Annotated in this window: 41 protein-coding genes (1 of these 41 only partly in view); 16 read left to right on the top strand and 25 right to left on the bottom strand. The window is 69.0% G+C overall.

Features of this window, described 5'->3' with window-relative positions; genetic code table 11:
* Nucleotides 1-243: HNH endonuclease (locus ACIOU8_RS17805; protein ID WP_400792424.1), on the top strand; the 243-nt coding region annotated here is incomplete at its 5' end.
* Between the two features lie 100 nt (nucleotides 244-343).
* Here the strand turns inward: ACIOU8_RS17805 and ACIOU8_RS17800 are convergent.
* Nucleotides 344-934: a hypothetical protein gene (locus tag ACIOU8_RS17800; RefSeq protein ID WP_400792421.1), complete on the bottom strand. Its 591-nt coding sequence runs from the start codon at nucleotides 932-934 to the stop codon at nucleotides 344-346.
* 120 nt (nucleotides 935-1,054) lie between these two features.
* On the opposite strand from ACIOU8_RS17800, the gene ACIOU8_RS17795 reads away from it, so the two are divergent.
* Nucleotides 1,055-2,281: a glycosyltransferase gene (locus ACIOU8_RS17795; RefSeq protein ID WP_400792418.1), complete on the top strand. Its 1,227-nt coding sequence runs from the start codon at nucleotides 1,055-1,057 to the stop codon at nucleotides 2,279-2,281.
* Nucleotides 2,278-3,498, top strand: coding sequence for a glycosyltransferase family 4 protein (locus tag ACIOU8_RS17790; RefSeq protein WP_400792415.1), 1,221 nt, complete (start codon nucleotides 2,278-2,280; stop codon nucleotides 3,496-3,498). Before ACIOU8_RS17795 ends, ACIOU8_RS17790 begins: the two co-directional genes overlap by 4 nt.
* A gap of 41 nt (nucleotides 3,499-3,539) precedes the next feature.
* Here the strand turns inward: ACIOU8_RS17790 and ACIOU8_RS17785 are convergent, their stop codons facing one another.
* The 3 genes from ACIOU8_RS17785 to ACIOU8_RS17775 all read right to left on the bottom strand — a co-directional run bounded on the left by ACIOU8_RS17785 (nucleotide 3,540) and on the right by ACIOU8_RS17775 (nucleotide 4,899).
* Entirely contained in the window at nucleotides 3,540-4,079 is a 540-nt protein-coding gene (locus ACIOU8_RS17785; RefSeq protein WP_400792412.1) for a hypothetical protein, read from the bottom strand.
* 15 nt (nucleotides 4,080-4,094) lie between these two features.
* Nucleotides 4,095-4,598 carry a hypothetical protein gene (locus ACIOU8_RS17780; protein WP_400792409.1) on the bottom strand — a complete coding sequence of 168 codons (504 nt, stop codon included), beginning with the start codon at nucleotides 4,596-4,598 and terminating at the stop codon, nucleotides 4,095-4,097.
* A 139-nt stretch (nucleotides 4,599-4,737) separates the two neighbouring features.
* A complete protein-coding gene (locus ACIOU8_RS17775; RefSeq protein WP_400792406.1) occupies nucleotides 4,738-4,899 on the bottom strand; it encodes a hypothetical protein in 162 nt (53 codons plus the stop codon).
* A 90-nt stretch (nucleotides 4,900-4,989) separates the two neighbouring features.
* Between ACIOU8_RS17775 and ACIOU8_RS17770 the strand changes: the two genes are divergently transcribed.
* Entirely contained in the window at nucleotides 4,990-5,964 is a 975-nt protein-coding gene (locus tag ACIOU8_RS17770) for a GlxA family transcriptional regulator (RefSeq protein WP_400792433.1), read from the top strand.
* Between the two features lie 81 nt (nucleotides 5,965-6,045).
* Here ACIOU8_RS17770 and ACIOU8_RS17765 read toward each other — a convergent pair whose 3' ends face one another.
* Nucleotides 6,046-6,747: an NRDE family protein gene (locus ACIOU8_RS17765; RefSeq protein ID WP_400792403.1), complete on the bottom strand. Its 702-nt coding sequence runs from the start codon at nucleotides 6,745-6,747 to the stop codon at nucleotides 6,046-6,048.
* A gap of 69 nt (nucleotides 6,748-6,816) precedes the next feature.
* On the opposite strand from ACIOU8_RS17765, the gene coaBC reads away from it, so the two are divergent.
* A complete protein-coding gene (gene coaBC, locus ACIOU8_RS17760) occupies nucleotides 6,817-8,031 on the top strand; it encodes a bifunctional phosphopantothenoylcysteine decarboxylase/phosphopantothenate--cysteine ligase CoaBC (RefSeq protein WP_400792400.1) in 1,215 nt (404 codons plus the stop codon).
* A 78-nt stretch (nucleotides 8,032-8,109) separates the two neighbouring features.
* Nucleotides 8,110-10,332 (top strand): ATP-dependent Clp protease ATP-binding subunit, encoded by a 2,223-nt coding sequence (locus ACIOU8_RS17755; protein ID WP_400792397.1) that lies wholly within the window; start codon nucleotides 8,110-8,112, stop codon nucleotides 10,330-10,332.
* An 83-nt stretch (nucleotides 10,333-10,415) separates the two neighbouring features.
* Here the strand turns inward: ACIOU8_RS17755 and ACIOU8_RS17750 are convergent, their stop codons facing one another.
* Together ACIOU8_RS17750 and ACIOU8_RS17745 are read right to left on the bottom strand one after the other, a co-directional pair.
* A complete protein-coding gene (locus ACIOU8_RS17750) occupies nucleotides 10,416-11,003 on the bottom strand; it encodes a nitroreductase family protein (RefSeq protein ID WP_400792394.1) in 588 nt (195 codons plus the stop codon).
* A 138-nt stretch (nucleotides 11,004-11,141) separates the two neighbouring features.
* Nucleotides 11,142-12,110, bottom strand: a complete 969-nt coding sequence (locus ACIOU8_RS17745; RefSeq protein WP_400792391.1) for a LysR family transcriptional regulator — start codon at nucleotides 12,108-12,110, stop codon at nucleotides 11,142-11,144.
* A gap of 148 nt (nucleotides 12,111-12,258) precedes the next feature.
* On the opposite strand from ACIOU8_RS17745, the gene ACIOU8_RS17740 reads away from it, so the two are divergent.
* A complete protein-coding gene (locus ACIOU8_RS17740) occupies nucleotides 12,259-15,783 on the top strand; it encodes a proline dehydrogenase family protein (protein WP_400792388.1) in 3,525 nt (1,174 codons plus the stop codon).
* A gap of 98 nt (nucleotides 15,784-15,881) precedes the next feature.
* Here the strand turns inward: ACIOU8_RS17740 and ACIOU8_RS17735 are convergent, their stop codons facing one another.
* From ACIOU8_RS17735 to ACIOU8_RS17710, 6 genes are all read right to left on the bottom strand, one after another.
* The gene (locus tag ACIOU8_RS17735) at nucleotides 15,882-16,979 is read right to left on the bottom strand and encodes an ABC transporter permease (RefSeq protein ID WP_400792385.1); all 1,098 of its coding nucleotides are present in this window, start codon (nucleotides 16,977-16,979) and stop codon (nucleotides 15,882-15,884) included.
* The gene (locus ACIOU8_RS17730) at nucleotides 16,976-17,872 is read right to left on the bottom strand and encodes an ABC transporter ATP-binding protein (protein ID WP_400792382.1); all 897 of its coding nucleotides are present in this window, start codon (nucleotides 17,870-17,872) and stop codon (nucleotides 16,976-16,978) included. The genes ACIOU8_RS17735 and ACIOU8_RS17730 overlap by 4 nt, the downstream gene beginning before the upstream one ends.
* 168 nt (nucleotides 17,873-18,040) lie before the next feature.
* A complete protein-coding gene (locus ACIOU8_RS17725) occupies nucleotides 18,041-19,237 on the bottom strand; it encodes a hypothetical protein (protein ID WP_400792379.1) in 1,197 nt (398 codons plus the stop codon).
* A 73-nt stretch (nucleotides 19,238-19,310) separates the two neighbouring features.
* Complete coding sequence (locus ACIOU8_RS17720; protein WP_400792377.1) at nucleotides 19,311-20,483, bottom strand: benzoate/H(+) symporter BenE family transporter; 1,173 nt, start codon at nucleotides 20,481-20,483, stop codon at nucleotides 19,311-19,313.
* Nucleotides 20,484-20,508: 25 nt separating this feature from the next.
* On the bottom strand, nucleotides 20,509-21,222 hold the full coding sequence (locus ACIOU8_RS17715) for a response regulator (RefSeq protein ID WP_400792374.1): 714 nt from the start codon (nucleotides 21,220-21,222) through the stop codon (nucleotides 20,509-20,511).
* The gene (locus ACIOU8_RS17710) at nucleotides 21,219-22,526 is read right to left on the bottom strand and encodes a sensor histidine kinase (protein ID WP_400792371.1); all 1,308 of its coding nucleotides are present in this window, start codon (nucleotides 22,524-22,526) and stop codon (nucleotides 21,219-21,221) included. Before ACIOU8_RS17710 ends, ACIOU8_RS17715 begins: the two co-directional genes overlap by 4 nt.
* 194 nt (nucleotides 22,527-22,720) lie before the next feature.
* Here ACIOU8_RS17710 and ACIOU8_RS17705 point away from each other — a divergent pair, with 194 nt between their 5' ends.
* A complete protein-coding gene (locus ACIOU8_RS17705; RefSeq protein ID WP_400792368.1) occupies nucleotides 22,721-23,347 on the top strand; it encodes a dihydrofolate reductase family protein in 627 nt (208 codons plus the stop codon).
* A gap of 26 nt (nucleotides 23,348-23,373) precedes the next feature.
* Here the strand turns inward: ACIOU8_RS17705 and ACIOU8_RS17700 are convergent, their stop codons facing one another.
* Together ACIOU8_RS17700 and ACIOU8_RS17695 are read right to left on the bottom strand one after the other, a co-directional pair.
* Entirely contained in the window at nucleotides 23,374-24,183 is an 810-nt protein-coding gene (locus ACIOU8_RS17700) for a Cof-type HAD-IIB family hydrolase (protein ID WP_400792365.1), read from the bottom strand.
* 29 nt (nucleotides 24,184-24,212) lie between these two features.
* Nucleotides 24,213-25,061, bottom strand: a complete 849-nt coding sequence (locus tag ACIOU8_RS17695; protein WP_400792363.1) for an exodeoxyribonuclease III — start codon at nucleotides 25,059-25,061, stop codon at nucleotides 24,213-24,215.
* A gap of 37 nt (nucleotides 25,062-25,098) precedes the next feature.
* Between ACIOU8_RS17695 and pyrE the strand changes: the two genes are divergently transcribed.
* Both pyrE and ACIOU8_RS17685 read left to right on the top strand, forming a co-directional pair.
* On the top strand, nucleotides 25,099-25,659 hold the full coding sequence (gene pyrE / locus ACIOU8_RS17690) for an orotate phosphoribosyltransferase (protein ID WP_042541265.1): 561 nt from the start codon (nucleotides 25,099-25,101) through the stop codon (nucleotides 25,657-25,659).
* Nucleotides 25,656-26,558 (top strand): ROK family protein, encoded by a 903-nt coding sequence (locus tag ACIOU8_RS17685; protein WP_400792360.1) that lies wholly within the window; start codon nucleotides 25,656-25,658, stop codon nucleotides 26,556-26,558. Before pyrE ends, ACIOU8_RS17685 begins: the two co-directional genes overlap by 4 nt.
* Before the next feature lie 33 nt (nucleotides 26,559-26,591).
* Here ACIOU8_RS17685 and ACIOU8_RS17680 read toward each other — a convergent pair whose 3' ends face one another.
* A complete protein-coding gene (locus tag ACIOU8_RS17680; protein ID WP_290163902.1) occupies nucleotides 26,592-26,942 on the bottom strand; it encodes a hypothetical protein in 351 nt (116 codons plus the stop codon).
* Nucleotides 26,943-27,141: 199 nt separating this feature from the next.
* On the opposite strand from ACIOU8_RS17680, the gene ACIOU8_RS17675 reads away from it, so the two are divergent.
* Nucleotides 27,142-28,299, top strand: coding sequence for an anhydro-N-acetylmuramic acid kinase (locus ACIOU8_RS17675; RefSeq protein ID WP_400792356.1), 1,158 nt, complete (start codon nucleotides 27,142-27,144; stop codon nucleotides 28,297-28,299).
* 18 nt (nucleotides 28,300-28,317) lie between these two features.
* Here the strand turns inward: ACIOU8_RS17675 and ACIOU8_RS17670 are convergent, their stop codons facing one another.
* The 4 genes from ACIOU8_RS17670 to ACIOU8_RS17655 are packed head-to-tail and all read right to left on the bottom strand — an operon-like array spanning nucleotide 28,318 to nucleotide 30,565.
* Nucleotides 28,318-28,485: a hypothetical protein gene (locus ACIOU8_RS17670; protein WP_181164251.1), complete on the bottom strand. Its 168-nt coding sequence runs from the start codon at nucleotides 28,483-28,485 to the stop codon at nucleotides 28,318-28,320.
* Complete coding sequence (locus ACIOU8_RS17665; RefSeq protein ID WP_400792352.1) at nucleotides 28,482-29,051, bottom strand: YdeI family protein; 570 nt, start codon at nucleotides 29,049-29,051, stop codon at nucleotides 28,482-28,484. The genes ACIOU8_RS17670 and ACIOU8_RS17665 overlap by 4 nt, the downstream gene beginning before the upstream one ends.
* Nucleotide 29,052: 1 nt before the next feature.
* Nucleotides 29,053-29,862 carry an HAD-IIA family hydrolase gene (locus tag ACIOU8_RS17660; protein WP_042541273.1) on the bottom strand — a complete coding sequence of 270 codons (810 nt, stop codon included), beginning with the start codon at nucleotides 29,860-29,862 and terminating at the stop codon, nucleotides 29,053-29,055.
* Between the two features lie 55 nt (nucleotides 29,863-29,917).
* Nucleotides 29,918-30,565, bottom strand: a complete 648-nt coding sequence (locus ACIOU8_RS17655) for a TetR/AcrR family transcriptional regulator (RefSeq protein WP_400792350.1) — start codon at nucleotides 30,563-30,565, stop codon at nucleotides 29,918-29,920.
* A 64-nt stretch (nucleotides 30,566-30,629) separates the two neighbouring features.
* Between ACIOU8_RS17655 and ACIOU8_RS17650 the strand changes: the two genes are divergently transcribed.
* Both ACIOU8_RS17650 and ACIOU8_RS17645 read left to right on the top strand, forming a co-directional pair.
* On the top strand, nucleotides 30,630-32,243 hold the full coding sequence (locus tag ACIOU8_RS17650; RefSeq protein WP_400792347.1) for an amidohydrolase: 1,614 nt from the start codon (nucleotides 30,630-30,632) through the stop codon (nucleotides 32,241-32,243).
* A gap of 79 nt (nucleotides 32,244-32,322) precedes the next feature.
* On the top strand, nucleotides 32,323-33,822 hold the full coding sequence (locus ACIOU8_RS17645) for a Na+/H+ antiporter NhaC family protein (protein ID WP_400792344.1): 1,500 nt from the start codon (nucleotides 32,323-32,325) through the stop codon (nucleotides 33,820-33,822).
* Between the two features lie 21 nt (nucleotides 33,823-33,843).
* Here the strand turns inward: ACIOU8_RS17645 and ACIOU8_RS17640 are convergent, their stop codons facing one another.
* The gene (locus ACIOU8_RS17640; RefSeq protein WP_400792341.1) at nucleotides 33,844-34,476 is read right to left on the bottom strand and encodes a metal-dependent transcriptional regulator; all 633 of its coding nucleotides are present in this window, start codon (nucleotides 34,474-34,476) and stop codon (nucleotides 33,844-33,846) included.
* 65 nt (nucleotides 34,477-34,541) lie between these two features.
* The gene (locus ACIOU8_RS17635; RefSeq protein ID WP_400792339.1) at nucleotides 34,542-34,844 is read right to left on the bottom strand and encodes a hypothetical protein; all 303 of its coding nucleotides are present in this window, start codon (nucleotides 34,842-34,844) and stop codon (nucleotides 34,542-34,544) included.
* Between the two features lie 158 nt (nucleotides 34,845-35,002).
* Here ACIOU8_RS17635 and ACIOU8_RS17630 point away from each other — a divergent pair, with 158 nt between their 5' ends.
* Nucleotides 35,003-37,564: a rhamnogalacturonan lyase gene (locus ACIOU8_RS17630; RefSeq protein WP_400792336.1), complete on the top strand. Its 2,562-nt coding sequence runs from the start codon at nucleotides 35,003-35,005 to the stop codon at nucleotides 37,562-37,564.
* 97 nt (nucleotides 37,565-37,661) lie between these two features.
* On the opposite strand, the gene ACIOU8_RS17625 is transcribed toward ACIOU8_RS17630, so the two are convergent.
* Complete coding sequence (locus tag ACIOU8_RS17625; RefSeq protein ID WP_400792333.1) at nucleotides 37,662-38,951, bottom strand: Nramp family divalent metal transporter; 1,290 nt, start codon at nucleotides 38,949-38,951, stop codon at nucleotides 37,662-37,664.
* A 70-nt stretch (nucleotides 38,952-39,021) separates the two neighbouring features.
* On the opposite strand from ACIOU8_RS17625, the gene ACIOU8_RS17620 reads away from it, so the two are divergent.
* Nucleotides 39,022-39,681: a TrmH family RNA methyltransferase gene (locus ACIOU8_RS17620; protein ID WP_400792331.1), complete on the top strand. Its 660-nt coding sequence runs from the start codon at nucleotides 39,022-39,024 to the stop codon at nucleotides 39,679-39,681.
* A gap of 26 nt (nucleotides 39,682-39,707) precedes the next feature.
* Here ACIOU8_RS17620 and ACIOU8_RS17615 read toward each other — a convergent pair whose 3' ends face one another.
* Together ACIOU8_RS17615 and ACIOU8_RS17610 are read right to left on the bottom strand one after the other, a co-directional pair.
* Nucleotides 39,708-40,574 carry a hypothetical protein gene (locus ACIOU8_RS17615; RefSeq protein WP_400792328.1) on the bottom strand — a complete coding sequence of 289 codons (867 nt, stop codon included), beginning with the start codon at nucleotides 40,572-40,574 and terminating at the stop codon, nucleotides 39,708-39,710.
* A gap of 23 nt (nucleotides 40,575-40,597) precedes the next feature.
* Nucleotides 40,598-41,917, bottom strand: a complete 1,320-nt coding sequence (locus ACIOU8_RS17610) for an MATE family efflux transporter (protein ID WP_400792325.1) — start codon at nucleotides 41,915-41,917, stop codon at nucleotides 40,598-40,600.
* Nucleotides 41,918-42,004: 87 nt separating this feature from the next.
* Between ACIOU8_RS17610 and ACIOU8_RS17605 the strand changes: the two genes are divergently transcribed.
* Nucleotides 42,005-42,037: the start of a DUF1992 domain-containing protein gene (locus ACIOU8_RS17605; protein ID WP_400792322.1), read on the top strand. Its footprint extends 525 nt past the window's final position; the window shows 33 of its 558 coding nt (coding positions 1-33); the start codon lies at nucleotides 42,005-42,007; the stop codon falls past the right edge of the window.

The raw sequence follows: 42,037 nt of genomic DNA, 5'->3' as shown, positions 1-42,037 counted from the left end.
TGGTGCGAGATCCACCACGTCACCGAACACTCCCGCGGCGGGCCGACGCATACGGACAACGGTGTGCCGTTGTGCTGGTGGCACCACCGCTCCCTTGGCACCTCCGGGTGGGAGATCCGCATGAACGACGGCCTCCCGCAAGTCCGCGGACCGGCATGGTGGGACCCCGACCAGCGATGGCGTACCCCACGACTCAGCCTGCCGTCACCCTCTCGGGTTCCCCGCACCCCGCTTCGCGTCTGAGCGCGCCTGGGCCGAAGCGACGCGCGCCTGGGTCGAAACGACGCGCGCCTGGGTCGAAACGACGAGCACCCGAGCGGAGACCGCGCGATGCCAGACGGGATCAGGCCGGGTCGAGTCTCAGCACCTCGGGCGACTCGCCTCCCGCGACATCGTCGACGACGCGGATGCTGCGCGCCAGGTCGTCGAGAGCGCCGTCGAGCGTGCCGAAGCGTTCACGGTCACTGCACATCGCGGTCAACGTCACCAGATGCGTGTCGGTGTCCCAGGTGTAGGTGGCGAAAGGCGGTGACGCGGGTGACGGCGGCATCGCCACCATGAGCTTCTCTCCCGTGCCCAGCCAGCGGCTCGAGAACGACTGGGTGTCGTCATAGTCCATCGGCATAGACGCCCGAGCGACCCGCACCTGCGGTGTCAACTCCTGCACGGTGGCCATCGCGACGACCAGCTCCGGATCCGCCTTCCAGGTCCATACGAGCACGCGACCGTCCGCCCGGCGCATCAGCATCGGCGCTGCCTGGCTCATCGCCCACGCACCGATGCGCGAACCAGGGCGCTCGGTGACACCGATCGCCGAGTTCACCTGCCCCAGCAGCATCCTTATCGCTGCCTTGCGGTGCCGGCGCCCCTTCCAGCCGAGCGAATCGGTGACGGGGATCCACAGTCGGGAGTCGGCGTCGGCAGTCAGTCGCATGGCTCCACGCTAGAGGGTCAGGCTGAGGGATGCCGGTATGCCTCGGCGGCCGGATCAGGCCCCTCGGGTAGAGTGGCCAGCGCCCGATCGGGCTCTTTGACCGCCGTACCGTAAGGCAGAATGTCCTCCTCTACCTCCGATCCGACGAGTGCTCCCGACGTCGCCCCCGACTCCGGGCAGCGTCCGCTTCGCATCCTGATCGGATGCGACACCTTCTGGCCAGACATCAACGGCGCCGCCCGCTTCGCTGAGCGCCTCGCCGCCGGCCTGGTGCAGCGCGGTCATGACGTGCACGTCGTCGCACCGAACCAGGCCTACCGGCGCGCCGTGCCCCGCACCGAGGTGATCGAGGGCGAGCCAATGACGCTGCACCGGCTGCCGTCGGTGCGCTGGGCGCCCCATGACTGGCTGCGCTTCGTCTGGCCGTGGCGCGTGAAGCACTACGCCCGCAAGGTCTTCGACACCGTGCAGCCCGACGTCGTGCACATCCAGTCGCACATCGTGATCGGTCGTGGGCTCTCCCGCATCGCGCACGAGCGCGGCATCCCGGTGATCGCCACCAACCACGTGATGGCCGAGAACATCCTCGACCACACGACCATGCCCAAGTTCGTCGATGACCTCGTGCTGCGCTGGGCATGGGGAGACGCGAAGCGCACCTTCGCCCTGACGCGCGCGATCACCACACCGACGCGTCGCGCCGCCGACTTCCTCGAGCGCACGGTCGAGGTCCACGGCGTCGTCCCGGTCAGCTGCGGCATCGACCGCACGCAGTACACCCCGGTGATCGCTCCTCGCGACAAGAACCGCATCATTTTCGTCGGACGCCTGACCGCCGAGAAGCAGGTCGAGGTGATCCTCGAGGCGATGACGAAGCTCGACCCGGCTCTCGATGCGACCTTCGACATCGTCGGCGGGGGAGACCAGCGCAAGCAGCTCGAGAGCCTCACGACCCAGCTGGGCCTCGCCGACCGGGTGACCTTCCACGGCCGCACGACGGATGAGCAGCTGCGTGCACTGCTGTCGCGCGCCTCGGTGTTCACGATCGCCTCGATCGCCGAGCTGCAGTCGATCGCGACCATGGAGGCCATGGCCTCGGCGCTGCCGATCGTCGCAGCGGATGCGGTCGCCCTGCCGCACCTCGTGCACGACGGCGAGAACGGCTACCTGTTCGAGCCCGGCAACGCGGATGCTCTCGCCGCGCGACTCGCCGATGTGCTCACCGCATCGCCAGGCGAGTACGCGCGGATGCAGCAGGCATCGCTCGACGGAGTCGCGATCCACGACATCAACCGCACGCTCGACACGTTCGAGGCGCTGTACCGCGACGAGCCTCTTCCCGAGTGACGACGCGCGTCATGCACATCGTCTTCTTCGGGGATCAGCACCTGGATTCGCTCGGCGGCGCCCAGGTGTCGATGCGGTTGCAGCGGGAGTTCCTCGAGCGCGCCGGCCACACGGTGACCGTCGTCGCGCCGAAGATGCACGGGTCGCGGGCCCCGCGCATCGCCGACTCGTCGAGCGTCGATCTGCCGTCCGTGCCGATCACCGTCGACCGCGAGTATTCGATGAGCTGGCCCGGCCGCGCCACCGACCGTGCGCTCGACCGCGCGATGACGCACCGCCCGCCGGTCGACCTGGTGCACGTGCAGGCCGACTTCTGGGGCGCCTTCATCGGTCACCGCTACGCGGCTCGCCACGGCCTCCCCGTCGTCCACACCATGCACAACCGCGTGGATGTGGGGATAGCCGCGGTCACCCCGCTGCACGGTCCGGTGCTCCGAGCGCTCAACGTCTGGCGGCGCCGCGCGCTGCGGGGCGCGGCGGAGCAGGTGCGCGGGAGCGACGGATGGGCCTTTCTCCGTGGCATCGCGAGCGGGTCATCGGCTGTGACCGCACCCTCCACTCATTTCGCGCGTCGCCTCGAAGAGCACGGAGTCTTCAGTCCCGTCGACGTGGTGTGGAACGGCATCGACGACGACGTACGCGAGGCGACGCTCGCCGCCGCGCCGACTGAGCGCGCGCCCGGGCGCCCCCGCTTCGTCTGGCTCGGACGCATGAGTCCAGAGAAGCGCCTGCTGCCGTTCCTCGAGGCCTTCGTCGAGTCGGGAGTCGACGCCGACCTCGAGATCATCGGGGGCGGCGCCCAGCGCGCGGCCGCGGGGAAGATCGTCGCGGGTCTGTCGAACGTTCATTTCGCCGGAAAGCTCAGCTACGCCGACACCCTCGCCCGCATCGCCGCCGCCGACGCACTCGTGCAGACATCGATCGGCTTCGAGACGCAGGGCATGACGCCGTTCGAGGCGGCCACCCTCGGCACGCCGTCGGTGATCAGCGACCCCGACATCGCGGCAGAGCTCGGCGGCGGACTCTGGGCCGTCCCCGGATCAGCCGGCACCGAGGGTCAGCGAAAGGCGGGTCTTGTCGAGACGCTGCGCCGCGCGGCATCCGACATCGCCGCAGGAATCGCACCGCAGCCGATGCGCGAAGTCTCGGAGTCGTTCCGGCAGTCGTCGCGCACTGCGGCGATGATCGAGGTCTACGAGCGCGTGCTCGCGGGCTGATCCTCGGGCTCAGCACCCGAAGCGCTGGCTGATCATCCGGCTCAGAACCCGAAGTAGTAGAACACGTTCGACACCCATGCGACGAGGGTGCCGATGACCGCGCTGCCGCCCACGCCGATGGCGATCGCCGCGAGCAGATGAGGCGCGGGGCGTCGAAGGGCGATGATTCCGAGCACCAGTCCAGTGCCTGCGCCCGCGACCACGACCAGGTTCATCAGGTTCGACAGCAGCTCGACGACGCCGAAGCCGACGCTCGCGTACAGGAACGGAGTGACGATCTGCCAGAGCAGCCCGATCGCCACTGCGCTCGCGGCCACGATCAACGCCGTGCGACCGAGGCCGCCGGAGCGCGGTGCTCCCTGTCCCGGTGCGTACGGGGGTGCCGCGACTCCGTAGTGCTGGCCGGGTTGCGCGTAGGGCTGGCCGGGTTGCGCGTAGGGCTGGCCGGGTTGCGGGTAGGGCTGGCCGGGTTGAGTGTAGGGCTGGCCGGGTTGCGCGTAGGGCTGGCCGGGTTGCTGCTGCGGGTGCAGGATCTGCCCGTCGTGCTGGGGCTGGTCTGGATGCTGCTGCTGGTTGCTCATCGATTCTCCGGACGATCAGAAGGACAACGCGTAGAAGAGGTTCGACATCCACGAGATGACGATCCCGACGAGCTGCGATGCGGTGACGCCGATCGCGATGCCCGCGAGGATCTGCGGCCCTGGTCGCCGCACCGACATCAGACCGAGGATGAGCCCGACGACGGCGACGATCAGAACGAGCCCGCTGCCGACCGCTCCGAACGCGCCGATCGCCGAGGGATCGCCCATCATCCGGTACATGAGGGGATACGACAGCGTGACGAGGAGTCCGATCCCGAGCGAGATCACGGCGAGGAGGAAGGCGATCCGACCGAGTCCTGAGCTGCCCGCGGACGCCGGACGCTGGTGCTCCGGGTACGGCCGCGACGGATAAGACTGCCCCGCGTGCGCCTGGCCGCCGTAGGGCTGGTCAGTGTACGGCTGCGACGGCTGCGACGGTTGCTGCGGCGGGTAGTGCGAGCCCTCGTAGTTCGGGGGAGTTCCGTATGGCTGCGCGGGGGGCTGCTGAGGCTCGCTCATGCTCACGAGCGTAGCCGCGTGCGCCGTCGGGTGGGGGAGATCGGGTGGGGGAGATCGGGTGGGTGAGATCGGGTGGGGGAGATCGGGTGGGTGAGATCGGGTGGGTGAGATCCGCTGGGGGAGATTGTTCGCCCCCGTGTCAGCGATAGGCGTGCCCGGCCTCCGCGCGGTCGAGGGCGTCTCCTTCGGCGACGCGTGTCCAGTCGGTCGGAACGCGTCGGTATCCGTCGCGGCGGAGTTCGATGACGGTGGCGCCGAGAGCCCACACGGCGAGGGCGATGAGTGCGATGAGGAGGATCATGGCAGAAACGCTACGATCACTGTTGATCTGCCACGAGTGGCAGAATAGACTCTGCTCGTAGGAAAACTGCCAGAAGCGGAGAAAGCCATGATGAAGACCGTCGCCTGCATCGTCCAAGACGGATTCGCGCCGTTCGAGTTCGGTCTCGCGTGCGAGGCCTTCGGCCTCGATCGGTCGAACGACGGTGTGCCGAACTTCGACTTCCGGGTCATCGCACCGCATCCTGGGGTCGTGACGTCGAAGCTGGGCTTCTCGATCAACGTCGAGCACGACCTGTCGTTCGCATACGAGGCCGACCTCGTCGTCTTCTGTCCGCTGCCCCGCGAGCACTGGACGCAGATCGATCCGCTGCTCCTCGATGTCGCGCGCGACGCAGTGGCGAGAGGCGCCTGGGTGCTCACGATCTGCAGCGGCTCGTTCATCCTCGGCGCTGCGGGCGTGCTCGACGGGCGCCGCGCGACCACGCACTGGATGTACTCCGAGGTGATGGCCGAGATGTACCCGGAGATCGACATCGACCCCGACGTGCTCTTCGTGCAGGACGACCGGATCATCACGAGCGCCGGCACGGCAGCCGGCATCGACGCCTGCCTGCACCTGCTGCGCATCGAGCTCGGTGCCGAGCTCACGAATCGCATCGCCCGCCGCATGGTCGTTCCGCCGCAGCGCGACGGAGGCCAGGCGCAGTTCATCGACCGCCCCATCCCGGTCGCCCAGAACGACTCGCTCGCCGCCGTCGCCGATTGGGCGGTCGAGCACCTCCGCGACGACCTGGGCGTCGATCAGCTCGCGGCCCGTGCTCTCATGTCTCCTCGCACCTTCGCCCGCCGGTTCAAGTCCGAGTACGGTGCGACGCCCGCGGCCTGGCTCGCGCGGCAGCGCGTGCTGCACGCCCAGCGGATGCTCGAGCGCAGTGATCTCTCACTCGAGCAGATCGCCGACGAATGCGGCTTCGGATCGGCTGCCGTGCTGCGGCAGAACTTCTCACGGGTGCTGGGCACCACCCCGACGGCCTACCGCGCGCGCTTCTCATGCGCGGACGACACGGAGTCGTCCGCGGCCTGACCACTGTTCGCGGCCTGACCACCCCGTCGCTCAGTTCGCGCGGCGAGCCCTCGGCGGCGGGCGCTGAGCGAAGCGCTGCTCTCAGTGGTCCCAGTGTCCGGGACTCGGGAGTGCGCGATAGGCGACGTCGACCCGGTCGGGGGTGACCGCGGCGGTGCAGTACAGCAACGACTGGGTCGGGTAGCCGTGCGGGCGGTTGTCGCGGATGATCGCCCGATCGTCTTCGGGGTCGAGTCGAGCGGAAGAGGCGAGCAGCGTCGTCCACTCGCCTGCCCAGTCGAGGCTGTCTCCGGTCGCGCCCAGAGCGCGGAACTCCGGCAGCCAGGCGGCGATGCGCGGAGTGGCGAGGTCATCGAGGTCGTCGTGCGCGATCATGTGGATGCCGTCTGCCAGCGATGCCTCGCGCAGCTCGGCGCCGTCCCAGCTCAGCATGCGCGCCCCCTCGGGCCGCACTTCGAGCAGATTGAAGCCGTGCATGGGCAGCGGAGCGGCCGGCGAGCGGCCCATGACCGATTCCAGAGCGAGCGAGCCGCGCGATACGGCGACGTCGGCGGCGAGGTCGATCACATCAGCGCGGTTGAGCAGCACGGCGAGTCGACGCGCAGCGGGGTTCACCGCGAGCCAGGCGCCGCCCGCCCGCCGGTCGCGGATGCCAGAGACGCCGGGATACGTCTCAGGCCACCATTCGCCGAGGGCATCCCACTCGCGCTGAGGGTCTTCGTCTCGCACCGCGAGCAGCCGCGCGGTCTCGGGGCCGGCCACATCGATCACCACGGTGCACACGGGCTTCAGTCTAGAAGCGGTCGACCGGACTCGGGCCCGCGGCGACGGATGCTGGGGCAGAATCGAACCGTGAACATCGTCGTCGGGGTTACGGGTGGCATCGCCGCATACAAGACAGTGCACCTGGTGCGTCTGCTGACCAAGGCGGGACACGATGTGACCGTCGTTCCGACCGAGGATGCTCTTCGATTCGTCGGCACCCCGACCTGGGAGGCGCTCAGCCGGCATCCGGTCACGACCAGCGTGCACGACGACGTCGCCCGCGTGCGGCACGTTGCGCTGGGCCAGAACGCCGACCTCGTGGTCGTGGCCCCCGCGACGGCCAATTCGATCGCGAAGATCACCGCGGGCATCGCCGACGACCTGCTCGGCACCACGCTGCTCGCCACCGAGGCACCGGTGCTGCTCGCGCCGGCGATGCACGCCGAGATGTGGCGCAACGCCGCCACACAGGCGAACATCGCGACGCTGAGATCCCGCGGGGTGCACCTCGTCGGCCCGGCCGACGGCGAACTCGCCGGGGGCGACAGCGGGCCTGGCCGCATGTCGGAGCCCGAGCACATCTTCGAGGCGGCCCTCGCCCTGCTCGCGCCGCGCGATCTCGAGGGGCTTCGGGTCGTCGTCTCGGCGGGCGGCACGCGCGAGCCGATCGATCCCGTGCGGTTCCTCGGCAACCGTTCGAGTGGTCGGCAGGGCATCGCGCTCGCCGCGGATGCCGCAGCCCGCGGCGCGGACGTGACGATGGTCGCCGCGAACATCTCGTCGGACGTGCTGGCAGATGCGCGGCATCCGTCGATCCGGGTCGTCCCGATCGGAACCGCAGCAGAACTCGCCGACGCGATGACGCAGGCAGCTCAGGCGGCCGACATCGTGATCATGGCCGCCGCGGTCGCCGACTACCGCCCCGCGACGGTGTCGGAGCACAAGCTCACGAAGGAGCAGGGCGTGCTGACGCATGTCGATCTGGTCGAGAACGAAGACGTGGTCGCCGCGCTCGCGGCATCCCGCGCCGAGGGCCGCGCACCGGCGGACCAGACGATCGTCGCCTTCGCCGCCGAGACCTCGGAGGATCCGGCTGAGCGTCGGGAGCGCGCTCGCCGCAAGCGCGAGCGCAAGGGTGTCGACCTGCTCGCCGTCAACCTCGCGAACGCCGATCACGGGTTCGAGAAGCGTGACAACGCGGTCGAGATCGTAGGAGGGGGTGGTGCGGTCGTGGCATCCGCGTCAGGCTCGAAACGTGAGGTCGCGCGAGCGATCCTCGATGCTGTGCGCAGTATGCGCTAAACTTGAGTCACGTCCACTCAACTTTGCGGACCATGACAACAAGACAGTGATCAGAAGGAGTCTCCTCAGGAGGAACACATGCCCAGCCCACAGAGCACGCAGAACGACGACCAGCAGTCCGCCCTCGAGCAGTTCGGGATCAACCTCACCGACCGCGCCCGCCAGGGGAAACTCGACCCCGTGATCGGGCGTGACAGTGAGATCCGGCGCGTCAGCCAGGTTCTCACCCGTCGCACGAAGAACAACCCCGTGCTGATCGGCGAGCCGGGCGTCGGCAAGACCGCGGTCGTCGAAGGCCTCGCCCAGCGCATCGTCGCCGGCGACGTCGCCGAGTCGCTCAAGGACAAAGAGCTGGTGTCGCTCGACATCTCGGCCCTCGTCGCGGGTGCGATGTACCGCGGGCAGTTCGAAGAGCGGCTGAAGAGCGTGCTCACAGAGATCACCGAGTCCGATGGGCAGATCATCACCTTCATCGATGAGCTGCACGTGCTGATGGGCGCCGGTGGTGGCGAAGGGTCAGTGGCCGCATCCAACATGCTCAAGCCGATGCTCGCCAGGGGTGAGCTGCGTCTGATCGGAGCGACGACCCTCAACGAGTACCGCGAGTTCATCGAGAAGGATGCCGCTCTCGAGCGTCGCTTCCAGCAGGTCTACGTCGGCGAGCCCACGGTCGAAGACACCATTGCGATTCTCCGAGGGCTCAAGGGGCGGTATGAGGCGCACCACGGGGTGACGATCGCCGACAGTGCGTTGGTGGCCGCTGCGGCTCTGTCGAACCGATACCTGCCCGCGCGGCAGCTCCCCGACAAGGCGATCGACCTGATCGACGAGTCGATGTCGCGGCTCAAGATGGAGATCGACTCCTCTCCCGTCGAGATCGACCAGCTCAAGCGCCAGGTCGACCGTATGAAGCTCGAAGAGCTCGCTCTCAAGCGCGAGAAGGATGCCGCGTCGAAAGAGCGACTCGCGGCTCTGCGCGAGCAGCTCGTGGGCATGGAAGCGCAGCTGGCCGAGCTCGAGGCCCGCTGGGCGCGGGAGCGCCAGGGCCTGAACCGAGTCGGCGACCTGAAGAAGCAGCTCGATGACGCGATCACGCAGCGCGACCTCGCCATGCGAGAGGCCGACTACACCCGCGCATCGAAGCTCGAGTACGAGACGATCAAGCGCCTCGAACGCGACATCGCCGAAGCCGAGCAGGCCGAGGCCGCGGTCTCGACCGAGGGGCGCATGGTCAACGAGCAGGTCACGGATGAAGACATCGCCGCCGTGATCGCCGCGTGGACAGGAATCCCCGTGGGACGCCTGCTGCAGGGCGAGAGCGAGCGGCTGCTGCACCTCGAATCCGAGCTCGGCAAGCGCCTGATCGGGCAGAAGGATGCCGTCAAGGCGGTGTCCGATGCGGTCCGTCGTTCGCGAGCGGGCATCAGCGACCCCGGTCGCCCGACCGGCTCGTTCCTGTTCCTCGGGCCGACCGGTGTCGGAAAGACCGAGCTGGCCAAGGCTCTGGCCGACTTCCTGTTCGACGACGAGCGTGCCATGGTGCGCATCGACATGTCGGAGTACGGCGAGAAGCACTCGGTCTCGCGGCTCGTCGGCGCCCCTCCCGGATACGTCGGCTATGAGCAGGGTGGCCAGCTCACCGAGGCCGTGCGGCGGCGTCCGTACAGCGTCGTGCTGCTCGACGAGGTCGAGAAGGCGCACCCCGAGGTGTTCGACGTGCTGCTGCAGGTTCTCGACGACGGTCGACTGACCGATGGCCAGGGCCGAACGGTCGACTTCACGAACGTCATCCTGATCCTGACCTCGAACCTCGGTTCGCCGATCCTCATCGACCCGACGCTGTCGCCCGACGAGAAGCGCGAGCAGGTGATGGCTCTCGTGCACCAGGCGTTCCGGCCCGAGTTCCTCAACCGCCTCGACGACATCGTGATGTTCTCGGCACTCAGCCAAGACGACCTGGCGCAGATCGTCGAGCTGTCGATCGACCAGCTGCACGACCGCCTGCGCGATCGTCGGCTCACGCTGGCGGTCACTCCCGACGCCCGGTCGTGGCTCGCCGAACGCGGCTACGATCCGATGTTCGGCGCTCGCCCGCTGCGACGTCTCATCCAGACCGAGGTGCAGAACAAGCTCGCCACCGCGCTGCTCTCCGGCGGCGTGCACGACGGCGACCTGGTGAGGGTCGATGTCGCGGTCGACGGTGCGGGGCTCGTGCTCACGTCGACCTCGCCCGAGCCCGAGCCCGACCTCGGCTCCGGTGACGACGACGAGGTGATCGAGGCCGAGCTGCTCGACGAGTAGGAATCGGAGCGGGATGACAGAAGAGGGGCGGATGCTGTCGCATCCGCCCCTCTTCTGTTGCGGCGTAGGCGAGACGCGCCGCGTCAGGCGCTGAGGATGACCGTCTCGTCGATCGGGCGTCGCACGCGTGGGGCGACCTCGCGCTGCTGCAGCACCTCGGGAAGGGTCTCGACGTCACCGAACTCACCGACTGCGAAGACGGTGGCGGGCGCGAAGCGCTCGTCGAGGTCGGCGAACTCACGCACGACCTCGGGGTCGAAGCCGCTCATCTGGTGCACGACGAGGCCGTCGTGGTGAGCCTGCACCGAGAAGTGCGCGACGGCCTGGCCGAGGTCGTAGAAGGCATGGGTGATCGGGGTGCCATCGGCGGTCGCGATCTCGGCGATCGCGACGACGAGCACGGCGGCGTTGCGGGCCCAGGTCTGATTGAAGCCGACGAGCGAGTCGACGACCTGCGTGTGCAGCGCGGTGCCGCGGCGGGCGACGATGAAGCGCCAGGGCTGCGAGTTGCTCGCAGACGGGCTCCAGCGCGCGGCCTCGAGGGCGGTGGCGAGCTTGGCCTCATCGATCGCGTTCTCGGCGTCGTAGGCGCGCGGGCTCCAGCGCCCGGCGAGGACGTCGAGGACGGGGTGCTCGGTGGGTGCGGTGCGGTCGATCACTGGAGTGCTCACGGGAGTGCCTTTCAGAAGGAATCGATCGGACTCCTTCGTCCGGGTACGAGGATCTCAACAGATGCATGTGAATGCATATTCCCGACGATATTCCGTTGTTTGGGTCCGAACGCCCGGGACAGGAGGGTGGCAGGCGGCTCACTCCAGCAGGTTGCGGGAGGCTGTGGATGCCAGTGCGCGGCGCACCGCGCGGATCGACGGGGCTGCGGCCGACACTCGACGCGCCGACGAGAAGATCTCCCGCCGCGGCTCATCGGGCAGTGGCGTGAGTGCGACGGTGGGGGCCTCGCCTGCCCACACGAGCTCGGGCAGCAGGCCGACGGCGAGTCCTGCGCGGATCAGACGCACGTGCGCCGTGAGGTCGGCGACCTCGAAGCGCACATCGGGTTCGAAGCCGGCAGTGCGGCACAGCTGCTCGGCCCAGGCCCGTGACGCCGTGCCCGCCGGCTCGAGCACCCACGGCTCGTCCCTCGTCGACCACAGTGCCGCTGTGTGATCTGCAGCTGTGTGATCTGCCGCTGCGGCATCGGCAGCTGTGGCACCCGCAGCTGCGGTATCCGCGGTCTCGGGTGTTCCCGGGCGCCGGGCCAGCGCCATCGAGTCGTGCACGAGCACCACCCGATCGAGGTCGGCGTGGATGGGGCGAGTGCGCCCGGGATACTGCTCGGCGAGGATCAGATCGAAGTCCCGGCTCGAGACGCCCACGAGCCCGGTCTCGGGGTCGCTCTCGGTGACCTCGACGCGAAGGGCCGGATGCTGCTCGCGCAGCGTGTTGAGCGCGCCGGGCAGCAGGGAGTGCGCCGTGGACTGGAAGACGGCGATGTGCACCGTGCCGGTGACTTCGGTCAGCGACTCCGCGACCGCGACCTCGGCGTGCTCGAGCTGATCGAGGATGCCGACCGCCTCGGCCACCAGGACATTGCCCTGCGGGGTGAACTGCACCCCGCGCCCGACGCGGCGAAGGAGCGGAACCCCCACGTCCCGTTCGAGCGCGCTGAGCTGTTGAGACACCGAGGCTTTGCTGTACGAGAGGGCGTCGGCCACGGCCGAGAGGGTCCCTCGACGTGACAGCTCGACCAGCATCCGCAGCCGGTTGACGTCAAGCATCCGCTCCCTTTCCGAACCGACATGATCGTTCACTCTGAATGAACAGAATGCTCACGAATCGGTTGATAGACGTAGCCTACTCCCGCGCCTGACAATGATCGAGCCGCACATGTACCCGGGTGTGCGATCCCCCTGGAAGGTTCCCCCGATGACTGTCGCCGCCGACACCGCCACCCCCGACACCACGCCTCGCACCGATGAGGTCTCCGCCCTCGTGCAGCGCTGGCTCACCGAGAGCGAGACCCACCCGGTCGAACCCGCCGCCCAGCGCCTGTCGGAGGTCCTTAAGGACCCGAACGGACTCGCGTTCACCGTCGGTTTCGTCGACGGTGTGATGCGTCCGGAAGACCTCAGCGTCGCCGGTCGCGCGCTCGCCGACCTCTCGGCGATCACCCCGACGCTGCTGCCCGGATACCTGCGGGCCGCCATCAAGACGGGCGGGTTCTGGGCGCCCAAGCTGCCCGGCGTCGTCGTGCCGATCTCGCGCCGTGTGCTGCGCGCCATGGTCGGACACCTCGTGCTCGACGCGACCCCCTCGAAGCTCGGCCCCGCGATCGCGAAGCTGCGCAAGACCGGGAACCGTCTGAACCTGAACCTCCTCGGCGAGGCCGTGCTCGGTGAGCGCGAGGCCGGTCGTCGTCTGCAGGGCACCTACGACTTCCTCGCCCGCAAGGACGTCGACTACGTGTCGATCAAGGTCTCGAGCGTCGTCAGCCAGCTGTCGATGTGGTCGTTCGACGAGGCCGTCGCCGACGTGGTCGAGAAGCTCACGCCGCTCTATGAGCTCGCCGCGACCTCGGAAGCAGCGGGCAAGACCAAGTTCATCAACCTCGACATGGAGGAGTTCCGCGACCTCGACCTGACGATCGCGGCGTTCACCAGCATCCTCGACCAGCCGGGGCTCGAGAACCTCGAGGCCGGAATCGTGCTGCAGGCCTATCTGCCCGACGCACTCGGCGCGATGCAGCAGCTGCAGGAGTGGGCCGCAGCGCGGCGGGCGAAGGGCGGAGCGCCGATCAAGGTGCGCGTCGTCAAGGGCGCGAACCTGGCGATGGAAGAGGTCGACTCGAAGGTGCATGGCTGGCCGCTGGCCACCTACGGCACCAAGCAGGACTCCGACACGAACTACAAGCGGGTGCTCGACTGGTCGATGACGCCGGAGCGACTGGATGCCGTGCGCATCGGCGTCGCCGGGCACAACCTCTTCGACATCGCCTACACGTGGCTGCTCGCGCAGGCGCGCGGAGTCACGGATGCCGTCGAGTACGAGATGCTCCTCGGCATGGCGACCGGCCAGGCCGAGGCCGTGCGCAAGGACGTCGGCCAGCTGCTGCTCTACACACCCGTGGTGAACCCGGCCGAGTTCGACGTGGCCATCGCCTACCTCGTGCGTCGCCTCGAAGAGAACGCCAGCCCGGAGAACTTCATGTCGGCCGTGTTCGAGCTGGCCTCCGATCCCACGCTGCTCAGCCGCGAGCGTGAGCGCTTCGAGCGTTCGCTCGCCGGCCTCGAGGCCGACCGTTCGGTGCCGTCGTCGAACCGCGTGCAGGACCGCGCGGCCGAGGCAGCCGCGCCGGCCGCATCGGCTGCATCGGCCGCATCGGCCGCATCGGCCCCTGAACCTGTCGAAGGGAACACCGGCTTCGAGAACCAGCCCGACAGCGACCCGGCGATCGCCGTGAACCGCACCTGGGGTCGCGAGATCCTGCAGCGCTCGGTCGATTCGACGCTGGGCCTCGATTCGATCGCTCTCGCCAAGGTCGAGACGACCGACGAGCTCGACGGGATCTTCACGGCCGCGTCGGCCGCCGCCGCTCGATGGGCGGCGCTTCCGGCTGCAGAGCGAGCCGCCGTGCTGCACCGCGCGGGCGACGAGCTCGCTGCGCGCCGCGGACAGCTGATCGAGATCATGGCGCACGAAGCGGGCAAGACCATCGCCGAGGCAGACCCCGAGGTCTCGGAGGCGATCGACTTCGCGCACTACTACGCCGAGCGCGCCCTCGACCTCGAGAACATCTCGGGCGCCGAGTTCGTACCGTCGAAGGTGACCGTCGTCACCCCGCCGTGGAACTTCCCGGTCGCGATCCCCGCCGGTGGTGTGCTCGCGGGTCTCGCCTCGGGCTCCGGCGTGATCATCAAGCCGGCCAAGCTGACGCAGCGCTGCGGCGCGGTCATGGTCGAAGCACTGTGGGCCGCGGGCGTTCCGCGCGACCTGCTCGCCCTGGTCGATCTCGCGAACCGCGACCTCGGCACCCGCCTGGTCGCGAGCCCCGAGGTCGACCGCGTGATCCTCACCGGTGCCTACGAGACGGCGCAGCTGTTCCGCTCGTTCCGCTCCGACCTGCCGCTGCTCGCCGAGACGAGCGGCAAGAACGCGATCATCGTCACGCCGTCTGCCGACCTCGACCTCGCGGCCGCCGACGTCGCCCGCAGCGCTTTCGGGCACGCGGGGCAGAAGTGCTCGGCGGCATCCCTCGCGATCCTCGTCGGCTCGGTCGCCGACTCGCAGCGGTTCGAGCGTCAGCTCGTCGATGCGGTCACGTCGATGCGTGTCGGTCTGCCCGAGGACCCTGCCACGCAGATGGGTCCGATCATCGAGCCGGCGAACGGCAAGCTGCTCACCGCGCTGACGACTCTCGAGCGGGGCGAGCGCTGGCTCGTCGAGCCGAAGAAGCTCGACGAGGAGGGCAGGCAGTGGACGCCGGGCGTCAAGATCGGCGTCGCTCCGGGGTCGATCACGCACCTGACCGAGTTCTTCGGTCCCGTGCTCGGCATCATGCACGCCAAGGACCTCGACGAGGCGATCCGTCTGCAGAACGCGGTGGACTACGGCCTCACCGCCGGCATCCACTCGCTCGACTCCGACGAGGTCGCCACCTGGCTCGACCGCGTCGAGGCCGGCAACCTCTACGTCAACCGCGGCATCACCGGAGCGATCGTGCAGCGCCAGCCCTTCGGCGGCTGGAAGCGCTCCGCCGTCGGCGCCGGTGCCAAGGCCGGTGGACCGAACTACCTGTTCGGTCTCGGCGAGTGGGTCCCGGCCGAGCTCCCCGCCGCGGCACCGGGAGCTGCCGTGAACACCGCCGTCGACGCGGTGCTCAGCGCGGCCGGCTCCGACCTCGGCGCCGTCGAGATCGAGTGGCTGCACCGTGCCGCCGCCTCCGACGAGCGCGCCTGGGTCGACGAGTTCGGCACCGTGAGCGACAAGTCGGGTCTCGGCGTCGAGCGCAACGTGTTCCGCTACCGCCCGGTCGCCGTCGACGTGCGCATCGCCGAGGACGCACCGCTCGCCGACGGCATCCGCGTGATCGCCGCGGCCCTGCGCAGCGGCAGCCCGTTCACGGTGTCGGCATCCGCGCTGCCCTCACGGGTCGAGAAGGTGCTGCGCGCCCAGGGTGTGACTCCGAAGATCGAGAACGACGCCGCCTGGGTCAAGCGCTTCGCCAAGGCCGCGGCGAAGGCCGAGCACAGCTGGCAGCGGGTGCGTCTCGTCGGCGGCAGCGCGTCTGCGCTGTTCGAGGCCCTCGGAGGGACTCCGGATGTCGCCGTCTGGTCGCACGCCGTCACGGGCGCCGGCCGCGTCGAGATGCTGCCGTTCCTGCACGAGCAGGCGGTGTCGATCACCAACCACCGGTTCGGCAACCCCACCACCCTGTCGGACGGCCTGATCTGATCCCGATCTCGATCACCGGAACGACGAGGCCCCGCCCTGCAGATGTCTGCCGGGTGGGGCCTCGTCGTCGGAGTGGGCGTCAGGGCTGCGGGCTGTGATCAGCCGCGCAGCGCCTCGCCCAGCTTGACCCGGCTGCCCATGCGCAGCAGCGAGTTCTCGTAGATCTTCGCGCCGATCATGATCGCCGCGACGCAGCTGGCCAGCAGGATCACGAGGCTGAGCAGCGGCTCCCACCACTGCGCTTCACCCACGAACAGCCGCATCGGCATGCCGACCGGAGCCGAGAACGGCACGTACGACATGATCGTCAGCACCAGCGGGTTGTCGTTGAAGAAGATGACCAGGATGTACGGCGCCATGATCAGCATCGTGATCGGTGTCGTGGTCGAGCCGATGTCCTCCTGACGCGACACCATCGAGGCGGCGGCGGCGAACAGCGCCGCGAGCAGGATGAACCCGAACAGGAAGAACACGGCGAACCAGATGATGGGGGCGCCGAGAGTCGACAGCACCTCGCGTTGACCGGTCGCTATGAGTCCTATCGTCGCGACCGCCGCCAGCGCCAGGATCTGCCCCATCGCGAGGATCGTGTTGCCGATCACCTTGCCGGCGAGCAGGGTGCGGGCAGAGATGGTCGACAGCAGGATCTCGACGACCCTGGTCTGCTTCTCTTCGACCACGCTCTGCGCGATCGTGCCGCCGAACGTCGCCGCGGCGCCCATGAAGACCGCGCCGAAGGCGATCGCGATGAAATACCGCAGCAGCGGGTTGGTGGTCGCCGGCTCCAGGATCTCGATGTCCGGCGCCTGCGAGAGCGCAGACACGAGCCCGGTCGGCGCATCTTTGAGGGCGACGATCGTGACCCCGGTCGGGCCCTCACCGGGTACGACGGCGGCATCGACCTTCTCGTCGCGCAGCAGCGCTTCGGCCTCGGCCTGATCGGTCACCTCGGTGATCTCCATGCCGGGCAGGGCCGACACGACGGATGCCGTCTCAGATGTCACGGCCACAGGCATCGCATCGGTGTTCTTGCTCGCGAACCCACCGATCACGATGGCGGCGAGGGCGAGGATCAGCAGGATGCCGGTGGAGATCAGGAAGGCCTTGCTGCGCAGCTTCGATCCGATCTCGCGCTCGGCGACGAGCCAGATCAGCGATGCCTGCGACGGCGAGCCGGTGGTGTTCGAGGTGCTCACTGGATGACCTCCTTGAAGATCTGGGCGAGGGACGGATGCTTGGGCGCGAAGCTCGCGACGTCGCCGCGTTCGACGGCCGTGCGCAGCACGCGCTGGGCGGTGTCGACGTCTTCGGCGTCGAACAGGGCGTAGCCGCCCTCGAAGTCGACCACGGTGACGCCGGGTTCGGCGCGCAGCCACCCGGCATCCCCTGCGGAGACCAGCTCGTATCGGTTGCCGGCGTGCTGTGCTCGCAGGCCGTCACGGGAGCCTGATGCGCGGATCGTGCCGCCGGCGAGGATCACGAGGTCGTCGCAGAGCCGCTCGACGACGTCGAGCTGGTGCGACGAGAACAGGATCGACGCGCCCTTCGCGGCGGATGCCTGCAGCACCGACGCGACGACGTCGACGGCGAGCGGGTCGAGACCGGAGAACGGTTCGTCGAGGATCAGCACCTCGGGGTCGTGCACGAGGGCTGCCGCGATCTGCGCGCGCTGCTGGTTGCCGAGTGACAGCGACTCGATCGTGTCGTTGAGACGCTCCTCGAGACCGAGCTCGGTGAGCAGGGAGGTCGCGCGTGCCGCGGCATCCGCTTTGCTCATGCCGTGCAGCCGGGCGAGGTACACGATCTGCTCGAGCACCTTCATCTTCGGATACAGGCCGCGCTCCTCGGGCATGTATCCGAAGAGGCGGCGGTCGGCGCTCGTGAGCGTGGTGCCGTCGAGTTCGACGCGTCCGCCGTCGGAGCCGAGCAGCCCGAGGACGATGCGCATGGTCGTGGTCTTGCCTGCGCCGTTGCCCCCGACGAACCCCGTGAGACGCCCGGGGGACACCTCGAACGAGACGTCGTCGAGCACGAGCCGAGAGCCGTAGCTCTTGGTGACGCCGGTGAGTACGAGCTTTCCTGTGGTCACTTCGACTTACTCCGTTCGCTCAGTTTTCGCTCAGTGCATCGCATACCCTCACGCTATGGCGCGGTGCTCGGCCTCGGCATCCCCCCTGTGGCGGACCTGCGAGTACCCCGCATGGGCGGTCGTCAGCCGTGCGGGGGAGAGCGAGGTGAGTGGGGGAGCGCGACGTGCTCAGCGCAGGAACAGCACCGAGAAGATCCCGATCGCGAACGGCGCCATCGTCACGACGAACGTGACCCCGAGGATGATCCCGACGATCAGCCAGGGACTGCGTCGCTTGAGTCGCTGACCGGGCGGGGCGACGCCGATGGGCGGAGGCGTCAGCATCCCCGTCGGAGCGGCGAACGGCAGCGCGGGTGCCCCGGCGGGCGACGGAGTCGGGGTTCCGTAGGCAGGCATAGGCGGATGCTGCGCTGCCACGCGCAGCCGGTCGTCGCGCCAACGCGCCCACTGATCGAGCTTCGTGAGCAGCGCCCCGACCGCGCCGAAGAGCCACGCCCAGGTCGCGGGGTCGAGCGTCGACACGTTGCGGCGTGCGTAGAGGAAGAGCCAGTCGTCGACGATCTCGACGTCGAGCTGGGCCGCATGGTCGATGAACCGCGCCATGACGTCGGGGGTGAACAGGTAGAGAGCGTCGACCTCGTACCCGGTCGGACAGTACAGCGAGAAGTACCGGTCGAAGTCGCCCTCGAGTGAGAGCCGCTGGTCGCTTCTGAACGCGGCCGCGAGAGTGCTGCCGAGGGTGTTGTTGCCGAGCGCGTCGAGCACGATGTTCGGCAGCGGCACGTCGAGCTTGACGGCGACGTATCCCCAGCGATGGGTCGTCGACTGCTTGCCGTTGCTGGTCGTGTACTGGTAGTTGCCGAACTCGACGAAGCGCGGTGCGGAGCCGCGCAGCACGTCGGTCGACATGCGGCTCGACCCCGACGAGAAGATCATGCCGGGCAGCGGTGGGTCGTCGATCCGCTCGATGTAGCTCATCGCGTTCGCCCCGGCGAATCGCGCGAGGCGGAACCGGGTGAGATTGCGCAGGCGGATGCTGCGGCGCACGAGCATCACGATGCCGATGACGACGCCGGCGAGCAGCATCAGTCCGAGCAGCGCGGCGACTGCGACCCCCGTCTCGCGCCCGATCGCGTAGCCCAGACCCAGGATCATGATCCCGATCACCGGCACGACGCACAGCAGCGCGAACCCGGCGGCCACCCACGCGATGATCCGGCCGGCCGTCGTGGGGTTGGCTCCGCGGTGCGCTCGGGCGAAGGCGTCGACCTCGGCGGGGTTCACCGGGTCGAGCAGTGCACGTGCATCGAAGTATCCGGCTGGCGCACCGCCAGACGGCGCAGGCGCAGGCGTGGGAACTGTCACGCGTCCACGGTAGCCGAGGGCGCCGTGCTCGCCGGTGTCAGTGTGCTCGCCGGTGCCAGTGTGCTCGCCGGTGTCAGCGGCGCCCGACATGCAGCACCGTGCGCACGACGAGGCCAGCGACGAGCGCCCAGAAGGCGGCGCTGACTCCCAGCACCGCGACGCCTGATGCCGCGACCAGAAAGGTCACGACCGCGGGGATGCGCTCGCCGGGGTCGTCGATCGCCTGCTGCACGGACGACCCGAAAGCGGCGAACAGCGCGAGGCCTGCCACCGCGGGGATCACGGCCTCGGGGGCCAGCAGCACCAGCGTCGCGAAGGCCGCCGAGAAGCCACCGAGCACCAGGTACGAGACTCCGGTCGAGACCCCGGCGACCCAGCGGCGCTTCGGATCGGGGTCGGCGTCGGGCGAGGCGGCGAGGGCGGCGCTGATCGCCGCGAGGTTGATGGCATGACCGCCGGCCGTCGCGCCGAGCGCGGTTCCGACACCCGTCACGAGCATCGCCGGGCGCCAGGGCACCTCGTAGCCGAAGCTGCGCATGATGGCGATGCCCGGCACGTTCTGCGAGGCCATCGTCACGATGAACAACGGCAGCGCCACACCGACGAGAGCACCGACGGTGAAGGTCGGGGCGGTGAGCCCGATCCGGGGCACGAGGAGCCCGGCGTCGACGGCCGAGCGCTCCTGGATCAGCGAGACGGCCACCACGACCGCCGCAGCGACGAACGCGAGCGGCACGGCCCATCGAGGCGCAAGGCGCGCGAAGACCAGCCACGTCAGGACGACGGGAACCACACCCCACGGGTTCGCCACGAGTCCGGTGATCGGCGCGAGGCACAGGGGCAGAAGCACTCCGGCGAGCATCGCCTGGGCGATCGACGGCGGGATGCGGGCGATCAGCGCACCGAGGGCCGGCCAGAGTGCCGTGAGCAGAATGAGCGCGGCCGCGACGAGGAACGCGCCGACGGCGGCCGACCATCCGCCGTCGACCACTCCGGTCGCGGCGAGCAGTGCGGCGCCGGGCGTCGACCAGGCGACGGTGATCGGCATCCGATACCGCCAGGCGAGCACGATGCAGGCGAGGCCCATCGTGAGACTGACGGCGAGCAGCCCACTCGCCGCCTGCGCGGGCGTCGCCCCCACGGCGCCGAGACCCGTGAGCACGACGGCGAACGAACTCGTGAAGCCGACCAGTGCGGTGACCACCCCGGCCAGGATCGGTCGAGAGAGCGGTGCGGCGGTCGTCATGGATCCGAGGGTATCGGGGACGGGGCTACGTGAGTCCCATGCGGTGCGCGAGGACGACGGCCTGCACGCGGTCTCGCGCGCCGAGCTTCTGCAGGATGCGCGAGACGTGGGTCTTCACGGTCGCCTCTCCGATGAACAGAGCTGCCGCGATCTCGGCGTTGCTGCGGGCGTCAGCCAACAGCACGAGCACCTCGGCCTCGCGGTCGGTGAGCGGTTCGGCGAGCACGGTCGCAGCGACCTGCGCCGACGCGACCTGCGACGGCGCGGGCGCGGATGTCGGCGCGGATGTCGGCGCGGAGGCCGTCGTGAACCGAGCCAGCACCCGGCGCGTGACCTCGGGCGCCAGCATCCCGTCACCCGCTGCGAGGGCGCGGACCGCCGCGATGAGGTCCTCCGCGCCGGCGTTCTTGAGCAGGAAGCCGCTCGCTCCGGCATCCAGCGCCTGGTAGAGGTAGTCGTCGCGATCGAACGTCGTCACGATCGCGATGGCCGCGCCGACCTGCGGGTCTGCGACGATCCGCCGGGTGGCTTCGATGCCGTCCATGTCGGGCATCTGCACGTCCATCGTGATGACGTCCGGGCGAAGAGCCGATGCCTGTGCCACCGCTTCGGCACCGGTCGCCGCCTCGCCGACCACCGTGATGTCGGGCTGCGTGTCGAGGATCGTCCGGAATCCGGCGCGCAGCATCGCGTGATCGTCGACGAGGAGGACTCGGATGGGTGCAGCGGTCTGGCTCATGAGGGGGTGCCCGTCTCGATCAGCGGCTCGGCCGGGCCTGTCGGCTCGATCTGCGTGTCGACTTGGCCGGTCAGCGGAACGCGAGCCCGCACGCGCAGCCCTCCCGCCGGACGCGGAGCGATGTCGAGCGTGCCCCCGGATGCCGCGGCGCGCTCGCGCATGCCGAGTTGGCCGAGCCCGGGGCGCAGAGCCGCCACGCCGCGGCCGGTGTTGACGATCTCGATCTCGACACCGGCGTCGTCGTAGCGCACGCGCACGTCGGCGGTGGCGCCGACGCCTGCGTGGCGGCGGGCGTTCGTGAGCGACTCCTGGGCGATGCGGTACAGGTTCACGGCGACGAGCGAGGGCACGGGCACCGGCTCACCGATCACGACGTAGTGCGTGGGCAGCCCCGCCTCCGTCGACGCCTCGGCGAGTGTGCGGATGTCCTCGAGCGTCACCGTCGACGCGACATCCGTCGTCTCGCCGCCAGGGGTGCGGAGGGTCTCGAGCAGCTGCCGCAGTTCGTGGATCGCATCACGCGCCGAGCCTTCGATCCCGGTGAGGATGCTCTTGGATTTCTCGGGGTCCTGATCGATCACGAGACGCGCGGCGCCCGCCTGCACACCCATCACCGACACGTGATGGGCGACCACGTCATGCAGCTCTCGGGCGATGCGCACGCGGTCGAGCGCGACGGCCTGTGCTGCCGTCACCTCACGCTCCCGCTCGAGCTCCACCGTGCGCTGCTCGAGCACCGCGCGCTCCTGTGCGGCATGCCACGAGCGCTCGCCGAAGTAGTAGGCGCCGCCGAAGTACAGCACGTTCAGCAGCAGCTGGATGAGCATGAAGGCGAGGTAGGGCGAGAGGAGACCTGCCGCGACCTCGGCCTTGTCGGCCTCTTCGATGGCCTGCCGGTACATCGTGATGATCAGCCACACGAACATGCCGACGATGATCGAGACGCGCACGATCATGGCCGCTCTGCGGTTGTTCATCCATGCGCCCACCGTGTACAGCGAGACGAACATGGCGATGTTGCCGACGTAGATCTCGGGCACTTGGAACGAGATCGCGAGGAAGTACGCCACGGAGATGGCGATCGCGACCGGAGCCGGCCAGCGCCGACGCACAGCGAGAGGTGCGGTGACCGCCAGTGCGTAGACCAGCGCCGTCCACGGCTCGGCCCTGGTGTCGCCGTAGATCTCGGCCACCGTCGAGAGCGCCGCGCTGAGGACCGCTCCGACGAACATCACCGCAGCGAGCACGAGGTCACCGCGCTTCTCGCGGACGCTGGGGATGCGGGTGGACGGCGCTGCGGGCATCCCCCCACCGTAGGGCCGGGGCGGATGCGGCGGCATCCCCCGCACGGGGGATCGTGCTGTCTCGGATGTGCGGGAAGCCTTGACGGGGCGGCGATCTTTCGCGAGCATGCTTGCGACGGCATCGACAGAGGAGTCATCGTGACCGAGATCTTCGTCAACCTGCCCACCGGCGATCTCGCCTGAGGGGGTGCCCCATGACCGGACGCATCCTGATCGACCTGTTCATGACCCTCGACGGCGTCGCGCAGGGGCCGGGTGGCACCGACGAGGACCCCTCCGGAGGGTTCGAGTTCAGCGGCTGGCAGGCCGGGTACCCGTCCTCGGGCATGGGGGAGACCGTCTCGAAGGGGATGCAGGGCCTCGACGCGCTGTTGCTCGGGCGCCGTACGTACGACATCTTCGCGTCGTACTGGCCGCATCACACCGACGGCCCGTCGGGGGAGATCGGCCGGCTCTTCGACCGGGTGCCGAAGTATGTGGCTTCGCGGAACGCCGACATCGCGCTCGCGTGGCGGAACAGTCGCCGCGTCGGCGGTGATCTCATCGCCGAGATCGCCGAACTGCGGGCGCAGCACGTCGAGGTGCACGTGATCGGCAGCATCGACTTCGTGCACTCGCTGCTCGCCAAGGGGCTGTTCGACGAATTCAACCTTTGGGTGTATCCGATCCTGCTCGGCACGGGCAAGAAGGTCTTCGACGACGGGGCGAAGCCGTCGGTGCTGCGGCTGCTCGAGCCGCCGGTCGTCGACGAGAGCGGTGTGATGCTGCTGCGCTACGGCCGCACGGATCTGGTGCCGGAGGTCGGGACGTTCGAGGACTGAATCGGCGGCGGGGAAACGTCGGCAGATCAGCCGAGCATCCGCTCGATCACCCTCGCCACCCCGTCGTCGTCGTTCGATGCGGCGGTCTCGTCGGCGGCATCCTGCACGACATCGTCTGCACCGGCCATCGCGACGCCGCGGCCGGCCCAGCGCAGCATCTCGACGTCGTTCAGGGCGTCGCCGAAGGCGATGACGTCGCGGCGTTCGATCTCGAGGTGCTCGCAGAGGCGAGCCAGTCCCGTGGCCTTGGTGACGCCCTCGGCCATGACCTCGAGGAACGGGGCACCCGAGAGCGTCGCCTCGAAACCGGTGAGTCCGAGCGCGCACAGCGCGTCGAACAGTGCCGTCGGGGCGAGCTCGGGATGCCGGATCACCAGCTTGAGACTGGGTGCCGCGAGCACGTGGTCGAGCTCGACGCCGCCCATCGTGCGCGGATCGCGCTTGTGGTCGGCGAGGGCGGCGATCTCGGCGTAGCCGTGCTGGGCGACGAACGTCTCTCCGCCCTCGCGCACGCTCGCGAACAGCAGCCCGGGGATGCTGGCGCGCAGCGCCTCGGCCAGGGTGCGGATCGTCTCTGTCGGAAGCTCTTCGGCGAACAGCATCCGTCCGTCGACGAGGTGCGTCGCATAGGCGCCGTTGCTGCACAGCGCCCAACCGTCGAACCCCGCATCACCTGCGAGCGCACGCAGTCCGATCGGCTGACGGGCCGTCACAGGGACGACATGGATGCCGCGGGCCCGCGCCGCGTCGAGTGCCGCTCGGGTGCGCCGGGTGACCGACGACGAGGAGTCGAGCAGGGTTCCGTCGAGGTCAGTCGCGATCAGTCGGAGCGTCACGTCGTCGGATCCCTGAGCTCGTCGAAGGGTCAGGAGAAGATCATCGGCAGGTCGTCGTCGTCTTCGGCGGCGCCGCCGAGGTCGAACTCGACGACCACCGGGACGTGGTCGCTGGGCTGTTCGCCCTTGCGCTCGTCGCGGTGGATGGATGCGCCCGTGACGGCATCCGCCAGCGTCTTCGAACCGAGGACGAAGTCGATGCGGACGCCCTCGTTGCGCGGGAACTTCAGGCGCTGGTAGTCCCAGTAGGTGAAGCCCTCGGGGATCAGCGGGCGCACGACGTCGGTGACTCCCGCGTCGCTGAACGCGAAGAAGGCCTCACGTTCCTGCGGCGAGACGTGCGTCGAGACACCCTCGACGATGTCGGGGTCGCCGTTGTCGGCGTCGAACGGGATGATGTTGAAGTCGCCCACCAGAGCGAGCGGCAGATCGGGGCTCGCCGCGAGCTCTGCCGCGGTCGACTGCTTGAGAGCCTCGAGCCAGTGCAGCTTGTAGGCGTAGTGCGGGTCGTCGAGCGAGCGGCCGTTCGGCACGTACAGGCTCCACACGCGCACGCCGTCGACGAGCACTCCGAGGGCGCGGGCCTCGAGTGGAGCATCCGGCCCCTCATGGCCCTTGGCGAAGCCCGGCATGCCCTCGAAAGCAGTGCGCACGTCGGTGATCGGCAGCCTGCTCGCGATCGCGACGCCGTTCCACTGATTCAGGCCGTGCACCTCGACGTGGTAGCCGGCTTCTTCGAACGGCCCGTAGGGGAACTGCTCGGGCTTGCACTTGATCTCCTGCATCGCCAGCACGTCGATGTCCTCACGGACGGCGAACTCGACGGTGCGGGTGACGCGAGTGCGGATGGAGTTGACGTTCCAGGTGGCCAAGCGCATGCGTCAAGCCTAGGGCCCACCTCCTACACTGGATGCCGTGACCGCACTCGACGCAGACCGCCAGACCCTCCTCGACCTGATCAAGGATGAGGCGGTGTTCCACGGAGACTTCACCCTCTCGAGCGGCAAGAAGGCGACGTACTACGTCGACATGCGCAAGCTCACCCTCGACCACCGCGCCGCACCCGCGATCGGTCGCATCATGCTCGACCTGATCGGTGACCTCGACGTCGTGGCCGTCGGGGGGCTGACGCTCGGCGCCGACCCGATCGCCAACTCGGTGCTGCACGCGTCCGTGGCAGCCGACAAGCCGCTCGACGCGTTCGTCGTGCGCAAGGAGCCGAAGGACCACGGCCGCGGTCGCCAGATCGAGGGTGCCGACGTCAAGGGCAAGCGCGTCGTGGTGCTCGAAGACACGTCGACCACCGGCCAGTCCGCGCTCAAAGCCGTCGAGGCGCTGCGCAAGGAGGGCGCCGAGATCGTCGCCGTCGCGGTGATCGTCGACCGCAAGACCGGGGCGCAGGCCGCGATCGAAGCCGAGGGCCTCGAATGGCGTGCCGCCTTCGACCTCGACGACCTCGGGCTCGACCCGCAGTGACCCGCTACGCCCTGGCCGTCGACGTCGGCGGCACCAAGATGGAGGCCGCGCTCGTGGACGAGCGTGGCGGGCTGGTCGAGGGCAGCCGCTCGCGGCAGGCGACCGGGCGCCAGGCGACGCTCGAGTCGCTGAACGACGCGGTGATCGCGATCGTCACCCACGCTCTGGCCGCTCTCCCCGCTGGCGCGGAACTCGTCGGTGCGGGAGCGGGCAGTGCAGGCCCCATCGACCGTGCCGCCGGAGCGATCATGCCGGTGAACATGCCGCTCGCGCGGGGCTTCGGCCTCGCCGAGTCCGTGCGCTCAGCGGCATCCGCTGCGCTCGGCCGCGAGGTCCCGACGACTCTCGGTCACGACGGCGGTGCGCTCGCGCTCGCCGAGTCGTGGCTCGGTGCCACGCAGGATGCCGGTGCCTCACTGTCGATCGTCGTCTCGACTGGAGTCGGTGGAGGGTTCGTCGTCAACGGCGCGTACATTCCCGGCGCCACCGGCAATGCCGGTCACCTGGGCCAGGTGCGCCGAGAAGGCGGACTCACACTCGAGGAGATCGCCTCCGGCCCGGCGAGTGCCGCCTGGGCGCAGCAACAGGGCTGGACCGGATCGACCGGCGAGGACCTGGCACGGGATGCCGCCGCCGGAGACTCCGTCGCCCGTGCGGCCATCGAGCGGTCGGCGAAGGCGGTCGGAGAAGCGCTGGCCGATGCCGCGACCCTCGTCGACCTCGACATGGTCGCGATCGGCGGCGGATTCTCGCGGGTCTCGACGGACTACATCGACCTCGTGCAGCAGGCCCTCACCGCGAGCGCCGCGCACGAGTACTCGCGCCGCACTCGGGTCGTGCGCTCGGGCCTCGGCGACGAGGGGCCGCTCATCGGCGCCGCGGCACTCGTTCTGCGCTGACGTCCGCTTTCGTTCGCAGCAGGGCGGGGCAGGTCAGCGCGACGCGACGATGAGGTGACGCTGTGGCCCTTCGAGTCGGGCCATCGCGATCTTGAGATCGGTCGTGTCGACCGCGATCGCGTCGATCCTCGCGCCGAGCGACTTCTCGACTCCGTCGATGCGTGCGGTGAGTTTCTGTTCCACTCCGTCGATTCGGGCGCCGAGCGATTTCTCGACGTCGGCGAGGTCGGTTCGCACGCTATCGATGCGGGCGCCGAGTCTCTCTTCGACGCCGTCGGATCTGCGGATGCACCAGGCGAAGCCCGCAAACATGGCGCCGCCCAGACCCAGCAGCAGGCCGACTGCGCTGAGGACGATCGCGATGGTCTCTGCGGACACGAACATGCTCCCATTCTGGGGGTGGTGGGCGGGTCTCGCAGAATGCTACGCACCCGTCGAGCGGAGACTGCGGAATTTCGGGTCATTCATCGAACGGTGTGAAGAACGCGGCCCAGAAAGTGATCGTGCAGAAGAGCATCAGCTTTCCGTTCGCCTCCCTAACAAAACAGCTCTACGCTCGTATCAGGCGACGGAAGGAACACGCATGCGGGTACTCGGACTGCTCTCGGGCACCTCTCACGACGGCATCGACGTCACGGTCGTGGATTTCGAGGAGAGCGACGGCGCACTGCGCGGCACCGTGCTGCACGAGGACAGCATCCCCTACGTGCCCGAGCTGCGAGCCCGCCTGGTCGCTGCGCTGCCTCCCGCTCCCACGACGCTGGCCGAGGTCTGCGAGCTCGACACTCTGATCGGGCAGGCCTTCGCCGAGGTCGCGGCCGCAGCATCCGACGCGGTCGGGGGAGTGGATGCCGTGTGCACCCACGGTCAGACCGTGTTCCACTGGGTCGCCGACGGACACGCGCTCGGCACCCTGCAGATCGGCCAGCCGGCCTGGATCGCCGAGCGGGTGGGCGCGCCGGTCGTGTCGGACGTGCGCATCCGCGACATCACCGCCGGCGGACACGGCGCACCGCTCGTGTCGTTCCTCGATGAGCTGCTGCTGCGCGGGCGCGCGGGAGTCTCGGCGGCCGTCAACCTCGGCGGCATCGCGAACATGACCGTCGTGGGCCCCGACGGGCTCTCGGCGTATGACATCGGTCCGGCGAACGCACTGGTCGATGCTGTCGTCGTGGCGGAGGGGCTGAACGCGCGCGGGTACGACGCGGATGCGGCCATCGCGCGCACCGGAACGGTCGACGACGCGCTGCTGACCGCGCTCCTCGCCGACCCGTACTACGCACTCCCCGCCCCGAAGAGCACGGGCAAGGAGCACTTCCACCTCGATTACGTGCGTGCCCACGTCGACAGGGTGCAGCCCGACATCGCGGCGGCAGACCTCGTGCGCACGCTCGCCGAGCTCACCGTCCGCACGGTGGCGCAGGACGTGCGTGCCGCCGGCATCCGCTTCCTCGCTGTCTCTGGCGGCGGATGCCACAACCCGCTCATCATGCAGGGACTGCGCGATGCGCTCCCCGACGTCGAGGTGGTCCTCGCAGACGAACTCGGCGCCCCGGTCGACAGCAAGGAGGCGATCCTGTTCGCCCTGATCGGGTGGTGCACGATGCACGGAGTTGCGGCGGTGACGCCCGGTGGCACAGGAGCTCGCGAGTCGAGGATCCTCGGAACGATCACACCGGGCGCAGGTCCGCTGCGCATGCCGGAGCCTGTGGATCGAGTGCGCAGCCTGACACTGCGCTGATCGAGAGGTCGGCGGCGCTCAGCGCTTGCGGTCGTCGTCGTCCCAGGGGCCTTCCCACCAACCGGCGCGGCCGTCTCCCTCGCTCCCGCCGCGGCGACGCGAGCGGACGAACTGCACGATGAAGACGGTGAGCGAGCTGAGCAGGATCACGAAGATCACCAGGAACAGCAGGTCGGACTGGTTCATGGGCGCTTCCCTTCGGCGGCATCGGCCACGATCTTCGCGATCCGAGCGGATCGCGTCTCTGCACGCTTGGCCATCGCGATCTGGGTCAGGCCGAACTTCTTGACCGACTTCGGGAAGGCGTCCCAGTTGGCTCGTGCGACGGGCACGGCATCGAGCGCCTCGGTCAGCTCCGGCGGTTCGATACCCGCCTCCGGGCCGTCGAGCAGCGTCCACGACCCGTCGGCCTTGGCGGTCTCGAGCACGCGGATGCCGGCGGGCGCGAGCAGCCCGGCGGCCTCGAGGTCGACCAGCCGCGCCTTGTTGGTCGCCGCCCACCCGCTGCCGCGACGTCGCGGCGAGAACCACTGGCCCACCGTCTCGTCGTCGAACGTGCGCACGGGGCCGTCGATCCATCCGAAGCAGAGGGCCTGACGCACGGCGTCGTCGTATCCGACCCTGCCGACGTTCTGGCCGCGCACGCTCAACAGCCAGACGCCGGAGGTGCGCTCGTGATGCTCCTCGAGCCAGGCGCGCCAGGCGACCGCATCCGCTGCGACGACCCGCTCTCCTTCGTCGAGCGTGCCCACGTCAGTCCTCGTCGAGCGTCGGGATCGACTCGGTGACGGTCGGCAGCAGATCGGCGACCGAATCGACGATCTCGTCGGGGCGGAACGGATACTTCTCGACCTCGGCCTCGTCGCTGATTCCGGTCATCACGAGCACGGTGTGCAGCCCCGCCTCGATGCCGGCGATGATGTCGGTGTCCATGCGGTCGCCGATCATTCCGGTCTTCTTCGAGTGTGCGCCGATCTTGTTGAGCGCCGAGCGGAACATCATCGGGTTCGGCTTGCCGACGACATACGGCTCTTTGCCCGTGGCCTTGGTGATCAGGGCGGCGATCGCGCCCGTCGCGGGCATGACGCCGTCGGCCGAGGGGCCGGTGGCGTCGGGGTTCGTGACGATGAAGCGCGCGCCCTTGATGATGAGGCGGATCGCCTTGGTGATCGCCTCGAACGAGTAGTTGCGTGTCTCGCCGACGACCACGAAATCGGGATTCGTCTCGGTCATGATGAAGCCGGCCTCGTGCAGGGCCGTGAGGATGCCCGCCTCGCCGATCACGAACGCCGAGCCTCCGGGCAGCTGCTGCGCGAGGAAGTCGGCCGTCGCGAGTGCCGAGGTCCAGATCCGCTCCTCGGGCACGATGAGTCCGCTGGCGCGAAGGCGGGCCGACAGGTCACGAGCCGTGAAGATCGAGTTGTTCGTCAGCACTAGGTAGGGGATCTCGTTCTGCTCCCACCCTGCCAGCAGCTCGGATGCCCCGGGGATGGCGTCGTTCTCATGAACGAGCACGCCGTCCATGTCGGTCAGCCAGCATTCGATGTTGTCGCGGTGTGCCATGTGCCCAGCCTATGGGGCGGCGGTCACGGGCAGGTGTCAGGTTCTGACGAGGTTCTCAGGCGCGCGCCCAGGCGGCCAGGCCGGCGATCAGCGCGCGCAGGCCGATGCGGAACGTCTCGGTCGCAGGCTCTGCGGCGGCGGACGCGCGCAGTCGCTCCGCCTCCGCGTATCGAGGGAACTCCTCGGCGAACGCTCCGGGTGACATGTTGTCTCGAGGCGCGAGCGCGTCGAGGGCCGAGCCGATGATGAACGATTCCAGGGCGACGATCGTGTCGAGGATCTTCGCCTCGTGCCACCCCGCCGAGAGCAGGCGTACGGTGACGGCCTCATACTGCACGAACGATTCCCTGTCGGCGTCGATCGGCAGCGTGGCCAGCAGTGTGATGGCGCCGGGGGCGGTCAGCAGTGCCTCGCGGTAGCTGGACGCCCAGCCGACCAGAGCCTCTTCCGTGTCTTCCCTGTCCAGAGGGGCGAGGTCGGTGAGGGTGCCGATGCGTCCTCGCATGGCCCGCACGACCGCGTCGCGGTTCGCATAGTGGTGATAGAGGGCCGAGGGGCGCACGCCGAGGGACTGCGCCAATGCAGTCATCGTGAACTGGGCGGGTCCGCGCGACGCCGCGACGCGAAAAGCGGCTCTGAGGATCCTCTCCTCGGTGAGGACGGTGGCGCTCGGGCGACCGGCGCCTCTGTGCTGCTTTGTCATGGTTCCGTTCTCTGCTACTTTATTGAAACTTATTCAATTAAGAGCTCTCGTCCCGGAGAACCCCTTGACCATTGTCACTGCAGACGTGATCATCACGGGTGCACGGATCATCACCATGGATCCGCGTCGCCCGCTCGCTTCCGCGCTCGCCATCCGAGATGGTCGGGTGCTCGCCGTCGGCGACGACTCCACGGTGGCGGAGTGGCGCGGGCCGTCGACCGAGGTGCGCGAGCATCGCGGCGCGACGATCACCCCCGGACTGATCGACGCGCACCTGCACCCGATCCAAGGGCTCGAGCTCACCGTCGGCGCCGACCTGGGCGGCATCACCGAGGCGAGCGCGCTGCTCGGGGCTCTGCGCGCCGAGGCCGACCGCGCACTCCGCGAAGACGCCGATCCGTGGGTGCGCGGCTGGAACCTCGACTACGACGTCTTTCACGAGCTCCCGTGCACGGCGGCGGCGATCCAGCGAGCCGTGCGCGGTCTTCCCGCGCTCCTGGTGATGTACGACGGGCATACGGCGCTCGCGAGTCACGCCGGGCTCGAACGCGGCGGCATCACGCGGGCGCACGCGTTCGCCGACAACTCGGTCATCGTCGTGGACGCCGACGGCGTCCCGACCGGTGAGCTCCGCGAGATGTCGGCGTACGAGCCGGTGCGCCTCGCCGCCCCGGCGCTCACCCGCGAGCAGACCCTCGACGCGACCCACACGCTGCTGCGCGGTCTCGGCAGCTCGGGTCTCACCGGCGGATGCATCATGGACGGCTCGCGCAGCACGCTCGAGCTGCTGCGTGACCTCGAGGACACGGGTCGACTCCCGATCCGCATCGTGTCGGCAGTCGACCACGAGCCCTCGTTCGATCGTGAGCGGATGGCCCAGAACGTCGCCCTCCGTGGCATCGGTGGCGAGCGGTGGCGGGGCGGCCTCGTGAAGCTCTACGCCGATGGCGTCGTCGAGACCGGCACGGCCTGGCTCAAGGAGCCGGATGCCGAGGGTGAGGGGCTCGAGCCGTTCTGGAAGGATCACGACGCCTACATCCGCACCGTCCGCGAGTACGCGGATGCCGGGTTCCAGGTCGCGACGCACGCCATCGGCGACCGCGCCGTCGCCGCTGCCGTGGACGCCTACCTGCTCGCGGGGGTGCGGTCTGCGAACGGCGCACCGCATCGGATCGAGCACCTCGAGACGACGGATGACGTGGATCTCGCCCGGATCGCGGCGGCAGGCATCACGGCCTCGATGCAGCCGCTGCATCTGCAATGGCGCAAGGCGGGTGCCGTCGATGACTGGGCGCGTCGTCTGGGTCCGCAGCGCACCGCCCATGCCTGGCGTGTTCGTGACTTCTGGGATGCCGGAGCGCCTGTCGCGCTCGGTTCGGACTGGCCGATCGCGCAGAACGACGCGAGGATCGGCCTCGCCTGGGCGATGCTTCGGCGACAGCCCGGCGATCCGGATGCGCCTGTCTTCGAGCCGGATCAGCGCCTCACCTCCTACCAGGCGCTGCACGGCTACACGGTCGGAGCCGCGACGGCCCAGGGCGATGCCGACCTCGGGCGGCTCGCGACCGGATTCCGCGCGGACTACGCCGTGTGGGAGGCCGACCCTCTTCGCGTCACCGCCGACGAGCTCGTGCAGGTTCCCGTCTCCGAGACCGCCGTCGACGGCCGCATCCTCTGACTCCGCTTCACCCGACCCGCTTCACCCGACCCGCTCCACCCGACCCCACCCTGCCCGACCTGACCACAATGAGGTGACCATGTTCGCTGAGGCGATCACGCTCCCCGCCATCGGCGGATTCGTACTTCTACCCATCCTGGTGATCCTGCTCGTCGCCGTCCTGACGCGCCGCACCCTTCTCGCCCTGCTCTGCGGGACGGTCACGGGCGCCCTGCTGCTGAGCGGTTGGGGTGCCTTCGACACGTGGACCGAGTACTTCGGCAAGGCCCTGGCGAACGAGACAGCCCAGTGGCTGCTGTTGATCATCGTGCTCTTCGGCATCCTGATCACCCTGTTCGAGCGCTCGGGCATCGTCTCGGATTTCGCCCGCTGGACCGAGCGTTTCGTCACCTCGCGGCGCAAGTCCACGCTGCTGACGTTCCTGCTCTCCGTGGTGTTGTTCGTCGACGACTACCTCAACGTGCTCGCGGTGGGTGCCTCGATGAAGTCCGTCACCGATCGATACCGGGTGCCCCGCACGCAGCTGGGAGCGATCATGAAGATGACGGCCGCGCCCATCGCCGTGATCGTGCCCTTCTCGACGTGGGCGCTGTTCTTCTCGGGACTCTTCGAGGCGCAGGGGGTGACGGTCGGCGGATCGGGATTCGGCGCGTACCTGCAGGCGATCCCCTACGTCTTCTTCGGCTGGATCGCGATCGTGGTGGCCTTCCTGATGAGTGTCGGGTGGCTTCCGAAGTTCGGCGTCCTCCGGCGCGACGCCGCCAGGGCGGAGCGCGACGGAGATGTGTTCCCGCTCGACACGACGCCGGCCGAGCGCGAGGCCGAGGGCGTGGCGCTGCTGGCCGAGATCCGCTCGACCGATGCTGACGGCTCGACGGCGCAGCGCGTGTCCGCCGCTCTCGAGACTGCGACCGAGACCGCGACCGCGACGAGTGCAGGGAGCGAGGTCGTCTCGAAGCGTCCTCAGGCGTGGCCGTTCCTGCTCGCGATGGTCACGCTCGTCGGCGTCACGATCCTGACCGACGCGAACGTCGTCACCGGCACGGCGTCCGCACTGGCCGTCACCGTCGTGATCACCCTGGCGCAGCGGCGTCTTCGGCTCCGTGAGCTCCTCGACTCGGCTCTCGTCGGAATCCAGAGCATGCTCTTCGTGGCGGTGCTGACCGTGCTCGCATTCATGGTGCAGGAGATGAACCTGACGCTCCAGCTGGCCGACTGGGTGATCGCCGTCACCGAGCCGGTGCTCACGCCCGCGCTCCTTCCGGCGATCGTGTTCGCCGTCTGCGGCGTCTACGCCTACGCCACGGGATCGTTCTGGGATCTCGCCGCCGTGATCACTCCTGTGGTGCTGCCGCTGGCGATCGCGCTCGGCGCCGACCCGATCCTGGCCGGAGCGGCGGTCTTCTCCGGAGCCGCGCTCGGCAGCACGACCTGCCTCTACGGCGACGGGATCATCCTCGCGTCGCGATCCATCGGCATCAAGCCGCACAACCTGATGCTGGCGATCCTGCCCTACGCGGGCATCGCGGCGGCACTGTCGCTCGTGATGTACCTCATCGTCGGAGCGGTCGGGGTGTGATCGCGAGGTCTCGTCCGGCGCTCAGGCGGTCAACCAGACCACGTCCGCCGCACCGTCGGGCAGCGCGGCCTCGACGCCGTCGAGCTCGATGCCCGACGGTGTGGTCGTGACCAGGGCGGTGACGATGACGCCCGCGGCCTCGAGCGCGCGAAGCAGTTCGGGGTCGCGGTCGTCGACGCGCAGGACGCGGCCGACGTGCCCCACCGGTGCATCGGCGAGAAGAACGAAGGCTTCACGTTCGACGACGCCCGAGGCATCGGGGATCGCGTCGCCGTGCGGATCGAAGCGCGGGCGTCCGAGACGTGCGTCGATGCCTTCGAGAAGGCGATCGCTGATCGTGTGCTCGAGCACCTCGGCCTCGTCGTGCACCTCGTGCCACCCGTAGCCGAACTCCTGCACCAGCCAGGTCTCGATCAGGCGGTGGCGGCGCACCATCGCCAGGGCGCGCTGCGTGCCGGCATCCGTCAGACGCACCGCGCCGTAGGGGACGTGCGAGACGAGCCCGGCGGCGGCGAGCTTCTTGACCATCTCGGTCACCGACGACGGGGCGATGCCGAGCTTCGCTGCGAGCACCGAGGGGGTGATCGGCGCGTCCTGCCATTCGGTGTGCGCGTAGACGGTCTTCAGATAGTCGTCAGCTGCGGGGGATGCCACAGGTCCAGCCTAGATCAGGGTTCGGCCGTGCTCAGATTTCGGCTGTGCTCAAGGTTCGGCGGTGCTCAGGGGTTGGCTGCGTCGACGAGGATGCCGAAGGCGACCTGCCCCGCGAAGAAGATGATGAGGAACCCGAGCAGGGCGGCGAAGAGCGAGAGGCGACCGTCGAACCCTTCGATCTCGGCGATGCCGATCTTGCGCGCGCGGAAGGCCAGCACGAGGGTCGCGATGCCCAGCGCGAGCTGCACCCAGGGACCGCCGAAGGGCAGCACGGTGGGGAAGGCGACGAGGAGCCCGCCGATCACGCCGGTCGCGATGCCGATCCAGGTGAGGATACGGACGTTGCGGCGCGCGGTATCGGCAGACATCCTTCGAGCCTAACCGTCTGCGGCCACCGCGATGCACGCTGTGAATCGTGTCAATCGGGTCGGATTCCTTGACTGGGGACGAGCTCTGCGGGTAGCTTCGACCGGGCACGGGAAAACGCTATCCGAGCGGGCTTCGCGCCCAGAGAAGGATTTCGACGATGAACATCCGACACCAATCGTTCCGCGCCGTCGTCGCGGTGGCCGCCGCCGGCTGCCTCCTCGTGGGAGGCGCGCAGAGCGCGACCGCCGCGTCGCCCGTGGCACCCGCGGCCGGTCGCCATGACTCCGGGCCGAAGACGCCCCAGCTCGAGGAACTCGACCGCGGACTCGTGGCCGTCTCGACTGCCGAAGGAGTCTTCCTCAGCTGGAGACTGCTCGCCACCGAGGCGAGCGGCGCGACCGACACCGGACTCGCAGGACCCGACTTCGCCGTCTACCGCGACGGCACGAAGATCACGACGGTCACCGACAGTACGAACTACGCGGATGCCGACGGCGCCGCCACGTCGCAGTACTCCGTCGTGCCGGTGGTCAACGGCGTCGAGGTGATTGCGTCCGCCTCGGCATCCGTCACCGCGTGGTCCGAAGGCCACTACGACCTTCCGCTGCAGAAGCCCGCTGATGGCGTGACGCCGAAGGGTGAGGCATACACGTACTCGGCGAACGACGTATCGGTCGGCGATGTCGACGGTGATGGGCAATACGAGTACGTCGTGAAGTGGGATCCCTCGAACTCGAAGGATGTCTCGCAGCGCGGCTACACGGGCCCCGTCTACCTCGACACCTACGAACTCGACGGCACACTGCTGAATCGCCTCGATCTCGGGGTGAACATCCGCGCCGGAGCGCACTACACGCAGTTCCTCGTCTACGACTTCGACGGCGACGGACGCTCCGAGACCATGCTGAAGACCGCTCCGGGCACCAAGTCGGTGCAGTACGCCGCCGACGGCTCTGTCGCGAGCGAGTCGTACATCACGCTTCCGAAGGGCGACCGCAAGGCGGGGTACTCGAACGACGACGACTACCGCCTCAGCGCCGCTGACTATGAGCAGCACCTCGTCGAGATGTTCCTCGGCTGGAGCGAGCGCGAGGAGGTCGTGTCGGGTCAGTGGCCGGCCACGCTCGAAGAGGCGTGGGGCCTGCCCGTCACGCACGAGTACCCGCTCTCCCAGGAATCGGCGCAGGAGCTCGCCACGACCTTCATCGACGTGTACGCACCGAGCCGCAGCGCTCGCAACCTGCTGCGGGAGTTCGAGGGCTTCATCATCGACGGACCCGAGTACCTCACGGTCTTCGACAGCGCGACGGGCGAGGAGCTGCAGACCATCCCGTATCCGACCGAGCGCGGCGACGACGGGCTGCTCTGGGGCGACTACGCGATGTCGCGCATCGAACCTGCGAACCGCGTCGACCGCTTCCTCGCGGGAGTCGGCTACCTAGACGGTCAGCATCCCTCCGCGGTCTTCGCCCGTGGGTACTACACCCGAACGACCGTCACGGCTTTCGACTGGGACGGCAAGCGTCTGAAGGCGCGGTGGGATGTCGACAGCGGTCATGCTCCGATGACCAACCCATTCAACGACTCGCCGCACGGCAGGGACGGCACCGACCCGGAGTTCGGCACGATCACGACCCAGGGCGATCACTCGCTGAGCTTCGCCGATGTCGATGCCGACGGCAAGCAGGAGCTCGTCTACGGTGCGGCCACGATCGACGACGACGGCAGCCTGCTGTACAGCTCGTTCGACGTGCTGCCCGAGGGCAGTGCGGATCCCGGCGCATCGGTGCGCCTGGGTCACGGAGATGCGATGCACGTGACCGACATCGATCCGAGCCGCCCCGGCCTCGAGATCTGGACGGCTCACGAGGGTGGCACCTATGCGCCCTATGGATCGGTGATGCGTGACGCCGCCACGGGAGAATCCCTGTTCGGCGCCTACTCCGGTCGCGATACGGGTCGGGCGATGATCGGCGACGTGCGTCCGGACGTGCCGGGCATCGAGGTGTGGTCGAGCATGCCCGGCGGCACCGAGGGCAGCGGTCTGCTGAGTGCTGCGGGCGAGGTGCTGCAGGCGCAGACGCCCGGCACGAACATGTCGATCCGCTGGGCGGGCGACCTCACGACCCAGCTCGTCAACGGCAGCGGCGACCAGACGCCGACGATCGACGACTGGACGCGGGGCACGGTGCTCACCGCGAGCGGAACCCTCACGAACAACGGCACGAAGGGCAACCCGTCGCTCGTCGCCGATGTGCTGGGCGACTGGCGCGAGGAGCTGCTGGTGCGCACGGCGGACTCGAGCGCGCTGCGGTTCTTCACCACGACCGAGCCCACTGCGCACAAGCTCACGACCCTGATGCACGATGTGCAGTACCGGGTCGAGACCGCGCGTCAGCAGACGACCTACAACCAGCCGGCGTACACCTCGTTCTATCTCGCGAGTGACCTCGACTGGTCGCAGGTGCCGGTGTTGACCACCCCGACGGAGCCGAAGGCACCGAAGTTCACGGACAAGCCGGGCACCTCTCGCGACGAGGTCAAGGTGCCGACGAACGTGAAGGGCGTCAGCTACTTCGTGAACGGCGAGAAGGTCGAGTCGCGGAACGGCAAGGTGCGGGTCACCGGTGAGGTGACGGTCGTGGCCGTGCCGGAGCCCGGCTATCGCATCGCCGACGGCGCGACCTCGCAGTGGACGGAGAACCTCCGCTCGCGCTGAGCGCGGTGGTGACAGGACGCCGCCCCGAGTCGACTCTTCCCGTGCCGACTCGGGGCGGTTCTGTGCGTTCTGGTATGCGTGCCCGAGGTGCTGCGGTTCAGGCTCCCGTGAGCACCAGCCAGAGCAGGGCGCCGTTGAGGGCGATGAGCAGGACGGACGCGATGATGCCGGCCGCCGTCGTCCACACCCGGTTGGTCCACGCCCCGAGTGTGCGGCGCTGAGCCGTGAGCGCGACGAGCGGGATCAGGGCGAACGGGATGCCGAACGAGAGCACCACCTGACTGAGCACGAGGGCGAGCGTCGGATCGAATCCGATGCCGAGGATCACGAGTGCGGGGATCAGAGTCACCAGTCGACGCGCGAGCAGCGGGATGCGCACGTGCAGCAGTCCGTGCATGATCTCGGCTCCCGCGTAGGCGCCCACCGACGTCGAGGCGAGACCGGAGGCCAGGAGGCCGACCGCGAAGAACGTCGCGACGACAGGGCCGAGCCCGGCGGCCAGTGCGGCGTGCGCTCCTTCGAGCGAGTCGGTGCCCTCGACGCCGGCGAGGTTCGCGGCGGCGAGCAGCAGGATGCCGAGGTTCACGGTGCCCGCGATCACCATCGCGATCGAGACGTCCCAGCGGGTCGCGGTCAGCAGGCGCCGGATGCGCGAGGTCTCGGTGCGTGCGGCCTCGGTCGGCGCATCGGTCGTCGTCGAGCCGAAGCGGTCCCGGGTGAGCGACGAGTGCGCGTAGATCGCGTGGGGCATGATCGTGGCCCCGAGGATGGATGCGGCGAGCAGCACTGAGCCGGTGTCCTCGAAGCGGGGAACCAGACCGCCGACGATGCTCGAGGCGTCGGGGGGAGCGACGAAGAGGCCCGCGATGAAGCCCACGGTGATGATCACCATGAGCGCGATGATCACGAACTCGAAGGGGCGGGGTCCTCGGCGGCTCTGCACCGCCAGGAGGATCATTGACACCGCTCCGGTGATGACCCCGCCGAGCAGCAGCGGGATGTCGAACAACAGGTAGAGGGCTACGGCACCGCCGATGACCTCGGCCAGATCGGTCGCCATCGCGACGAGCTCGGCCTGCAGCCAGTACGCGCGTCGGGCCCACGGGTTCTTCAATCGTGTTCCCAGCACTTCGGGGAGGCTCTGCCCGGTGACGACCCCGAGTTTGGCCGACAGGTACTGGATCAGCCAGGCCATGATGTTGCCGGCGACCACGACCCACACCAGCAGGTATCCGTACTGGGCGCCCGCGGTCATGTTGCTCGCGACGTTGCCCGGATCGAGGTAGGCGACTCCGGCGACGAGTGCGGGTCCGAGCAGCCACAGGCTGCGGGGTGCGCTGGCGCGAGATGGCGGCGCCGCCACCTCGAGTGCGGAATTTTTAGGCATGCCGAAATCGTAGCGGATTTTTCGGTGTACCTAAATATGCGGTGAGGTGCGCGACGGATAGCCTGGCGGAATGGAAGAGCAGGCGCCCGCGGATGCAGTGGAGACAGGCGGCTCGTCGACGCAGCCCGGCTACGGGGTGGGGCCCTGGCCCGGTGGCGAGACGGAATGGCCGCAGGGCGAGCAGTACGACCCGGAGCTGCTGGCCGTCGGTGACACGCGCAACGTGATCGATCGCTACCGCTACTGGCGGATGGACGCGATCGTCGCCGACCTCGACACCCATCGGCATCCGTTCCACGTGGCCATCGAGAACTGGCAGCACGACATGAACATCGGCTCGATCGTGCGCAGCGCGAACGCCTTCCTCGCCGACACCGTGCACATCATCGGGCGGCGCCGCTGGAACAAGCGGGGCGCCATGGTCACCGACCGCTACCAGCACGTCGTGCACCATGAAGACGTCGAGACCTTCACCGCCTGGGCTGCGGCGGAGGGACTGCCGATCATCGCGGTCGACAACGTCGAGGGCGCGGTGCCGGTCGACCGCGCCGACCTGCCGCAGCGCTGCGTGCTGCTGTTCGGTCAGGAGGGGCCGGGCCTGTCGGATGCCGCGCTCGCCGCAGCATCCGCCCACATCGAGATCACGCAGTACGGCTCGACACGATCGATCAACGCCAGCGCGGCCGCAGCGGTGATCATGTACGAGTGGTGCCGGAGATACGCCGGCTGAGACCCGCGGTCACCGGGAAGACGGGATCAGCCGATCCGCGCGGACACCCGGATGTCGCCGTCCACGTCGACGCGGACGTCGTGCAGGCGTGCCCGCACTCCGTCGGCGGCGATCCCGGCGTTGAGGTCGTAGGTGCGCCCGATCTGCTTCCTCGTCATACGGCGGGCCGCGCGCATGGCGATGGCGACGATCGGGTTGGCGCTGCCGACGTCGAGATCGCGGATCGTGAGCACGCCGTCGCGGGAGACCCCGATCCGAGCTGCCCCACGGGCTGAGGCGAACAGCAGCTTCCAGCGGATCCGTGCCGCGCCCGTGATCCGAAACCCTGCGTCACCGTCGGCAGACAGTGTGAGGTCGAGTCGTCGCAGCCGGACGCCCGCCGACCGCAGCGCGGGCTTCATCACGGCAGTCAGCATCGGGCCGAGATCGTCGGCGCGGATCGATGCGTCGACGAAGCCTCTCATGCCCTCGCCCTGACGGGCTATCTCGATCGTGCGAGAGGTCTCGGCTCGTCCAGGGATGACCGGGCGCTCGTACTCGATCCAGTCGATCGGCGCGTCGAGGAGGCGAGCATCGATCGTGAGCGGGTAGCCCTGGATCCGCACGGGTGCGGCGACGAGTCGCAGAAGAGTCGACGTTCCGGGTCTTCTGGTCGTCTCGACCGGCGGGCTCGGCGCGTCCGTCGGTCCCATTCCTGTCGCAGTCGCACGGAGGAATCGGAGCTTCAGGGAGGCGCCCGTGGCATCGACCGTCAGATGTTCGAGATCGGCGCCGGCGAGCGCGGCAGAGATGCGGACCTCGTCGAGGCCGCGCACCTCGACGTCGTCCTCCGGCTGAAGGGAGGCGCGCACCCAGCGAACGAGGTCCTTCTCATCTGTCGGCCACATCGTCATGATCCGATTCTCCCGCCTTCGCGTCAGACCCCGGCAGTGACCCAGCGTCCTGAGCGCACACGCCAGCCGAGGGTGCCCAGCCGGGCGAGCAGGTAGACGCCGAAGAAGGAGACCGCGAGCCAGACGAGGCCCGAGGTGCCGTCGACGCCCGTCGCGGCGATGATCCAGAGCGCCGGGAGGAACGGCACGAGGTTCAGCCCGCCCGCGATCGCGAGATAGCGCGCGTCGTTCGCGCCCATCAGCACCCCGTCGAGCACGAAGACGACGCCGGCGATCGGCTGCGCGACGGCGAGCACGAGGAGCGCCGGCTGCACGAGCGCGGCGATCGCCGGGTCGCCGGTGAACACGATGCCGAGCACTCCGGAGAGCGCGGCGATGAGCGCGCCCACCACGACTCCGAACCACGCACCCCAGGCGACCGTGCGTGTCAGCACCCGGTGCACCTGTCTCTCGTCGCCGGCGCCGAGCTCTTTGCCGATCAGCGCCTGCGCGGCGATGGCCAGAGCATCGAGGGCGAAGGCGGCGGCCGAGAAGATCGTGAACACGATCTGCCAGCCGGCGAGCTCCTCGGTGCCGATGCCCGTGGCCACGGCGACCGTCGCCAGGAGTGCTGCCCTCAGGCTGACGGTGCGCAGGAACAGCCAGCCCCCGGAACGGGCAGTGCTGCCCATTCCGTCACGCTTCGCCCTCAGCGATGCGTCGTGCGTCGTGGCGAGGCGGCGGATCACCAGCACGTACGCACCCACCATGCCCCACTGCGCGACGACCGTTCCGGCGGCGGAGCCCGCGATGCCCCAGCCGAAGCCGTAGATGAAGACGACGTTCAGCAGCGCGTTCGCGCCGAAACCGAGGCCGGCGATCCACAGCGGAGTCAGGGTGTCCTGCATCCCGCGGAGCAGTCCGGTCGCCGCGAAGACGATCAGCATCGCGGGGAGTCCCCACATCGAGATGACCAGATAGGCGTTCGCCTCGGCGGCCACCGCATCGCTCGCCCCGAACAGCGATACGAGCCACGGAGAGGATGCAGCGCCGGCCGCCGCGAGCACGGCACCGATCGCGAGAGCCAGCCACATGCCGTTGATGCCGACCGAGACGGCTTCGCCGGGGCGACCGGCGCCGAAGAGGCGCGCGACCGCGGGCGTGGTCGAGTAGGCGAGGAAGACCATGAGGCCGACGATCGTCTGCAGCACGGCTCCGGCGATGCCGAGGCCGGCGAGCGGGGTCGTGCCGAGGTGCCCCACGAGGGCGGCATCGACGATGAGGAAGGCGGGCTCGGCGATCAGTGCGCCGAGGGCGGGGACGGCGAGGCGCAGGATCTCGCGATTGAGAGTGCGCTCGGTCATCCTCCGAGCCTATGGGCTGGAACCGACAGAACCGTCTCGGAGTCTCCGGTCGTACGCTGGAAGCACGGGATGCCACGGAGGTGCGTCATGACGGATCCACGGGAGGCCGCTGCGAGATAC

Origin of the sequence: Microbacterium sp. NPDC087589 (assembly GCF_044743635.1) — a bacterium.
Classification (GTDB): Bacteria; Actinomycetota; Actinomycetes; order Actinomycetales; family Microbacteriaceae; genus Microbacterium.
This window is presented reverse-complemented; position numbering and strand designations above follow the sequence as displayed.

What these genes read in the sequence shown, in the direction of transcription:
- ACIOU8_RS17705 (WP_400792368.1), top strand. Translation starts at nt 22,721, where the DNA reads ATGACCGGACGCATCCTGATCGACCTGTTCATGACCCTCGACGGCGTC.
- ACIOU8_RS17675 (WP_400792356.1), top strand. Translation starts at nt 27,142, where the DNA reads ATGCGGGTACTCGGACTGCTCTCGGGCACCTCTCACGACGGCATCGAC.
- ACIOU8_RS17710 (WP_400792371.1), bottom strand. Translation starts at nt 22,526, where the DNA reads ATGCCCGCAGCGCCGTCCACCCGCATCCCCAGCGTCCGCGAGAAGCGC.
- ACIOU8_RS17770 (WP_400792433.1), top strand. Translation starts at nt 4,990, where the DNA reads ATGAAGACCGTCGCCTGCATCGTCCAAGACGGATTCGCGCCGTTCGAG.
- ACIOU8_RS17795 (WP_400792418.1), top strand. Translation starts at nt 1,055, where the DNA reads ATGTCCTCCTCTACCTCCGATCCGACGAGTGCTCCCGACGTCGCCCCC.
- ACIOU8_RS17635 (WP_400792339.1), bottom strand. Translation starts at nt 34,844, where the DNA reads ATGTCTGCCGATACCGCGCGCCGCAACGTCCGTATCCTCACCTGGATC.
- ACIOU8_RS17615 (WP_400792328.1), bottom strand. Translation starts at nt 40,574, where the DNA reads ATGACGATGTGGCCGACAGATGAGAAGGACCTCGTTCGCTGGGTGCGC.
- ACIOU8_RS17670 (WP_181164251.1), bottom strand. Translation starts at nt 28,485, where the DNA reads ATGAACCAGTCCGACCTGCTGTTCCTGGTGATCTTCGTGATCCTGCTC.
- ACIOU8_RS17775 (WP_400792406.1), bottom strand. Translation starts at nt 4,899, where the DNA reads ATGATCCTCCTCATCGCACTCATCGCCCTCGCCGTGTGGGCTCTCGGC.
- ACIOU8_RS17715 (WP_400792374.1), bottom strand. Translation starts at nt 21,222, where the DNA reads ATGAGCCAGACCGCTGCACCCATCCGAGTCCTCCTCGTCGACGATCAC.
- ACIOU8_RS17610 (WP_400792325.1), bottom strand. Translation starts at nt 41,917, where the DNA reads ATGACCGAGCGCACTCTCAATCGCGAGATCCTGCGCCTCGCCGTCCCC.
- ACIOU8_RS17720 (WP_400792377.1), bottom strand. Translation starts at nt 20,483, where the DNA reads ATGACGACCGCCGCACCGCTCTCTCGACCGATCCTGGCCGGGGTGGTC.
- ACIOU8_RS17785 (WP_400792412.1), bottom strand. Translation starts at nt 4,079, where the DNA reads ATGAGCAACCAGCAGCAGCATCCAGACCAGCCCCAGCACGACGGGCAG.
- ACIOU8_RS17660 (WP_042541273.1), bottom strand. Translation starts at nt 29,862, where the DNA reads ATGGCACACCGCGACAACATCGAATGCTGGCTGACCGACATGGACGGC.
- ACIOU8_RS17625 (WP_400792333.1), bottom strand. Translation starts at nt 38,951, where the DNA reads ATGCCTAAAAATTCCGCACTCGAGGTGGCGGCGCCGCCATCTCGCGCC.
- ACIOU8_RS17645 (WP_400792344.1), top strand. Translation starts at nt 32,323, where the DNA reads ATGTTCGCTGAGGCGATCACGCTCCCCGCCATCGGCGGATTCGTACTT.
- ACIOU8_RS17800 (WP_400792421.1), bottom strand. Translation starts at nt 934, where the DNA reads ATGCGACTGACTGCCGACGCCGACTCCCGACTGTGGATCCCCGTCACC.
- ACIOU8_RS17630 (WP_400792336.1), top strand. Translation starts at nt 35,003, where the DNA reads ATGAACATCCGACACCAATCGTTCCGCGCCGTCGTCGCGGTGGCCGCC.
- ACIOU8_RS17740 (WP_400792388.1), top strand. Translation starts at nt 12,259, where the DNA reads ATGACTGTCGCCGCCGACACCGCCACCCCCGACACCACGCCTCGCACC.
- ACIOU8_RS17680 (WP_290163902.1), bottom strand. Translation starts at nt 26,942, where the DNA reads ATGTTCGTGTCCGCAGAGACCATCGCGATCGTCCTCAGCGCAGTCGGC.
- ACIOU8_RS17780 (WP_400792409.1), bottom strand. Translation starts at nt 4,598, where the DNA reads ATGAGCGAGCCTCAGCAGCCCCCCGCGCAGCCATACGGAACTCCCCCG.
- ACIOU8_RS17745 (WP_400792391.1), bottom strand. Translation starts at nt 12,110, where the DNA reads ATGCTTGACGTCAACCGGCTGCGGATGCTGGTCGAGCTGTCACGTCGA.
- ACIOU8_RS17620 (WP_400792331.1), top strand. Translation starts at nt 39,022, where the DNA reads ATGGAAGAGCAGGCGCCCGCGGATGCAGTGGAGACAGGCGGCTCGTCG.
- ACIOU8_RS17755 (WP_400792397.1), top strand. Translation starts at nt 8,110, where the DNA reads ATGCCCAGCCCACAGAGCACGCAGAACGACGACCAGCAGTCCGCCCTC.
- ACIOU8_RS17655 (WP_400792350.1), bottom strand. Translation starts at nt 30,565, where the DNA reads ATGACAAAGCAGCACAGAGGCGCCGGTCGCCCGAGCGCCACCGTCCTC.
- ACIOU8_RS17695 (WP_400792363.1), bottom strand. Translation starts at nt 25,061, where the DNA reads ATGCGCTTGGCCACCTGGAACGTCAACTCCATCCGCACTCGCGTCACC.